50 protein-coding genes and 1 tRNA gene (2 of these 51 cut by a window edge) are annotated in these 57,671 nt (G+C 54.9%); 21 read left to right on the forward strand and 30 right to left on the reverse strand.

Going from position 1 to position 57,671, the window contains the following annotated elements:
• From QBD29_RS14715 to QBD29_RS14725, 3 genes are all read left to right on the forward strand, one after another.
• A protein-coding gene (locus QBD29_RS14715) for an oxidoreductase (protein ID WP_280098839.1) crosses the window boundary here: on the forward strand, positions 1–800 show its 3' portion. Its footprint begins 175 nt before the window's first position; the window shows 800 of its 975 coding nt (coding positions 176–975); its start codon lies off the left edge, out of view; the stop codon is at positions 798–800.
• A 310-nt stretch (positions 801–1,110) separates the two neighbouring features.
• Positions 1,111–2,508 carry a selenium-binding protein SBP56-related protein gene (locus tag QBD29_RS14720; RefSeq protein WP_280098840.1) on the forward strand — a complete coding sequence of 466 codons (1,398 nt, stop codon included), beginning with the start codon at positions 1,111–1,113 and terminating at the stop codon, positions 2,506–2,508.
• Positions 2,509–2,589: 81 nt separating this feature from the next.
• Positions 2,590–3,180, forward strand: coding sequence for a hypothetical protein (locus tag QBD29_RS14725; RefSeq protein WP_280098841.1), 591 nt, complete (start codon positions 2,590–2,592; stop codon positions 3,178–3,180).
• A 52-nt stretch (positions 3,181–3,232) separates the two neighbouring features.
• Here the strand turns inward: QBD29_RS14725 and QBD29_RS14730 are convergent, their stop codons facing one another.
• On the reverse strand, positions 3,233–5,497 hold the full coding sequence (locus QBD29_RS14730) for an adenosylcobalamin-dependent ribonucleoside-diphosphate reductase (protein WP_280098842.1): 2,265 nt from the start codon (positions 5,495–5,497) through the stop codon (positions 3,233–3,235).
• A gap of 180 nt (positions 5,498–5,677) precedes the next feature.
• On the opposite strand from QBD29_RS14730, the gene QBD29_RS14735 reads away from it, so the two are divergent.
• Positions 5,678–6,118: a DUF1489 domain-containing protein gene (locus QBD29_RS14735; RefSeq protein WP_280098843.1), complete on the forward strand. Its 441-nt coding sequence runs from the start codon at positions 5,678–5,680 to the stop codon at positions 6,116–6,118.
• Positions 6,119–6,234: 116 nt separating this feature from the next.
• Here QBD29_RS14735 and hisG read toward each other — a convergent pair whose 3' ends face one another.
• The 3 genes from hisG to hisS all read right to left on the reverse strand — a co-directional run bounded on the left by hisG (position 6,235) and on the right by hisS (position 9,711).
• Positions 6,235–6,942, reverse strand: a complete 708-nt coding sequence (gene hisG / locus QBD29_RS14740) for an ATP phosphoribosyltransferase (RefSeq protein WP_280098844.1) — start codon at positions 6,940–6,942, stop codon at positions 6,235–6,237.
• Positions 6,939–8,045, reverse strand: coding sequence for an ATP phosphoribosyltransferase regulatory subunit (locus tag QBD29_RS14745; protein ID WP_280098845.1), 1,107 nt, complete (start codon positions 8,043–8,045; stop codon positions 6,939–6,941). Before QBD29_RS14745 ends, hisG begins: the two co-directional genes overlap by 4 nt.
• A gap of 172 nt (positions 8,046–8,217) precedes the next feature.
• Positions 8,218–9,711: a histidine--tRNA ligase gene (hisS, locus tag QBD29_RS14750; RefSeq protein WP_280098846.1), complete on the reverse strand. Its 1,494-nt coding sequence runs from the start codon at positions 9,709–9,711 to the stop codon at positions 8,218–8,220.
• A 65-nt stretch (positions 9,712–9,776) separates the two neighbouring features.
• Between hisS and QBD29_RS14755 the strand changes: the two genes are divergently transcribed.
• Positions 9,777–10,061, forward strand: a complete 285-nt coding sequence (locus QBD29_RS14755) for a SlyX family protein (protein WP_280098847.1) — start codon at positions 9,777–9,779, stop codon at positions 10,059–10,061.
• Positions 10,062–10,211: 150 nt separating this feature from the next.
• Here the strand turns inward: QBD29_RS14755 and QBD29_RS14760 are convergent, their stop codons facing one another.
• Both QBD29_RS14760 and QBD29_RS14765 read right to left on the reverse strand, forming a co-directional pair.
• The gene (locus tag QBD29_RS14760) at positions 10,212–10,802 is read right to left on the reverse strand and encodes a hypothetical protein (RefSeq protein WP_280098848.1); all 591 of its coding nucleotides are present in this window, start codon (positions 10,800–10,802) and stop codon (positions 10,212–10,214) included.
• 248 nt (positions 10,803–11,050) lie between these two features.
• The gene (locus QBD29_RS14765) at positions 11,051–12,268 is read right to left on the reverse strand and encodes a bifunctional alpha/beta hydrolase/OsmC family protein (RefSeq protein WP_280098849.1); all 1,218 of its coding nucleotides are present in this window, start codon (positions 12,266–12,268) and stop codon (positions 11,051–11,053) included.
• Between the two features lie 173 nt (positions 12,269–12,441).
• Between QBD29_RS14765 and QBD29_RS14770 the strand changes: the two genes are divergently transcribed.
• Positions 12,442–12,729: a GIY-YIG nuclease family protein gene (locus QBD29_RS14770; RefSeq protein WP_280098850.1), complete on the forward strand. Its 288-nt coding sequence runs from the start codon at positions 12,442–12,444 to the stop codon at positions 12,727–12,729.
• Positions 12,730–12,909: 180 nt separating this feature from the next.
• Here the strand turns inward: QBD29_RS14770 and dnaE are convergent, their stop codons facing one another.
• Positions 12,910–16,419, reverse strand: coding sequence for a DNA polymerase III subunit alpha (gene dnaE / locus QBD29_RS14775; RefSeq protein ID WP_280098851.1), 3,510 nt, complete (start codon positions 16,417–16,419; stop codon positions 12,910–12,912).
• An 80-nt stretch (positions 16,420–16,499) separates the two neighbouring features.
• Between dnaE and QBD29_RS14780 the strand changes: the two genes are divergently transcribed.
• The 9 genes from QBD29_RS14780 (at position 16,500) to QBD29_RS14820 (ending at position 27,248) form a co-directional block, all read left to right on the forward strand.
• Positions 16,500–17,282, forward strand: coding sequence for a hypothetical protein (locus QBD29_RS14780; RefSeq protein WP_280098852.1), 783 nt, complete (start codon positions 16,500–16,502; stop codon positions 17,280–17,282).
• 10 nt (positions 17,283–17,292) lie between these two features.
• On the forward strand, positions 17,293–17,856 hold the full coding sequence (locus tag QBD29_RS14785) for a peroxidase-related enzyme (protein ID WP_280098853.1): 564 nt from the start codon (positions 17,293–17,295) through the stop codon (positions 17,854–17,856).
• 158 nt (positions 17,857–18,014) lie between these two features.
• Positions 18,015–19,388: a xanthine dehydrogenase small subunit gene (gene xdhA, locus QBD29_RS14790; protein ID WP_280098854.1), complete on the forward strand. Its 1,374-nt coding sequence runs from the start codon at positions 18,015–18,017 to the stop codon at positions 19,386–19,388.
• The gene (xdhB, locus tag QBD29_RS14795) at positions 19,385–21,685 is read left to right on the forward strand and encodes a xanthine dehydrogenase molybdopterin binding subunit (RefSeq protein ID WP_280098855.1); all 2,301 of its coding nucleotides are present in this window, start codon (positions 19,385–19,387) and stop codon (positions 21,683–21,685) included. The genes xdhA and xdhB overlap by 4 nt, the downstream gene beginning before the upstream one ends.
• Positions 21,676–22,605: a xanthine dehydrogenase accessory protein XdhC gene (gene xdhC, locus QBD29_RS14800; protein ID WP_280098856.1), complete on the forward strand. Its 930-nt coding sequence runs from the start codon at positions 21,676–21,678 to the stop codon at positions 22,603–22,605. The genes xdhB and xdhC overlap by 10 nt, the downstream gene beginning before the upstream one ends.
• Entirely contained in the window at positions 22,602–24,113 is a 1,512-nt protein-coding gene (locus QBD29_RS14805) for an ABC transporter ATP-binding protein (protein WP_280098857.1), read from the forward strand. Before xdhC ends, QBD29_RS14805 begins: the two co-directional genes overlap by 4 nt.
• Positions 24,100–25,185, forward strand: coding sequence for an ABC transporter permease (locus QBD29_RS14810; protein WP_280098858.1), 1,086 nt, complete (start codon positions 24,100–24,102; stop codon positions 25,183–25,185). Before QBD29_RS14805 ends, QBD29_RS14810 begins: the two co-directional genes overlap by 14 nt.
• Positions 25,185–26,117, forward strand: coding sequence for an ABC transporter permease (locus QBD29_RS14815; protein ID WP_280098859.1), 933 nt, complete (start codon positions 25,185–25,187; stop codon positions 26,115–26,117). Before QBD29_RS14810 ends, QBD29_RS14815 begins: the two co-directional genes overlap by 1 nt.
• Positions 26,118–26,174: 57 nt before the next feature.
• Positions 26,175–27,248, forward strand: coding sequence for a BMP family ABC transporter substrate-binding protein (locus tag QBD29_RS14820; RefSeq protein WP_280098860.1), 1,074 nt, complete (start codon positions 26,175–26,177; stop codon positions 27,246–27,248).
• Positions 27,249–27,487: 239 nt separating this feature from the next.
• Here the strand turns inward: QBD29_RS14820 and QBD29_RS14825 are convergent, their stop codons facing one another.
• Both QBD29_RS14825 and QBD29_RS14830 read right to left on the reverse strand, forming a co-directional pair.
• Positions 27,488–28,402 carry a DUF1444 family protein gene (locus QBD29_RS14825; protein WP_280098861.1) on the reverse strand — a complete coding sequence of 305 codons (915 nt, stop codon included), beginning with the start codon at positions 28,400–28,402 and terminating at the stop codon, positions 27,488–27,490.
• A gap of 7 nt (positions 28,403–28,409) precedes the next feature.
• Entirely contained in the window at positions 28,410–28,907 is a 498-nt protein-coding gene (locus QBD29_RS14830) for a hypothetical protein (RefSeq protein ID WP_280098862.1), read from the reverse strand.
• Positions 28,908–29,022: 115 nt separating this feature from the next.
• On the opposite strand from QBD29_RS14830, the gene QBD29_RS14835 reads away from it, so the two are divergent.
• Positions 29,023–29,817 carry a lytic transglycosylase domain-containing protein gene (locus QBD29_RS14835; RefSeq protein ID WP_280098863.1) on the forward strand — a complete coding sequence of 265 codons (795 nt, stop codon included), beginning with the start codon at positions 29,023–29,025 and terminating at the stop codon, positions 29,815–29,817.
• A 137-nt stretch (positions 29,818–29,954) separates the two neighbouring features.
• The gene (locus QBD29_RS14840; protein ID WP_280098864.1) at positions 29,955–31,712 is read left to right on the forward strand and encodes a calcium-binding protein; all 1,758 of its coding nucleotides are present in this window, start codon (positions 29,955–29,957) and stop codon (positions 31,710–31,712) included.
• On the opposite strand, the gene QBD29_RS14845 is transcribed toward QBD29_RS14840, so the two are convergent.
• The 4 genes from QBD29_RS14845 to QBD29_RS14855 all read right to left on the reverse strand — a co-directional run bounded on the left by QBD29_RS14845 (position 31,702) and on the right by QBD29_RS14855 (position 36,306).
• Positions 31,702–32,763: an MFS transporter gene (locus tag QBD29_RS14845; protein ID WP_347935924.1), complete on the reverse strand. Its 1,062-nt coding sequence runs from the start codon at positions 32,761–32,763 to the stop codon at positions 31,702–31,704. The two genes, QBD29_RS14840 and QBD29_RS14845, sit on opposite strands and share 11 nt — an antisense overlap.
• Positions 32,742–32,909: a hypothetical protein gene (locus tag QBD29_RS17315; RefSeq protein ID WP_347935926.1), complete on the reverse strand. Its 168-nt coding sequence runs from the start codon at positions 32,907–32,909 to the stop codon at positions 32,742–32,744. Before QBD29_RS17315 ends, QBD29_RS14845 begins: the two co-directional genes overlap by 22 nt.
• Before the next feature lie 287 nt (positions 32,910–33,196).
• Positions 33,197–34,882, reverse strand: a complete 1,686-nt coding sequence (locus QBD29_RS14850; RefSeq protein WP_280098865.1) for a hypothetical protein — start codon at positions 34,880–34,882, stop codon at positions 33,197–33,199.
• A gap of 185 nt (positions 34,883–35,067) precedes the next feature.
• On the reverse strand, positions 35,068–36,306 hold the full coding sequence (locus QBD29_RS14855) for a mandelate racemase/muconate lactonizing enzyme family protein (RefSeq protein WP_280098866.1): 1,239 nt from the start codon (positions 36,304–36,306) through the stop codon (positions 35,068–35,070).
• A gap of 272 nt (positions 36,307–36,578) precedes the next feature.
• Here QBD29_RS14855 and QBD29_RS14860 point away from each other — a divergent pair, with 272 nt between their 5' ends.
• Positions 36,579–38,153, forward strand: coding sequence for a SulP family inorganic anion transporter (locus tag QBD29_RS14860; protein ID WP_280100977.1), 1,575 nt, complete (start codon positions 36,579–36,581; stop codon positions 38,151–38,153).
• 21 nt (positions 38,154–38,174) lie between these two features.
• Here QBD29_RS14860 and QBD29_RS14865 read toward each other — a convergent pair whose 3' ends face one another.
• The 4 genes from QBD29_RS14865 to QBD29_RS14880 are packed head-to-tail and all read right to left on the reverse strand — an operon-like array spanning position 38,175 to position 42,870.
• Entirely contained in the window at positions 38,175–39,257 is a 1,083-nt protein-coding gene (locus QBD29_RS14865) for a Zn-dependent alcohol dehydrogenase (RefSeq protein WP_280098867.1), read from the reverse strand.
• Between the two features lie 35 nt (positions 39,258–39,292).
• Positions 39,293–40,237 (reverse strand): agmatinase, encoded by a 945-nt coding sequence (speB, locus tag QBD29_RS14870; protein WP_280098868.1) that lies wholly within the window; start codon positions 40,235–40,237, stop codon positions 39,293–39,295.
• A gap of 1 nt (position 40,238) precedes the next feature.
• On the reverse strand, positions 40,239–41,207 hold the full coding sequence (gene speB / locus QBD29_RS14875; RefSeq protein WP_280098869.1) for an agmatinase: 969 nt from the start codon (positions 41,205–41,207) through the stop codon (positions 40,239–40,241).
• Positions 41,208–41,265: 58 nt separating this feature from the next.
• On the reverse strand, positions 41,266–42,870 hold the full coding sequence (locus tag QBD29_RS14880) for a transcriptional regulator (protein WP_280098870.1): 1,605 nt from the start codon (positions 42,868–42,870) through the stop codon (positions 41,266–41,268).
• 177 nt (positions 42,871–43,047) lie between these two features.
• On the opposite strand from QBD29_RS14880, the gene QBD29_RS14885 reads away from it, so the two are divergent.
• On the forward strand, positions 43,048–44,211 hold the full coding sequence (locus QBD29_RS14885; protein WP_280098871.1) for a phosphatase PAP2 family protein: 1,164 nt from the start codon (positions 43,048–43,050) through the stop codon (positions 44,209–44,211).
• A gap of 62 nt (positions 44,212–44,273) precedes the next feature.
• Here QBD29_RS14885 and QBD29_RS14890 read toward each other — a convergent pair whose 3' ends face one another.
• Both QBD29_RS14890 and QBD29_RS14895 read right to left on the reverse strand, forming a co-directional pair.
• Complete coding sequence (locus tag QBD29_RS14890) at positions 44,274–46,352, reverse strand: S8 family serine peptidase (protein WP_280098872.1); 2,079 nt, start codon at positions 46,350–46,352, stop codon at positions 44,274–44,276.
• 117 nt (positions 46,353–46,469) lie between these two features.
• The gene (locus QBD29_RS14895; RefSeq protein WP_280098873.1) at positions 46,470–47,504 is read right to left on the reverse strand and encodes an ATP-binding protein; all 1,035 of its coding nucleotides are present in this window, start codon (positions 47,502–47,504) and stop codon (positions 46,470–46,472) included.
• 292 nt (positions 47,505–47,796) lie between these two features.
• Here QBD29_RS14895 and QBD29_RS14900 point away from each other — a divergent pair, with 292 nt between their 5' ends.
• Complete coding sequence (locus tag QBD29_RS14900) at positions 47,797–48,027, forward strand: hypothetical protein (RefSeq protein ID WP_280098874.1); 231 nt, start codon at positions 47,797–47,799, stop codon at positions 48,025–48,027.
• 4 nt (positions 48,028–48,031) lie between these two features.
• Here QBD29_RS14900 and QBD29_RS14905 read toward each other — a convergent pair whose 3' ends face one another.
• The 7 genes from QBD29_RS14905 to pcaD all read right to left on the reverse strand — a co-directional run bounded on the left by QBD29_RS14905 (position 48,032) and on the right by pcaD (position 53,768).
• Positions 48,032–49,420, reverse strand: coding sequence for an aspartate aminotransferase family protein (locus QBD29_RS14905; RefSeq protein WP_280098875.1), 1,389 nt, complete (start codon positions 49,418–49,420; stop codon positions 48,032–48,034).
• Between the two features lie 67 nt (positions 49,421–49,487).
• Positions 49,488–50,405 carry a DMT family transporter gene (locus QBD29_RS14910; RefSeq protein ID WP_280098876.1) on the reverse strand — a complete coding sequence of 306 codons (918 nt, stop codon included), beginning with the start codon at positions 50,403–50,405 and terminating at the stop codon, positions 49,488–49,490.
• An 89-nt stretch (positions 50,406–50,494) separates the two neighbouring features.
• Positions 50,495–51,322: a 3-keto-5-aminohexanoate cleavage protein gene (locus tag QBD29_RS14915; RefSeq protein WP_280098877.1), complete on the reverse strand. Its 828-nt coding sequence runs from the start codon at positions 51,320–51,322 to the stop codon at positions 50,495–50,497.
• Between the two features lie 9 nt (positions 51,323–51,331).
• The gene (gene pcaG / locus QBD29_RS14920; RefSeq protein ID WP_280098878.1) at positions 51,332–51,904 is read right to left on the reverse strand and encodes a protocatechuate 3,4-dioxygenase subunit alpha; all 573 of its coding nucleotides are present in this window, start codon (positions 51,902–51,904) and stop codon (positions 51,332–51,334) included.
• Positions 51,904–52,629 carry a protocatechuate 3,4-dioxygenase subunit beta gene (gene pcaH / locus QBD29_RS14925; RefSeq protein ID WP_280098879.1) on the reverse strand — a complete coding sequence of 242 codons (726 nt, stop codon included), beginning with the start codon at positions 52,627–52,629 and terminating at the stop codon, positions 51,904–51,906. The genes pcaG and pcaH overlap by 1 nt, the downstream gene beginning before the upstream one ends.
• The gene (pcaC, locus tag QBD29_RS14930) at positions 52,622–52,999 is read right to left on the reverse strand and encodes a 4-carboxymuconolactone decarboxylase (RefSeq protein ID WP_280098880.1); all 378 of its coding nucleotides are present in this window, start codon (positions 52,997–52,999) and stop codon (positions 52,622–52,624) included. The genes pcaH and pcaC overlap by 8 nt, the downstream gene beginning before the upstream one ends.
• Positions 52,992–53,768, reverse strand: coding sequence for a 3-oxoadipate enol-lactonase (gene pcaD, locus QBD29_RS14935; protein WP_280098881.1), 777 nt, complete (start codon positions 53,766–53,768; stop codon positions 52,992–52,994). The genes pcaC and pcaD overlap by 8 nt, the downstream gene beginning before the upstream one ends.
• 101 nt (positions 53,769–53,869) lie before the next feature.
• Between pcaD and QBD29_RS14940 the strand changes: the two genes are divergently transcribed.
• The gene (locus tag QBD29_RS14940; RefSeq protein WP_280098882.1) at positions 53,870–54,637 is read left to right on the forward strand and encodes an SDR family NAD(P)-dependent oxidoreductase; all 768 of its coding nucleotides are present in this window, start codon (positions 53,870–53,872) and stop codon (positions 54,635–54,637) included.
• Here the strand turns inward: QBD29_RS14940 and QBD29_RS14945 are convergent.
• The 4 genes from QBD29_RS14945 to QBD29_RS14960 form a co-directional block, all read right to left on the reverse strand.
• Positions 54,634–55,806, reverse strand: coding sequence for a cytochrome P450 (locus tag QBD29_RS14945; protein ID WP_280098883.1), 1,173 nt, complete (start codon positions 55,804–55,806; stop codon positions 54,634–54,636). The genes QBD29_RS14940 and QBD29_RS14945 overlap by 4 nt on opposite strands.
• A gap of 73 nt (positions 55,807–55,879) precedes the next feature.
• A tRNA-Arg gene (locus QBD29_RS14950) sits at positions 55,880–55,956 on the reverse strand.
• Positions 55,957–55,997: 41 nt separating this feature from the next.
• A complete protein-coding gene (locus QBD29_RS14955; protein WP_280098884.1) occupies positions 55,998–56,309 on the reverse strand; it encodes an ETC complex I subunit in 312 nt (103 codons plus the stop codon).
• A gap of 68 nt (positions 56,310–56,377) precedes the next feature.
• Positions 56,378–57,671, reverse strand: the 3' portion of a protein-coding gene (locus QBD29_RS14960; protein WP_280098885.1) for a mechanosensitive ion channel family protein. The gene runs 1,001 nt beyond the window's last position; the window shows 1,294 of its 2,295 coding nt (coding positions 1,002–2,295); the start codon falls outside the window, past its right edge — the gene reads right to left on this strand; its stop codon occupies positions 56,378–56,380.

The raw sequence follows: 57,671 nt of genomic DNA on the forward strand, positions 1-57,671 counted from the left end.
TTCCTGTTCGCAATCCCGCCAAGGCATCCGAAACGCTCGCCGATGTAACGGGCAATGTCACAACCGCCCCGCTTGATTTAGGTGATCTTGCATCCGTGCGCGCATTCGCCGACGCCATCCGCGCCGATCACACCCAGATCGACATTCTCATCAACAACGCAGGCATCATGGCCTGCCTTGAAACCCGCGTTGGCCCCAATTGGGAAAGCCAGTTTGGCGTCAACCACATGGGTCACTTTGCACTTACCACCGCGCTAATGCCTGTTTTGCAAAACACCGATGCTCGCGTGGTTGCGCTCTCGTCCACGGGTCACAAACTCAGCGACATACGTTGGGACGATATCCACTACCACAGCACCGACTACGACAAATGGCAGGCCTACGGCCAAGCCAAAACCGCCAACGCCCTGTTTGCCAACGCCCTCTCCCGCCGATTAAAACCCACAGGCGGTCACGCGTTTTCGGTCCATCCTGGCGGCATCTTTACACCCCTGCAACGCCACCTCCCCAAAGAAGAGATGATCGCCCTTGGCTGGCTCGGCGAAGACGGCGAACCCTCTGAACTTGCCAAACAGGGGTTCAAAACCCCCGAACAAGGCGCATCCACCAGCACATGGGCAGCCACCTCTGCTAAACTCAACGGCATCGCGGGCGTCTATTGCGAAGACTGCGACATCGCCGCCGTCACAGATCCCGACAGCCCCACCGCCCGTTTCATGGGCGTAAACCCACACGCCTGCGATGACGACAGCGCCGAACGGCTCTGGCAGATCAGCGAAACACTCTTGGAATCGGCCTAAATCCGAATCGTTTTCACGGTCGTCCCCGCGAAAACCGCGGTTTCGCACCGCACATCAAAATTTAATTGTCTGACATTTACGCCCATTTGTCAGACATTTAACCCCAATCAACCGACACCCTCCCGAAAAAACTTCCCAAAACGCAAACCAATCGCTTAGGCTCAACCTACGGACGCCACGTCTAGCTCATTTTTTCAGGCCTCCGACGATCCATTTGATCACACCGAACACGAAGCCCGAGCCAGCTTCACCCGATTTGCATACGGCTCATTTAATACCGCGCAAACCGCGCCTTTTCTGGGAGACTATTATGAACCTAAGACCTGATCCAACGTTCCACGCCTCGGCCAAATTGGCGATGCAAGCCCCTGTTGAAAACTACGCCTTCACCGTCATGCTCAGCCCAGATGGCAGCCAATCTGATGGCATTGCTGTGGTGGATGTGAACCCAAAATCGAAATCCTACGGTGAAATCGTCCATAAGGTCATCGTTGATTACAAAGGCGATGAATTTCACCACTTCGGCTGGAACGCCTGCTCCTCCTCGCTCTCACCGCTTACTGGCCACGCCTTCTTAGAGCGCCGCTACCTCATCGTGCCAGGCATCCGGTCTTCGCGGATTTACATCATCGACGTCAAAGACCCCCTGAAAGCCAAAGTTCACAAAGTGATCGAACCTGAAGAGGTCTTTGCCAAAACAGGATATTCCCGCCCGCACACCATCCACTGCGGTCCAGAAGGTATTTATGTCTCCACCCTTGGCGGCGGCGGCAAAGATGGCACCGATGGACCTCCGGGCATTTTCATCATGGATTGCGAAACCTTTGAAATCATCGGCCAATACGAAATGGATCGCGGCCCGCAGGACAAACACTATGATTTCTGGTGGAACCTGCCACAGGATTACATGGTCAGCAGCGAATGGGGCCTGCCGCCACAATTCGAAAACGGCGTGGTGGCCGAAGACCTCCTGTCCAACAAATACGGCCACTCGATCCACTTCTGGGACCTGCGCAAACGCAAAAACATCCAAACCATCGATCTGGGCGAGAACCACCAGATGGCACTGGAAATCCGCCCCGCCCATGACCCAACCAAATCCTACGGGTTCTGCGGTGTGGTGGTGGACACCACCAATCTGCAAGGCGCGATCTTTACATGGTGGCGCGACGATGATGGCAAATGGCAGGCCAAGAAAACCATCACCATCGACCCGCGCCCTGAAAAGCCAGAAAACCTGCCACCTCTTTTGCAAGGGTTTGAGGCCGTCCCACCACTTGTCACCGACATCGACCTCAGCCTCGATGATAAATACCTCTACGTGGCCTGCTGGGGCCTTGGCGAAATGCACCAATACGATGTGTCTGATCCCATGAACCCTGTGTTGGCAGGCAAGCTCGAAGTGGGCGGCATTGCACGGGGCACCAACCACCCCAACGGCAAACCCTTCGTCTATGGCCCGCAAATGGTCGAAGTCAGCCGCGATGGCAAACGCGTCTATTGGACAAACTCGCTCTATTCCACATGGGATGACCAGTTCTATCCAGATGACGAAGGCGGCCAAATGGTCATGGCCAACAACGACGAAAACGGCTTCCATCTGGATAAGGACTTCTACGTCGATTTCCCCAAAGGCTACCGCAGCCACCAGATCAGACTGGAAGGCGGCGACTGTTCCACAGACAGCTTCTGCTACCCGAACGTCTAAAAATTGCCTGACCTAATATCTGCGGCGGCCCTTTCGTGGGCCGTCATTTTCTCTGGCTTTTATCACGGAATCAACCCTGGCATGGGCTGGCCCCTCGCGGTCAGCGCCGCCTTGATGGAACGCAAAACCAGCGCCCTGCCCAAAGCACTTGGCATGCTCGCGCTTGGCCATTTCCTCGCCATGATCGGCATCCTTTTGCCGTTCTCTATGATGATGTTTCTGGTCCAATACGAAATCGAAATCCGCATTGGCGCTGGCATCCTCGTTATCCTGATGGGGCTCTACCTGCTGATCAACCGCCGCCACCCGAAATTCCTCGCCCGCGTTCATCCCGCACGTCTCGCACTCTGGTCGTTCTTGGCGGCTATGGCCCACGGCGCGGGCCTGATGCTCGTGCCCATTTACCTTGGCATCTGCGCCATTGCACCAGACGACACAGGCCACCGCGCCGCCGAGGCTTTGATGAACAACAATATCTCGGTCGCATTTCTGGTTGCCGCCACCCACACGCTCGCCATGACCGTTGCAGGGGGCGTCATCGCCACTATCATCTACTACTGGCTTGGCCTGAAATTCCTGTCCAAAACATGGTTCAACCTCGATATCGTCTGGGCGCTGTCCCTCGTTTTGGTTGGCGCATTTGGAATCTACACGGCCTTAAACGGGCACTGACCCGCACCTTCTTTTGGCCAAAAATATCTCGGGGTTTAAGGGGCAGCGCCCCTTAGCCACACTTCGAATGGCCACAATCCAAACAGGTCATGCAGCCCTCAACCATCTGCAACCCCATACCACCACAAGACGGACAGGATTTCCCCCGCGCCTGTGTGCCAAGATGGATCACCTCAGACGCAGGATCAGCCTTCAAATGCTGCCCCTCACCGCCAATAAAGCCAATGCGCACCATGTGTTCTTCGATCACACTACCAATGGCCGCCAACATGGACGGGATGTATTTTCCCCGCACCCATGCTCCGCCACGCGGATCAAAAACCGCCTTAAGTTCTTCCACCACAAAGGACACATCGCCCCCGCGTCGGAACACCGCTGAAATCATCCGCGTCAACGCCAGCGTCCAGGCATAATGCTCCATGTTTTTGGAATTGATAAACACCTCAAACGGGCGGCGTTGCCCATTCTGAATGATGTCGTTGATGGTGATATAAATCGCATGCTCGGATTCAGGCCACTTCATCTTATAGGTATGCCCATCCAGCGCTTCTGGCCGATCCAGCGGCTCTGCGATGTAAACCACATCCGCCCCCGTATCCACTTCTGGCGCGGTCTCAGCCGTTTCAGACACCGACAAAACCGATCCCGTCACATCGTTCGGACGATAGGTCGTACACCCCTTACACCCTTGATCCCAAGCGGCCATATAGACCTCTTTGAAATCCTCGAAAGAGATATCCTCAGGGCAATTAATCGTCTTGGAAATCGAGCTATCAATCCACTTCTGCGCCGCCGCTTGCATCCGCACATGATCAAGCGGCGCGAGCGTTTGCGCGTTCACAAAATACTCGGGCAAAGGCGCATCGCCTTTCTTTTGCCGCCACAGATCAACCGCGTAATCCACCACTTCTTCTTCAGACCGCGATCCATCGTTCTGCAACACCTTGCGCGTATAGGAATAGGCAAATACTGGCTCAATCCCACTGCTCACATTCCCAGCATAAAGCGAAATCGTTCCTGTCGGTGCAACAGACGTCAGCAAGGCATTGCGAATGCCATGTGCGGCCACCAATGCGCGGGTTTCTTCATCCATCGACGTCATACTGTCGTTGTCCAAAAACGCCTTGGCCTCGTACAAAGGAAAAGCGCCCTTCTCCTCAGCCAGCCGTGCCGATGCCCGATAGGCCGAACGGGCAATCTGCCCCATCCAACGCTCGGTGATCGCAGCCGCTTCAACGGAACCGTATCGCTCACCCACCATCAACAACGCATCGGCCAACCCTGTGACACCCAGCCCAATACGCCGCTTGGCTTTGGCCTCTGCCGCCTGTTCAGGCAGAGGAAAACGGCTCGCATCCACCACATTATCCATCATGCGCACGGCAGTCGCCACCAGCTCATCCAGTTTCGCCTCATCCAGATGCGCTCTCTGTTCAAACGCATCAGACACCAACGTGGCAAGGTTGATCGACCCCAGCAAACACGCCCCATAGGGCGGTAACGGCTGTTCCCCGCACGGGTTCGTCGCAGCAATGGTTTCGCAGTAATTCAGGTTGTTCTTCTCATTGATCCGATCAATGAAAATCACACCAGGCTCGGCAAAATCATAAGTGGACCGCATAATCTTGTTCCAAAGATCAAGCGCTTGCACGGTCTTATATACCTTGCCATCCCACTCCAAATCCCAAGACGCATCGGCCTTCACCGCATCCATAAACGGATCAGTAACCAACACAGACAAATTGAACATCCGCAACCGCGCGCTGTCTTGCTTGGCGGTGATGAAGTCCTCAATGTCAGGATGATCACAGCGCATGGTCGCCATCATGGCACCTCGCCGCGAGCCCGCAGACATGATCGTGCGGCACATGGAATCCCACACATCCATAAACGACAATGGGCCAGAGGCATCCGCCGCCACACCCTGCACAGCAGCCCCCTTGGGGCGGATGGTGGAAAAATCATACCCAATGCCACCGCCCTGCTGCATGGTCAGCGCGGCCTCTTTCAACATGTCGAAAATACCGCCCATGCTGTCTGGGATCGTGCCCATGACAAAACAGTTAAACAACGTCACCGACCGCTCTGTGCCAGCGCCCGCTAAAATCCGCCCTGCAGGCAAGAACTTAAAACCCTCCAGCGCGTCATAAAACTTTGGCTCCCACGCTTCTGGCGCCTTTTCAACAGACGCCAGCGCACGGGCCACGCGCCGCCAAGAATCCTCAACCGTTTCATCAATGGGCTGCCCTGCGGCATCCTTGAAACGATACTTCATATCCCAAATTTGCTCGGCAATAGGGGCGGAAAATGCAGACATGTGATGGCTACCTTTGGATTGAGTTTTAGCGCGGCAAGGCCGCGAAGCTAGTGCGTGATTGCGGACTCGTCAACGATTCGCGGATGGGATCACGGTTTGCCCCATGCGCGGTCTTGCGCCTTTTCTTATCAGACAGAATCGGCGTAGTATGAGATCAAACATACCACATATTGTGATCGAATGTCCAAAAGCACCTATATGAACCTCATCAAACTCTGCGTTGGCGCAGACAGCTTTGAAGATCAAGCACGCTGGATCGCCCAGCGCAAGGCCGCTGGTGGCCCCAACTATCTATCAAGCCATGTCACCCGCATGTGGCCCAAGCAAGAGGCCGAAATCCTAAAGGGGGGCTCGCTCTATTGGGTGATCAAAGGGGCAATCCAAGCCCGCCAAAAGATTGTCCGCTTGGACGAGGTCATCGGCCAAGACGGCATCCGTCGCTGCGCCATTGTCATGGAACCCGAACTGATCCGCACCAACACGGCCATCCGCCGCCCCTTCCAAGGTTGGCGTTACCTCAAACCCGAAGACGCCCCCGCCGATTTGCCAAAATCCCGCGTGAAAGACGATGCTCTGCCCAAAGACTTGGCACTGGCACTGGCGGATATTGGATTGCGATAGCCCCCCGTTTTCCAACACCAGCCCGCGCCGCACAGCCGCACTTTGGAAACTTAAAAAGCTCTAAAGGATTGGTTAACCAAACAGAGCCTTTTTCTTGGCTTAAATATCCATCCGCCTTAGCCGCGATCCCGCGACCAACCTGTTTTCGCAGCCAGTTCCGCAAAGCCAGCCTCTGCCGCCGCATCCCATTCCGCAACCTTACTTGCGTAAACCGTGGCTTCAGAACGCAGCATCAAACCATCGCTCAATATCCGCAGCCCATTGGCCCGCAGTGTATCACCCGTTGATGTGATGTCCGCAATCGCTTCGGCTGTCAGGTTCTTCACCGTGCCTTCGGTTGCCCCTTGGCTATCGACCAACTGATAATCCGCTACACCCTGCCCGCTTAAAAATTGCCGCGTCAAACCGTGATATTTCGTGGCAATACGCAATCGAAACCCGTGATCGGCGCGAAACTGTGCTGCCACCGCATCCAGATCATCCACGCTGGTCACATCAACCCAGGCATCAGGCACGGCCAGCACCAAATCCGCGCGCCCAAACCCCAGCGGCTCTACCGCGTCAACGATTGCCTCCCAGTCACCCATCTTCTCGCGCACCAAATCCGTGCCTGTGACACCCAGATGAATGCGGCCCGCGGCCAGTTCTTTGGGGATTTCTCCTGCGGACAGCAACACCAGTTCCACATCATCCATGCCCTCGACCAGCCCCGCATATTCGCGGTCCGATCCCGTGCGTTTGATGGAAATGCCTTTGTCTGCGAACCACTCAATCGTCTTGTCCTGCAAGCGGCCTTTGGATGGAATACCCAGTTTCAACATCACACGCCCCCTTCCTGCACAGACACCAAAACTTCGGGGCGGATCACGCCGCCCACTGCCGCAATGGATCGCCCTTGGCCCAGCACTTGGGTCAGCGCATCGTATCGCCCACCGCTTGCCACCACGGGCAGATCGGGGCGGTTTTCGGCGGTAAAGCCAAACACAAACCCGTCGTAATATTCCATGTTCGTGCGCCCAAAAGACACCGCAAACGGCAATTCATCCACGTTCACCCGCCGCGCCGCCAGCGCCTGCAACCGATCCTCCATCGCATCTGCAGATGCTTGCAAAGCAGGGAAAGACACCGCCATATCCCGCAACTGCGCCAGCACATCCGATGACATGCCTTTCAGCGCCAAAACAGCCTCAACCATCGCGACTTCTTCGGCAGAAATCGGGTCCGCTGCCGCGTCTTCTTGCAGTACCGCAATCCGCGCCAAAACCTCTGCCTCGGATCGCAATCCTTGCTGCGCGCTGGCCACGGCCACAACACCCTCGGCCCCAACGGCGGCCACTTCGGCCAACAACTTGGCGCGGCCTTCGGACATCTCGGTCACACCGCCATACCGTTCCAACAAGCGTACAAACCGCGTGGGCCGCCACACATGACGGCGCAGCGCCGCACGGCGCCGATCCGTGGTTTGCAACCCATCAACCGCTGCCAACAAAACGCTCATGTCCCCTGTGGACACCTTCAATCCATAAGGCGCGAGCATCCCCGCAAACAGCGAAAACACCTCTGCATCCGCTGCCGCAGGGTCCGTGCGATCAAACAGCTCGTACCCCACTTGCGTAAACTCGGTGGATCGTCCGCCCATCTGCTTGCGCCACACACTGCCGTTATAGGTATACCGCGCTGGTTCCGCTCCTTCCGCCATGTGCCGTTGCACAATCGGAACCGTGAAATCGGGCCGTAACATCTGTTCGCCCAGCATCGGATCATGGGTCACAAAGGCGCGTGCGCGAATATCCTCGCCATAGAGGTCCAACAACACATCCGCAGGCAACAGACTGTCCGTTTCCACAGGCAATGCGCCCGCCAAAACAAAGCTGTTGGCCAGCCGATCAGCCTCTTCTTTGATACGCGCACGGCGGTCGTTTTTCATCTGATCTCACCCACCACACGGCACGAATGTGCCATGCCCTCCCTCCCCCACGGGAGGGCATATTCCAACACCAACATTGAACGCCGCTGCTTCAAGTTATTCCAAACAATAGTGCCCAGACGCACCAACCTCCCGAGGTCGGGCATGTCCCATCCGCGCCTCATGACAGGTCTCATCCCTCGGCCCGCGCAATCATCGCCTTCACTTCAGCCACCAAATCCCCCCGCGCGATCTCCTTCTGCGCAGGTTGGGCCTTCCATTCCTCGGACGTTTCAATCTCGGATGCCAACCGCGCGCCCAGCGCCAGATCCTTAATCTGCACCACGCCCTTTTCTTTCTCGTCGCCGCCTTCAATCACCGCAACAGGGCTCTCGCGCTTGTCTGCATACTTCAACTGATTGCCGAAATTCTTTGGATTGCCAAGGTAGACTTCCGCACGAACCCCTGCATCCCGCAACTCAGACACCATCGCCTGATAATCGCCCATACGGTCCCGATCCATGACGGTGACAACCACCGGCCCCTTGGCCTTGGTCTCCATCCGCCCCTTCTCACGCAACGCGGCGAGCAAACGATCCACACCAATGGACACACCCGTCGCAGGCACTTCCTGCCCAGTGAACCGCTTCACCAGATCATCATAACGACCGCCGCCAGCCACAGACCCAAACTGCCGTTTGCGGCCCTTGTCGTCGAGGATTTCAAAGGTGAGTTCAGCTTCATAGACGGGGCCAGTGTAGTAGCCAAGACCACGAACAATTGAGGGGTCAATGTCGATGCGATCAGGACCATATCCTTGCGCTGACAGCAATTCGCCAATCTGCTCCAACTCGTCCACACCAGCCAAGCCAATGGCAGACTCGCCCACCAATTCACGCAACCGCGCACAGGTTTCGCCTGCCGTGTCGCGCTTGGCATCCATGAACCCCATCACAACATCCGTCGCCGCATCATCCAGCCCAGCCCCCTCAGTAAAGTCCCCGCTTGCATCCTTACGCCCAGCGCCAAGCAGCGCACGCACGCCCTCAACACCCAACCGATCCAGCTTATCAATCGCCCGCAGCACAATGCCCCGCGCGGCCTCATTTTCATCGCCAGCCAAACCAGCAACTTCCATCACCCCGTTCAAAACCTTCCGATTGTTCACCCGCACAATGTAATCCCCACGCGGAATGCCAACGGCTTCCAACGTGTCCGAAAGCATCGCACAGACCTCGGCATCCGCCGCCATGCTCGCCGTGCCTACCGTATCCGCATCACATTGATAAAACTGCCGATACCGCCCTGGCCCCGCCTTTTCATTGCGCCACACTGGCCCCATCGCATAGCGACGATAAGGCGACGGCAAATCATTGCGGTTTTGCGCATAAACCCGCGCCAAAGGCGCTGTCAGATCATAGCGCAGCGCCATCCAGGACTCATCCTCATCCTGCCACGCAAACACGCCTTCATTCGGGCGATCCACGTCTGGCAAAAACTTCCCCAGCGCCTCAACCGTTTCCACAGCGGACGATTCCAAGGGATCAAACCCATAGCGATGATAAACCTCGGAAATCTGGGCAAGCATCGCATTACGCTCATCCACTTCCGCACCGAAATAATCCCGAAACCCTTTTGGCGGCAGCGCCTTGGGTCGTTGAATTTTCTTTTTCTTATCTTTCGCCATGACGTCAGCCTTTTAACCGCAGCGCGGTGATCCTTATTGTGCTTCACCCCATACCGTGATTGGCAATGCGCGACAAGGTAACCCGCCGCGCCAAATCGAATTTCGTTGTGACATGGGGACCAAAGCGCTATCCAACGCCTATGACAGACGCAGAACACATCACCCAACTTGAAGAACGCCTCGCCCACACCACACGACAGGCCGAAGACCTATCCGAAGTGGTCGCCGATCAGGCCAAACGCATCGACATGCTGGAAAAACAGATGAAAGCGGTTCTGGAAATGGCCCGCGACACAGCGCAGGGCGAAGGGTCTGTAACGCTTGGGGATCAACCGCCGCCCCATTGGTAGGTCAGACTGGTCAGCGCCATGTCCTAACAGATGTTTAGCTCGGCTTAGCGGCAATATGCTTTACAAGGGTCAACGCCTGAATTTATAGAAGGTATTGCCTTTTTAATGCACGCAGCAACATCTGCATTGAATATTCAGAGTGCTAAGGCTTTAGAAATCCCTTAGAAGTTTGAAGAGTTCTTTCTCGTGCTCTTTCTTAATCAACCATACCCCACGAAATCGACCTTGTTTTGTAACACCGACAAGGTCACGGTCTGCCTTTCCTTTATCTACCCAAGTTTGCAGTCCAATCCTTCTGTTAGCGCGATGTAATTTCAAGGATGGGCTATAGTGTTTTTGCAAAGCTAGTTTGATTTTACGGTTTGAATTCGTCTTTTGACCATAAACGATGCCGCATCCAACAACAGTGTCTTTAATATTCAATAGTACGATCGAATTTTTTCCGTCGCGTCTCATGAGAACTTGCATCAAATTATTTTTGGAAGCTCCAACCTTCAAATATCCGCTTTTATTCAAGTATTGATTGAACGCATTGGCTTTTCTGTATCGGTTTTTACATACAGAAATTGTCGAAACCAATGCCGCACTGAAGGACGTTTGTTTCAGACTTTTAGCAGCACCAGCTCTGTCAATTTTGCTAAGGTTTTCCAAATTAGGAATAATCTTGTCGGCCGAGGCCGTGGAAAAACTAAACGAATACACAACAGCGATTAGAAGTATGTTTACGAGATAATTTCTCAAAATAAATCCCAATAATTAATGGCTAAAGTGATATGGCCATCCGCCAAGGCAAAAAAGACCGAAAGTGGACTAGTCACTTGCGAGTCTGACGTATTCAGCGCATTTGTGCAAGATCATTCCCTGTTATTCTAACAAGATCGCGTTACCTTAAACTAGGTAATATCATCAGTTGTATTCACAATTAGACACGGCAGATGGACCTGCTGGATACATGTGTTTCCATACTGCCGAGCCACTGACACACCCCCTCACCCCAATGCCGTCGTCACCTCAATCTCGCTCTCCAGCGTGCGATGCACTGGGCACTTATCCGCGATCTCCAACAACCGCGCCCGTTGGTCCTCATCTAAATCACCCTTCAACGCGATTTTCCGTTGGAATTGGTCAATTTTGCCCTCCGTTGCTTCACAATGGTCGCAGTCTTCAGCGTGAATTTTCCCGTGGATCACATCCACCGAAATATCCTCCAGCGGCCAGCCTTTGCGCCGCGCATACATCCGCACCGTCATGGACGTACAGGCCGCCAATCCAGCCGACAAAAACTGATAAGGCGTCAGGCCAAGGTTTGACCCGCCATAGGCTACAGGCTCGTCCGCCAAAACGTGATGATCCGATCCGACCGAGATATCTTGCAAAAACCCATCCGCATCCGCCTCGTCTGACCGCACCACACCATCTGGCGCGCCTTTAGCCACTTTCACCGCTGGCAGGTTCAAATACCGCCGCGCCCAGCTTGCAATCACATCGGCTGCGTATTCCGCATCCTCTGCACGGCTCAACAAATGGTCCGCGTCATCCAGCGTCACGAAACTCTTGGGATGTTTCGCCGCCCCAAAAATCTCTCCTGCGTTTTCAATCCCAACCGTCTGGTCAATCGGTGAATGCAGCACCAGCAGCGCCTTTTTCATTCCCCCAATGGCAGACCGCAGATTGTTCGCAGACACATCCTCCACAAAACTCTGCTTAATGATGAACGGTCGCCCCCCTAGGGACACTTCCGCCTCTCCTTTCTCGGCAATTTCTTCCAACGCAGAACCGAAATTATGCACCACATGCTCAGGATCAAACGGTGCGCCAATGGTGGTCACCGCTTTCACACTCTCAATGTCACCCGCCGCACGCAAAACCGCCGCACCGCCCAAAGAATGCCCAATCAACAAGGATGGCGCTTCAATTTCTGCTGCCAACGCCTCTGCTGCCAGCTTCAAATCTGCCACGTTTGACGAAAAGTTCGTATTGGCAAACTCCCCTTTGGAATGGCCAAGCCCCGTAAAATCAAACCGCAACACGGCAATCCCCATGCCTGCCAATCGCTGCGAAACCCGCCGCGCTGCAGGGATGTCCTTGGAACAGGTAAAACAATGCGCAAAAATCGCCGTCGCGTGCGGCTTGCCCGCTGGATAATCCAACCGCGCCGCCAATTCCTCGCCCGAATGCCCCGTAAAGCTCAGCTTTTCCGTTTTCATATCAAAATCTCCTTTTGCGCAAACCCAAACACCACGAAGGCAACAGTTCAAGCCCAAGGGCACAATCTCTCTCCCAAGTGACCGACCGCACATCATCCGTGATCAACTGTAACAATTGATTAACTACCCCACCTTACTGTCATCCCCCGACTTGTTCGGGGGACCCAGAAGTTATGAATTCCCACACCTACATACTCGCCAGCCGCCCTCAAGGTGCAATCTACATCGGCGTCACAAACAATCTGATCCGCCGCATTTATGAGCACAAACAGGGATTAGGGTCTGCTCACACGCTGAAATACAATATTAAAAGACTCGTTTGGTTTGAGGCATACGATGATATAACAGAAGCCATCAAACGCGAAAAGCGTCTGAAAAAATACAAACGCGAATGGAAAATCAATTTGATCGAGGCGGGCAATCCGCACTGGCAGGATTTGTGGGAAGACATCATACAATAGTTTTCGTCATCACCCGACTTGTTCGGGTGACCTCGCACCACAAGCACTAGACCCAACGGATCGAGATCACCCACATAAAGCGGGTGACGACGGTGGATTATAGCGGGTGATGCCTTTTTGTGTCATCATCACCTGACTCGTTCGGTTGACCCCGCGCCACTTGATTGTGCGCTAAGGGGATCAGAATTCCTCAACCATCTGAACACCGGGTACATGCTTCAACGCCCCTGCGATCTGCGGGTTCAGCACGTAATCCTGCTTCAGCGCGATCTCCACTTCGCCGGGCAAATCTGGGTGCATCAGAACCAAATGCACAGGGCCCCGTTGCCGCGCATTGCCCGATTTATTCGCCTCTTCCAACCGCGTGGCCACAGACCCAATCGCGTCTTCTTCGCCAATATAAACCTTTAACCCCATGGCCGCCGCATCGGCCACGGCCGCATCCACCAACTGCGCCCCGCGACACAACAACTTCAGCTGATCCGCCTCCATCGTCGCTTCAACCGTCAGCACAACATTCGTGCCCGGCACTAGAAAATCGCGAAATTTTTCGAGCGTGTCGGAAAACACCGTACATTCAAACAACCCCGTCGGGTCCGAACACTGCACAAAGGCAAATCGATTGCCCCGCGCCGATTTGCGTTCCTGCTTGGCCGAAACAGTCCCCGCCAATTTCGCCGCAAACGCACCAGAGCGCGCCTTGTTTTCCACCTCGGCCAGCGTCATCACTTTCTTACGCTTCAGCGGCCCCAAATAATCATCCAAAGGATGCCCAGACAGGTAAAACCCAATCGCCTGATGCTCCATGGCCAACCGTTCCGTGGGCAACCAATCCTCTGGCATTGGCAATCGTGGCGCAGGCAAGTCTTCCCCACTGTCGCCAAATAGCCCACCTTGGGCCGAGTTTTTCTGCTCATGGGTCGCCGCGGAATAGGCCACCAGCGCATCCACACTTTCCAAACACTTGCGTCGATTGCCATCCAGCTGATCGAACGCCCCAGATCGCGCCAGCATTTCCATTGGGCGTTTCCCGACCCGCTTCAAATCCACGCGCCGCGCCAGATCGAACAGATCGCTGAAAGTGCCACCCTCCGTACGGGCATCCACGATCAGCTTCATCGCTTCGCCGCCCACGTTTTTCAACGCGCCCAGCGCATAGTGAATCTTGTCACCCGCCACCGAAAACGTTGCCAGCGATTGGTTCACGCAGGGCGGCACGACCTCGATCTCCAACTTGCGTTTGGTCTCTTCGATAAACACGCCCAGCTTGTCAGTCAGATGAATATCACAGTTCATCACCGCGGCCATAAACTCTACAGGATGGTTCGCTTTCAACCACCCCGTTTGGTAGGACACCACCGCATAGGCCGCCGCGTGGGATTTGTTGAACCCATAGTTGGCGAATTTGTCCAACAGGTTCCAAACCTCCATCGCCTTTTTCTGATCCACACCATTTTTGCCAGCGCCTTCCAAAAACTTCGGCCGCTCCGCATCCATCGCCTCTTGGATCTTTTTACCCATCGCACGACGCAACAGGTCAGCCCCACCAAGGCTATATCCCGCCATTTCCTGCGCGATCTGCATAACCTGTTCTTGGTAAACAATAATACCCTGTGTTTCATCCAGAATATGATCAATCGTCGGGTGCAATTTATCCCGTTCCGACTGTCCGTTCTTCACCTCACAGAACTTTGGAATATTCTCCATCGGGCCCGGGCGATACAACGCTACCAGCGCGATGATATCCTCGATACAGTCGGGCTTCATCCGCCGCAGCGCATCCATCATGCCGCTCGATTCCACCTGAAACACCGCCACCGTCTTGGCGTCTGCGTACAACTTATACGTTGCCGCATCATCCAGCGGAATGGCGTTGATCTCGTTCACCGCACCCTCTGGCGGATCATACAATTGCGTCCCATCAGGCGCGATATGCAAATCCCGCCCAGCGCCGTTAATCAAATCGAGCGCGTTCTGAATAACTGTCAGCGTTTTCAGGCCGAGGAAGTCGAACTTCACCAAACCCGCCTGTTCCACCCATTTCATATTGAACTGGGTCGCTGGCATATCCGAACGCGGGTCTTGGTACAGGGGAACCAATTCATCCAGCGGTCGATCCCCAATCACAACCCCCGCCGCGTGGGTGGATGCGTTGCGCAACAATCCCTCCACCTGCTGCGCATAGGTCAGCATCCGATCCACAACTTCTTCGGACTTCGCCTCTTCGCGCAAACGCGGCTCATCCGCCAACGCTTTTTCGATGGACACAGGCTTCACACCCTCTACTGGGATCAGCTTAGACAGCCGATCCACCTGCCCATACGGCATCTGCAAAACCCGCCCGATATCGCGCACGGCGGCCTTAGACAAAAGCGCACCAAAGGTAATGATCTGCCCCACCTTATCGCGGCCATATTTCTCCTGCACATATCGGATCACTTCTTCACGGCGGTCCATGCAAAAGTCGATATCGAAGTCGGGCATGGACACCCGTTCAGGGTTCAAGAACCGCTCAAACAGCAAGGAATACCGCAAAGGATCAAGGTCAGTGATAGTTAGCGCATAGGCCACAAGACTACCCGCACCAGACCCCCGCCCGGGCCCCACAGGAATACCCTGATCCTTGCCCCACTGAATGAAATCCGCAACGATCAGAAAATACCCAGGGAATCCCATCCCCTCGATAATCCCCAGCTCGAAATCCAATCGCTCCTGATATTCTTCCACACTCACCGCATGGGGAATAACCGCCAACCGCTGCTGCAAACCCTCGTTGGCAATGCGGCGCAGTTCAGCCACCTCGTCATCCGCAAACTTTGGCAGGATTGGATCGCGCGTAGTGGCTCGAAACCCGCACCGCTGCGCAATCTCAATCGTGTTTTCCACCGCCTCGGGCAAATCGGCAAACAACTCGATCATCTGCTTTGGTGTTTTGAAATAATGCTCTGGCGTCAAACGGCGGCGCGGCTCTTGCTGATCCACATAGGCCCCGTCCGCAATACAAATCAGCGCATCATGGGCCTCGAACATTTCGGTCTTAGGGAAAAACACATCGTTGGTTGCCACCAGTGGCAAATCCATCGCATAGGCCGTTTCCACGAAAAACTGTTCTGTCGCAATCTCGGCGGGTGTCCCGCGCGTGCCTTCACTCGGATGACGCTGCAATTCCACATACAGCCGATCCGCAAACATATCCGCCATACGCATCAACAGCGCCTTTGCGGCTTCGTGCTGGCCATCCTGCACCAACTGCCCAATCGGCCCGAGCGCGCCGCCTGTCAAACAGATCAGCCCCTCCGAGTGTTTGCCCAATTCCTCCAACGTGATGTGGGGCAACTGATCGCCGCTGTCCAAAAACGCACAGGAATTCAGCTTCATCAGGTTCAGATACCCCGCTTCGTTCTGCGCCAGCAAAACAATCGCACGCGGCGCGGGCACTTTGCCCCCCACCTGCGCGGCACTGGCATAGGCCAAATCCATCTGACAGCCCACAATCGGCTGCACCCCAGCCTTGGCGGCTGTTTCCGAAAACTCTAGCGCCGAAAACAGGTTACCACTGTCCGTCACAGCCACCGCAGGCATGCCCATTTGGGCGCACATATCTGGCAATTTCTTCACCTGAATGGCCCCCTCCAATAAGGAATAGGCAGTGTGAAGGCGAAGGTGGATGAATCTGTCTTGCGTGCTCATGCGCCAACCCTATCGCAGCTTGCAATGGGGCGAAACCCGTTGCACACTGCGGCAAGCAAAAAACAAAAAAGAGCAGCAGGATGACGTGTCTTTTTACCAAGATTTATGGGGAGCGGAACACGGGCGCCATCTATCTTGAAAAGCTGGTGAATAAGAACTTCGCCACCGACATTCTGCGCGGTGATTTTGGCGTGGATAAACGTGTTTTGCGCCTTGTGCTACAACAGCACAAACCGAAACTGCGGCCCGCTGAAAACAACCGCCTACAAGACAAATACCACGAACGCATCCTCTATTCCGATTTCGGCCTCAAACACGCGGCTCCGCCCGTTGATGTAATCCGCGCCGCGCCCCATTCGGAAAACACGCTGTTCCTGCTGATCACCAAACATCCTGTGTTTTTTCTGTCATCTCTGCACAACCGCCCAGAAAACCCGCTGTGGGATCACGATGAAATGGGCTTTGACCAATTCCTCGAAACCCCGTGGCCCGTATCCGAACGCGACAATGTGGGTGACAAAACCCTCGACAGCCCGATTCACCTGTGGAACGAAAAAATGCGCGCTTATGTGACCCTGATGGGCGCCGCTGACAACGTAATTCACATCCGCTACGAAGATTTGCTCTCAGACTTTGACGATCAATTGACCCGCATCGCGGAGTATATCCCATCTATCAACAATGGCTTTGGCAACGTGCGCCGCTCAATCAAGGCCAGCGATAATATGCGCTTCGAAGATTACCAGCGCCGTTATAAATATCACAAAATCAAAGCCGACTACAAAAAACGAGACCTCGAATACATCTATCGCAAAGTGGACGACGACGTGATGGACGCACTCGGCTATCGAAAGGTGATTTAGAAAAAGCATCATGAAAAACTTGTTCCCCAGCTTGCCCGACACTCCAAATTTTAGCGACGCCTTGAAAGCGTTTCCTCGGGCCGCTGGAACAATCATGGGTTTGATCGACGAAATCATGTTGCGCGACAGCGATCTTTCCGTCGCAGAACGTGAACTTATCGCCGCTTATGTGTCGAGTTTGAATGCCTGCACCTTTTGCTACGGCTCACATAAAATCGCGGCCGAGGCCTTCGGAATCGACGATACTTTGATCGAAGCGATGGTCAGTGATCCCAAAACGGCGCCAATTCCCGCAAAGCTGAAACCGATTGTGGCTTACGTAACATGCCTCACCCAATCCCCATCAAAACTCACGGAAACCCATGCCAATGACGTCTATTCACAAGGCTGGTCTGAACAGGCGCTTTATGATGCGGTACAGGTCTGTGCGCTGTTCAACTTTATGAACCGCCTTGTTGATGGAACGGGCGTCACGTTCGATCCAACATCTCTGCCTGCCATGACAGAGTCAGAAAAAGCGGATCGCCGCAAACGCACATACTCCGACTTCGCCAAATCAATCGGCATCACGTAAGAACGCTAAAACACTCGGAAAAACCCACTTCATAAGAATTTGGTTGCCATCTCTGATTAAAATTGCTTTCCTAGACGCAGCGGCCGCCACCATGTTCTACGCCACATCGAACGTGCGGGCATAAGGCCTCGTGCAAAGTACCGTGGCGGGTTGTTCCTATGAAAATCGAGTTTCTTCTAAACGGAGAGACCGTTTGCGTGGAAGGCGACACCCCCACGCGCACGCTTTTAGAGTATTTACGCGAAACACGGGGCCTAACGGGAACCAAAGAAGGCTGTAACGAGGGCGATTGCGGCGCCTGTTCTGTCATGGTCACAGATGGCGATGGGGCCAAGGCACTTAACGCCTGCATCCTGTTTCTTCCCCAACTTCACGGCAAATCCATCCGCACCGTCGAAGGGCTCGCCGCCCCCGATGGCACGCTGCACCCCGTGCAATCCGAAATGATCGACCACCACGGCTCGCAATGCGGGTTCTGCACCCCTGGCTTCATCATGTCTATGGCCGCCGCCCACCAAAACGGCGACACGAACCACGATGACACTTTGGCCGGAAACCTCTGCCGCTGCACGGGCTACGCCCCGATCATTCGCGCCGCAGAGGCCGCAGAAAAACAGGCCAAACCAAAGCACCTCAAGGCCGACAAACCAACCAAAACCCAAACGCTGCAATCGCAAAATGCCTTCGTCCCGAAATCCTCTGACGAGCTTGCCGATTGGTACGTTGAAAACCCCACCGCCACCCTGATCGGCGGGGCAACGGATGTGGGCCTCTGGGTCAACAAAGACTTGGCGGAACTCTCCCCCGTTGCCTTTGTCGGCCAAATCGAAGACCTGCGCGGCATCGAAGTTTCAGATGGCCGCATGGCCATCGGCGCATCGGTCACGCTGTCCCAACTCCACACCGCTGTGGCCAAGAAATACCCCAGCCTTGCAGAACTCATCCGCCGTTACGGCTCTACCCAAGTGCGCAACGCGGCCACCATCGGGGGCAACATCGCCAACGGCTCCCCCATCGGGGACAGCCCACCCGCGCTCATCGCCCTTGGCGCACAACTCTACCTGCGCCGCGGCGATGATTTTCGCAACATGGCGCTTGAGGATTTCTTCATCGCCTATGGCGAACAAGACCGCCGCGACGGCGAATTCGTCATCGGCATCGCCATTCCCGACCAGCCCGACAACCTGCGTTGTTACAAAATAAGCAAACGCTTTGACCAAGATATTTCGGCGCTTTGCGGCTGCTTCAACATCACACGCACGGGCGAAAAAATCACAGACGCTCGCATCGCATTCGGCGGCATGGCCGCCACCCCCAAACGCGCCACCGCCGTGGAAACCGCGCTTATCGGCCAACCGTGGACCCAAGACACGATCACCACCGCCATGGCAAAATTCGCGCAAGATTATCAACCCATCAGCGATGCGCGCGCCTCGGCCACCTATCGTGCTCAAACCGCGCAAAACCTGCTGCAACGGTATTTCGATGAAACCCAAGGACACGCCACCAACGTGCTAGAGGTGGCGCCATGACCGTCCACAAACCCACCCCGCATGATGCTGCAAAACTGCACGTCACAGGGGCCGCCCGCTACACCGACGACATTCCAACACCTGCCAACTGCCTGCACCTCGCATTTGGCTTGTCAGACGTGGCTCACGGAAACATCACGTCTGTAAACCTCAAAGACGTCCGCGCATCCGAAGGCGTCATCGACGTCCTCACCGCCGATGACCTACCCGCCGCCAACGATGTCTCCCCGTCCAACCACGACGAACCCCTGCTGGCAGATGGCTCCGTCCACTTCGTCGGCCAACCGATCTTCCTCGTTGTCGCCACCTCCCACCTGCTGGCGCGAAAAGCGGCGGCAAAGGGTAAGGTAAAGATCAAAGCGCTGCCCGCCGTCCTCTCCATCGACGATGCAATTGCCGCAGACACAAAATTCGAAGACCCGATTATCTTCGCCAAAGGCGACGCCGCAGACGCTATCAAAAACGCCGAACACACCCTTTCAGGATCATTCGAAATCGGTGGCCAAGAACATTTCTACCTCGAAGGCCAAGCCGCCCTCTCTGTCCCGAACGAAGGCGACATCACGGTCCATGCCTCCACCCAGCACCCAACCGAAATCCAGCACAAAGTGGCAGAAGCGCTTGGCGTGCCCTTCCACAACATTCGCGTCGAAACACGCCGCATGGGTGGCGGGTTCGGCGGCAAAGAAAGCCAAGGCAATAGTCTTGCGTGCGCCACAGCCATTGTCGCAGCCAAACACGGGCGTCCCGCTAAAATGCGCTATGACCGCGATGACGATATGGTCATCACCGGAAAACGCCACGATTTCCGAATTGATTACACTGTCGGTTTTAACGGCGCTGGCTTTATCGAAGGCATAGAATTTACCCAATATTGCCGCTGCGGCTGGGCCCAAGACCTCTCGCTCCCCGTGGCAGACCGGGCAATGCTGCACGCCGACAACGCCTACCACCTGCCAAACGCGAAAATCACCTCGCACCGCCTCAAAACCAACACCGTGTCCGCCACTGCCTTTCGCGGCTTTGGTGGCCCACAAGGTGTCATCGGCATTGAACGGGTCATCGACCACATCGCCCACACGCTCGATGTGGACGCCAGCTACATTCGCACCGCCAACGCCTATGCGAATAAATCGCGCAATGCAGGCCAGATCACACCCTACCACATGGAGGTCACAGACTCCGTCACCGATCAAATCATGATCGAGCTGTTGGAAAAATCCGAATACTCCAAACGGCGCGAACAGGTGAAATGGTTCAACCACGAAAACCCGCGCCTCAAACGCGGCCTCGCCATTTCGCCTGTGAAATTCGGTATTTCTTTCACCCTCACGCACCTGAACCAAGCAGGCGCGTTGGTGCATGTGTATTCCGACGGGTCCATCCACCTAAACCACGGTGGTACGGAAATGGGCCAGGGCCTGTTCACCAAAGTCGCACAAGTGGCCGCCACTGTTCTCGGAACGCCGCTCGACGCGGTGAAAATCACCGCAACCGACACGGCCAAGGTTCCAAACACCTCCGCCACCGCCGCCTCTTCTGGCTCTGATCTGAATGGTATGGCGGTGAAAGCAGCTTGTGAAACCATCAAAGGGCGGCTGACCGATTTCGCCGCCGAACACTTTAACACACCCGCCGATCAAATCGAATTCGGCAAGGGTATGGTCCAAATCGGCAAACAGGAAATCTCTTTCTCTGACCTCACCGCCCTCGCCTATCAAAACCGCATTTCCCTATCCTCCACTGGCTTCTACGCCACGCCTAAAATCCAGTGGGACCGCAAGGCTGGCAAAGGTCGCCCCTTCTTCTACTTTGCCTATGGCGCAGCCGTGACCGAAGTGGTCATCGACACCTTAACGGGCGAAAACCGCATCCTGCGCACAGACATCATCCATGACGTGGGCAAGTCCCTGAACCCCGCCATCGACATCGGCCAAGTCGAAGGCGCATACGTCCAAGGTGCGGGCTGGCTCACCACCGAAGAGCTGGTTTGGGACGACAAAGGCGTGTTGAAAACCCACGCCCCCAGCACCTATAAAATCCCCGCCTGTTCGGATCGCCCCGATGTGTTCAACGTTTCCCTCTGGGACAAAGGCGAAAACGTTGAGGACACGATCTACAAATCCAAAGCCGTGGGCGAACCCCCCTTCATGCTCGGCATTTCCGCCTTCCTCGCTTTGTCCGATGCGGTGGCTGCCACAGGTGACGGTTCGATTTACCCAGACCTCCAAGCCCCCGCCACCGCCGAGGAAATATTAAAGGCCGTTGCACGCCAAAAAGGTCAGACATGGGGCTAAATCTGTCAGACCTTCGCGATGCAATCGCCCAACACGGCCCGCTCACCCGCGTGCTGATCGCTGATCATCAGGGTTCCACCCCACGCGAAGCTGGTACATCCATGCTGGTCTGGGCAGATGGCCAATCAGGAACCATTGGTGGCGGCGCATTGGAACAACAAGTCACCGATTTCGCCCGCACGATCAGCAAACCCACCGCGCTCAACATCCCACTTGGCCCCGCCCTTGGCCAATGCTGCGGCGGCAATGTCGCGGTGGTCTTTGAACCTTTTACGCTCGACACACTCCCCCCCGACACGGGGCCCTACATTCGCAAAATCAGCGGATCATCCGAACAACCTCTCGCGTTCAAACGCCTACTAAAATCCCTGCGCAATTCAGGCCAAGCCCCGAGCCTCATCTGGCTTGGCGGTTGGCTCCTTGAACCCCTCACCGAGCCCAAAACGCCGCTCTGGCTTTACGGCGCAGGTCACGTGGGCCGCGCCATTGTCGATACACTCGCCGACATGCCGTTTGAAGTGACATGGATCGACACCAGCGCGGATCGGTTCCCCAGCTACATCCCGCCCCATGCCAACTATTTGATCGCACAAAACCCGACGGATGCCGTGAAACACGCCCCCGCCAATGCGCATCATCTGGTGCTAACATACTCTCACGCGCTTGATCTGGACCTGTGCCATGCGATTCTCTCGCGCGATCACGCCAGCCTCGGTTTGATCGGCTCCAAAACCAAACGCGCCCGATTCAGCAGCAAATTATCCGACCTCGGCCATTCATCTGCACAAATTGCCAGCATGATTTGCCCAATTGGCCAACGCGACCTCGGGAAAACACCCAAAGCCATTGCCATTGGTGTTGCCGCCGAATTACTAAAAGCAAGCGCCACGCAGTCTGCCAACCAAAGGGCCACAGCATGACCCCACTTTTGCATCTTTCAGGCCTGACCAAAGCCTATCCTGGCGTCATCGCCAACGACGATGTCGGTTTTGAAATCCAACCGGGCGAGGTTCACGCGCTCCTAGGGGAAAACGGCGCAGGCAAATCCACGTTGGTGAAAATGATCTACGGCCTCGTGCGCCCAGACAGCGGCGAAATGCGCCTGCATGATCAACCCTTCACCCCATCCGAACCCCGCGAAGCCCGCGCCTCTGGCGTTGCAATGGTGTTCCAGCACTTTTCTCTGTTCGAGGCCCTCACCGTGGCCGAAAACATATCCCTTGGTATGGAAAACCCACCCGAAAACGCGGCACTTTCCGCACAAATCACCGAAGTTTCGGCAAACTATGGCCTGACGCTCGACCCAAACCGCCGTGTCGGCGATCTCTCTGCAGGGGAGCGTCAGCGCGTCGAAATTGTGCGCTGCCTTTTGCAAAACCCAAAACTCCTGATCATGGACGAACCCACATCCGTTCTCACGCCACAAGAGGTGGACATCCTGTTCCAAACCTTGCGCAAACTGCGCGATGAAGGAACGTCGATCCTCTACATTTCCCATAAACTCGAAGAAATCCGCACCATCTGCGACAACGCCACAATCCTGCGCTTGGGCAAAGTGGTCGGCACCTGCGTTCCATCAGAAGAAACACCAAAAACCATGGCCGAAATGATGGTCGGGACCGAACTGAAAACCCCGTCAAAACGTCCCTACACCCCTGGCCCGAGCCTTCTCGATGTCAACGACATGTGGCTGCAAAGCGCCGATCCTTTCGGCACGTCCCTGCGCGACATCACCTTTTCTTTGCACGCAGGCGAAGTCCTCGGCGTTGCAGGGGTGGCAGGCAACGGCCAAGATGAACTGTTGCTTGCGCTATCAGGCGAAGAACGCGTCAGCCCTGACGCGATCAAACTCAAGGGCGAAAACATCGGCAACATCGGCCCAAACCAACGCCGCCAACTCGGCCTGTTGGCCGCACCCGAAGAACGGCTCGGCCATGCCGCCGCCCCTGATATGTCACTCACCGAAAACGCATTGTTAACAGGCCACACGCGCCAGCGCCTCACGAACAAAGGCTTCGTCAAATGGCAGGCCACCCGCAATTTCGCCCGCGCCATCATCGAAAAATTCGATGTGCGCACACCAGGCACAGAAAATGCGGCGAAATCCCTGTCAGGCGGCAATCTGCAGAAATTCGTCATCGGGCGTGAAATCATGCAACGCCCTGATGTGCTCGTGGTGAACCAACCCACTTGGGGCGTCGATGCCTCTGCCGCCGCCTTCATCCGCGAGGCCATCCTCGAGCTGGCCGAACAAGGCGCGGGTGTTTTGGTCATCAGCCAAGACCTAGACGAGTTGATGGAAATATCAGACACATTCGCCGTGCTGTCAGAGGGCCGCCTCTCGCGCGTCCGCTCAGCAGCTGGTGTCACAATCGAAGAAATCGGCCTGTTGATGGGCGGAACGGAGGTCGATCATGCTGCGGCTTGAACAACGCCCTGAACCATCCCGCGCGATGGTCATTGCCACGCCAATCATTGCAGTAATCGCCACAATGATCGCGGGCGGCATTATGTTTGGCATCCTTGGGACCAACCCATTCACCGCCATTCGCATCATCTTTTGGGACCCCATCTTTAACGATGTGGTCGCCAGCTACACGCGTCCGCAGCTGCTGGTCAAAGCGGCCCCACTGATCCTGATGGCCATCGGCCTGTCCTTTGGTTTCCGCGCCAATGTGTGGAACATCGGGGCCGAAGGCCAGTTCATCATGGGGGCCATCGTGGGCGGAGGAACTGCCCTCGCCCTATATCCATATGAAAGTTTTATCATCTTCCCGCTGATTATTCTCATGGGCGCAGTCGGTGGGTTTCTCTGGGCCATGATCCCCGCCCTGTTGAAAATCAAATTCAACGCCAACGAAATCCTCGTGTCTTTGATGCTGGTCTATGTGGCGGTGAATTTCCTCTCGGCTATGGTCACAGGCCCAATGAAATCCCCTGTCGGCATGGGCTTCCCAGAGTCGCGCAATTTCAATGAATACGGCTCTGCATTTAACGCAGAGCTGATCTCAAACACGGGTCTACATTTTGGTGTCATCGCCATGATGGCCGCCGTGATTGTCGGCTACATCGCGCTCACCCGTCACTTGTTCGGCTTTCAAATCCGTGTCTCAGGCCAATCCGCCCGCGCCTCGAAATTCGCAGGGGTCAACCCCAACGTCACCATCGCGCTCTGCCTTGGTATCTCGGGCGCACTTGCAGGGATGGCGGGCCTGTTCGAAGTCACGGGCCCCGCAGGCAAACTCTCCACCAACTTCCCGCTCGGCTATGGCTTCACCGCCATCATTGTGGCGTTCCTTGGTCGCCTCAACCCCATCGGCATCCTACTCGCGGGCCTCTTGATGTCCCTGACCTACATCGGGGGTGAGCTGGCACAGTTCCAGTTGCAAATCCCCGCCGCCGCGATCCAAGCGTTCCAAGGTATGCTCCTCTTCTTCCTGCTTGGCGTCGATATCCTCATCAACTTCCGCGTTCGGCTAAAAAGTAAGGGAGTCGCATAATGGACCTCTCCGCAATCTCCCCCATAACCCTGATCGTGTCGCTCATGGCGGCCTCCACCCCGATCCTGCTCGCCGCGCTCGGCGAACTCGTTGTGGAAAAATCAGGCGTCCTCAACCTCGGCGTTGAAGGCATGATGATCATCGGCGCGGTCTGCGGATTTATCGCAGCCGTCACAACAGGCTCCCCATGGCTCGGCTTCATCTTTGGCGCGCTCTGCGGCGCGGCGCTGTCGATGATCTTCGCGATCCTCACCCAATACCTGATGGCAAACCAAGTGGCTTCTGGCCTCGGCCTCACCATGTTCGGCCTCGGCTTTGCAGCACTGCTCGGTCACAAATACTCAGGCATCAAGCCACCCAAATTCGAAAGCCTCGACCTTCCCGTTCTCACCGACCTGCCCGTTATCGGCCCACTTTTGTTCAGCCATGACCCAATGGTCTATATCTCTGTGGCGATGGTCTTTGCTGTTTGGTATTTCCTCAACCGCACCCGCGCAGGGCTCGTTTTACGCGCTGTGGGGGAAAACCACGATGCCGCGCACGCGCTGGGATACAAAGTCATCCGCATCCGCCTTGCCGCCATCGCCTTTGGCGGCGCAATGGCGGGCATGGGCGGCGCATACCTCTCGCTGGTCCGCGTCCCGCAATGGACCGAAGGAATGACAGCAGGCGCAGGCTGGATCGCACTCGCCCTTGTGGTCTTCGCCAGCTGGAAACCTGGCCGCGCATTGATCGGCGCATATCTCTTTGGGGGCGTCACTGTCCTACAACTCAACTTGCAGGCGGCAGGTTTGTCGATCTCCCCTGCATATTTGTCGATGACTCCCTACCTCGTTACCATTATTGTCCTCGTCGTAATGTCAGCGGACAAAGCACGCGCCAGCCTGAATGCACCTGCATCACTGGGTAAGCTGTTTCACGCAACGACATAACCGTTATAACAAGAACCATCGCCGCTCGCGCGATACAACACCAACTAGGAGACCCCTATGAACCTCATCAAAACACTGCTTGCTGGCGCTGCCCTTGCCACAGGCTTGGCGGGCGCTGCCCACGCCGAAGACCCGCTCAAAGTCGGCTTTATCTATGTTGGCCCAACAGGCGATTTCGGCTGGTCCTATGAACACGACCAAGGCCGCAAAGCCGTAGAAGAAGCGCTTGGCGACAAAGTTGAAACATCTTTCGTTGAATCCGTGCCAGAAGGCGCAGACGCAGAACGCGTGATGACACAAATGGCGCTGTCAGGTCACAAACTGATCTTCACAACGTCCTTCGGCTACATGGACCCAACCATCAACGTTGCGAAAAAATTCCCAGACGTGAAATTCGAACACGCCACTGGCTTTAAACGCGCCGACAACGTGTCCACATACTCCGCTCGTTTCTATGAAGGCCGCACAGTCATCGGTCACATCGCGGGGCACATGACCGAAACAAACACAATCGGCTACATCGCGTCCTTCCCAATTCCAGAAGTGATCCGTGGCATCAACGCGTCCTACCTTGCCGCGAAAAAAGTGAACCCAGACGTGAAGATGAAAATCGTTTGGGTCTACACTTGGTTTGATCCAGGCAAAGAAGCAGACGCGGCAAACGCCCTGATCGAACAAGGCGCCGACATCATCATGCAGCACACGGATTCCCCTGCTGCTATGACCATCGCCGAAGAAAAAGGCATTTATGCCTTTGGCCAAGCGTCTGACATGAAACAGTTCGGTCCAAACGCACGCCTGTCTTCCATCATTGATGACTGGGCTCCTTACTACATCGCCCGCACCAAAGCGGTTCTCGATGGCACATGGGAAAGCACAGACACATGGGACGGCATCGCACCTGGCATGGTTGCCATCGGTGAGTTTTCCGACAAAGTTCCTGCTGACGTTCAGGCCTCCGCCAACGCGATCATCGAAAAGCTGAAGTCAGGCGAAATGCACTCCTTCACTGGCCCAATCAACAAACAAGACGGTTCTGCATGGTTGGCCGAAGGCGAACGCGCTGACGACGGCACATTGGCCACAATGAACTTCTACGTTGAAGGCATTGAAGGCGACGTTCCGAACTAAGGAATATGCTCAAGAAAATAGAAAGCCCCGCACGGTGCAAACCGCGCGGGGCTTTTTTGTAAAACGCTCGGAATCAAGGAAAGCCCGCCGAGCATCACTCACCCGCCCCTTGGGCGGGTGATTTCGCAACGCAGTTGTACCAAAGGAACATAGAAGACGTGCGCACCAAAAAAGGGTTCCAAAGCCAATCGCTTCCCCATCCGCGGTCAGCTGCTGCTCGACTGTACAACAACAGTCACCTAACGCGAAACCTTCCACCCATCGGCATGGCGAACATACAATTTATCCGACAGCGGATAAGATCCATCTTCGAGAATTTTTCCGTGTATATCCAAAATCGCCTGCCTGCTCTTAAGACTGACATCTAGCGAATAAACAACAACGTCACGCGTTGGCACTATCATATAAAACGCACCTGTTCGCTCAAAAAGTCGGTCCCAAAACTTGGTGTCCAGCAGGAAACTTGCCTCGTAAGTTCCATCATAGAACAACGCCTTTAATCCACGTCCCAAGTCTTCAATCTGAGGTTTCTCTTTTAGGTTACGCAAACCTCGATCAATCAGATTGTCCCGTGTAAACCCACTGCCCGCTAACTGACTTTCCACAAGATACTCGATAGTGGTGGGCGTATCTAAGGCAACAAAGATGTGTAAATCTCCCACAAATGGTTTGCTAACAACTGAATTGCTAAGATCATTTGCTTGGGTCTTCAAACTTTCGTGTCTCACAAGCGTCCTAATTGAACTCAGATCTCTTGCGCTAAGTTGGGCGGCAATGTCTGCACCCCCTGTAAATGACGTGTTCAACGTTTGCATGTGAAAGGTGAATTCTTCAAAGCGCTCCAGCTCGCTCTCAGCTCCTCGAAGCTTCTGAAACAAATTGTCAGGAAAAACTGTGATCTCACTTCCTGACTTTGTAAACACTGACAAACTATTGTCTGCTTTGTTCAGGGTGACAGACTTCACGTCTTCACGTCCCTCCAAATTCGATTTCATCAAGTTAAGCGTTTCCAAATAACTTTGCACATTCAGCGTGTCTGCCTGTGCAGCGCCCACCACCGTAAGGAGCAGACAAATCACCAAAAACCTTTTCAAACCTAACCTCATATACAACAAGATAATTTGTCCACCAGATCTATTCAATAAGACGAGCATTCACCCCTCACCGCCCCAAAACCATCGCCACCTTTGCCCCAATCAACCGCCCAAACAGCGCCATCGGAAACCGCTGATACCGAGGCGCGTCATCCTCAAACGGCAGATCACTGTCGCGCCATTTCAAATTTGTGCGCATTTCCACAGGTGGTGTTTCCCCGCCAAACGCATTTCGAAACGTCGAAACCCAATGTCCGCGTTTGTACTTCAAATACATCGCCGTGTTACAGCACCCCGCCACATATCGTTTCGTCGGCGACTTAGCTTTCAACGCATGGCCTACCAGCAATTCTGCCCCCTTCACACACCGATACCGATCATCGCGATAGGTCAGGTAATCCCCGCCTCCGTCCGCGCTTAACGCAGGTTTGGCATCTGGCAGCGCCTCGATTATGCGGCCGCCTGCCTGACAATCATCACAGTAACAAACACCCGCCACAATCGGCGCGCCAGTGGCTTCAAACTGAACTTGCCCGCAGGCACAGGTTTGCGTTCTGACATTCATCGTATGCTCCTTTTTCCCAAAGCAAACACAGCGTACCTTTCAACACAAGCGATCTCGCCACTTTCCCTTTCGCAAATTCACGATATGATCTCCCCAGATACTTTAGGGGACCATCATGTTACTACGCAGCATCATTTTCAGCACAGCCATCCTTGCCACCGCACCCGCCTTCGCCGCCACCTGCGGCAACACCAGTGCTGGGTTTAGCACGTGGAAAAAAGAATTCGCAGCCGAAGCCAAAAAGGCAGGGGTGAAAAAACGCGGGCTGAATGCGCTCGCCAACGCGCAATACGCGACAGGCACGATTAAGGCCGACCGCAACCAAAAGTCGTTTAAATTCACACTCGAAAAATTCATGAAAGTGCGCGGCGCAAATGCCATCGTTTCCAAAGGCAAAAGTCGCAAAGCCAAAAGCGCCAGTTTCTTCAACTCCCTCGAAAAGAAATACGGTGTACCAGCGGGCGTCATCCTTGCCATTCACGGCATGGAAACAGGCTTTGGCGGGTTCATGGGCAACTCCCAAGTGGTCTCTGCCATCACCACGCTCACCTATGATTGCCGTCGCTCTGATTTCTTTAAACCCCACGCCATTGGCGCGTTGAAACTGGTGGATCAAGGCTCCATCACAGGGGCCACCAAGGGCGCGAAACACGGCGAATTGGGGCACACACAATTCTTGCCAGGCAACGCCCTAAAATACGGAGTAGACGCCAGTGGCGATGGCCGTGTGGACCTTTACAACCAAGCAGACGCGCTGGCCTCTACCGCCAACTTCCTGCGCCAAAAGGGTTGGAAACCGGGTAAGGGTTATCAACAAGGCGAACCGAATTTCAAAGTGATCAAGCAATGGAATGCCGCAGGTGTGTACCAAAAAGCCATCGCCATCATAGCAAAACGCATTGATGGATAAAAAACAGCGGCGTTCCACAACCTGAAATAGAATCCAAGCTAAATCCTTAACACACTGTTAACGCTCTAAACTTAAAAAACGGTTAAATGTTCGTGCCTGCTTCTGTTTTTGCCGCAGGCTCAAAAGGTGTGGAGCATATGTCGACGACCGTTTGGCAAGGGGATTTGACAACAACGCAGACTGTTGCGTCACAGTCGAGCTATATCCTCGCCTCTGACAGCTCGATCACCAGCGCCCCTGCCATTTCGGGCGATGCCTCTGTCACCGATGTCGACATCGAAATCCTCGGCGTGATCAATGCCACCGCCACCGCCATTGATCTGCAAGGAAACGCGGCCAACCAATCTGCCCACCACATCACCATTGGCTCCAACGGCAACATCGCGTCCAACACGGGCCACGCCATCTGCACATTCGGCTGGGGGAACCTCATTACCAACAACGGATCGCTCACCTCGGCGCAACAAACAGCTGTTATCTTTCACGCCTCTGCCGCGCAGCAAACCAACACGTTGCACAACACCAATGTCATCCACTCCACATCGGGCATGGGAGTCGTATTTAACGGCACGGCCATCGCCACGGATTACGCTGTCCTGACCAACAGCGGCACTATCACCGCCGATCTGCATGCCGTACGCAACAATTACACCCGCCTCACGCTCGATAATTCTGGCACAATCTCATCCACCACAGGCGCTGGCATCTACGCACTCAACGGCGCAGAGGCCGCACAGATTATCAACACAGGGTCACTATCGGGCACAACAGCCATCATCATGATCGGCAACGGCGCCCTATCGGTAAACAACACCGGCACACTCACCGCCACCGCAGGCATCGCCATTCAAAAACAACAAGGCAGCGGAACCGTCATCAACGGCGGCACAATCACGGGCGATGTGCTGTTTGGCGCAGGGTTTGATCGCGTTGACAACACAGGGCTGATCGACGGGGATATCACGCTCAGCTTTGGCAACGATGTCTACACCTCTACCCCAACAGGCAGCGTATCTGGCACCATCTATGGCGGTGGCGGGCAGGATAAACTGACCACTCACACAGATGACGTGTTGTTCGGTGGCCAAGGCGACGACAGCTTTTTCATCCACCACAACGCCGCCCAAACCAACGGCGGTGATGGCATCGACACGATCACAACATCCGTCGATTTTACCCTTGATGCCTCCAGCGAAAATCTTGTCATCGCAAACGAAACGGGCCAACGTGGCGAAGGCAACGCCTTGGACAACACACTCACAGGGGACACGGGCGCGGATGTTTTGCTCGGCCACGCTGGCGCAGATATCATCTATGGCCATAACGGCCACGACACCCTTTTTGGCAACGATGGCAAAGACCGCCTGTTTGGCGGCAATGGCAACGATTACCTCAAAGGCCACGCCGGAAACGATTCCCTTACAGGGGCCAAAGGCAACGACACACTGCTCGGCAATGACGGCAAAGATCGACTCTACGGCGGCAACGACGACGATGTTCTAAAGGGCGGCAACGGCAAAGATCGCCTTTATGGCAGTTCGGGCGATGACACGCTCACAGGCGGGTCTGGCCGCGACAAACTCAGTGGGGGCAGCGGTGCGGATACTTTCATCTTTAACACTCTTGCCGACAGCGGCGACCTTCGCGCCACCGCAGACCGCATCACCGATTTTGAAAGCGGGATCGACACGATTGACCTCTCAAACCTGTCCAACAGCACCTTCACACTGAACACCACAGGCCCGCTATCAGGCTCAGGTTCAGCGGAAATCGCACTCGATATCACCACCCTGCACACCTATTTGTCCATCGACATAGACGGGGACGGCAGCAAAGACATGGTGATCCGCCTCAGCCACTTTCACGGCATCTCGGAAACAGATTTTATCCTGTGATCCGCTTGCCATAGCCCCACATGATGCGAATAGCGATTAGCATCAACAGCGCCGACAAAACAAACGGCGCCCCTGGGAATGTGAACATCCAGCCTTCATCACTGAACACCCAGAACAGACCAACCATCACCGACGGCGCCAGAATGGACGCAATCGCACGCACCGAACTGACCACGCCCTGCAATTCCCCTTGCGCATTGTCAGGCACCGCACGGCTCATGATCCCTTGCATCGCGGGCCCAGCCAACATGCCAAGCGCGCTCAGCGGCAGCAGTGCAAAAATCACCCAAGTGGCAGGGGCAAAGGCGATGCCCACAAACGACAGAAACTCCATCGACAGGCCCAAAACGGCGGTGCGTTGTTCCCCCAATCGCGGGATCACCACGCGGATTAGCACCCCTTGCGACAGCGCCATCATCGCCCCAAACGCGCCGAGCGATAGGCCAACAACCCAATTTTCCCAACCGAACATCGCAAACGTAAAAAACGCCCAAGTAGAGGGGTATACAATAAACGCGAACTCTTGAAAAAAGAGAACTACTAACAAACGCGTTTGCCCGGCAAACTGGCTCACCTGCGCGATAGCCCCCCACGGCAATGCACGATGCCATTCAAAAGTGCGGCGGTTCTTCTCGTTCAAAGTCTCTTCAAATGCCAAGGCGCCATAAAGCGCAATGGCTCCCGCCAAAACAGCCGCTACAAAGAACGGCGCACGCGGTCCCCATTCAGCGGCAAACCCACCGATGACAGGCCCCAGAATAAACCCAATGCCAAAGGCCGCGCCCAGCAATCCGAAATTCGCGCCCCGCTCTTCGGGCTTTGACACATCCGCAATCACTGCGCTGGCCGTGGAATGGTTCGCCGCCGTGATTCCGCCCAAAACACGCGCCGCCAGCAACAGCCAAATCGACCACGCAATCCCCATCAACACATAATCCACTGCCATTACAGACAGGGACACCAAAAGCACTTTACGTCGCCCAAATCGGTCCGACAGATTTCCGATCAGCGGCCCAAACAAAAACTGCATCAGCGCGAAAACGGTGGACATAATCCCCCCCAAATCGCCGCATTCGCCAAAGTGGACCCGCCCAGATCTAGCATTAGATCATCCATCACAGGCATAATCAGACCAATGCCAATCGCATCAATCATCACCGTCAACAGGATGAAATAAACCGCACGTGTGTTGGACATGGAAATAATAACCTTAAACTCAGTAGGGGGAAACTAGACCCAGAGAGCACTGCTTACAAGAGGGATATTTTTTAGGCGAGAACAGCTAAAAAATACCCCAAAGCGCGCCAGCGCCATGCCCGACCTCCCCCACGGGAGGGCATTCCGCCAAAATGACAGCGAAAGGCGAAATGTAAGGAGTACAGCAACCTTGCAACGAGCCGCAGCATCTCCCGAGGTCGGGCATGACGTTGTCACACCCGCCCCCCAAATATCCCGTAGGGCGGGCTTAAGCCCGCCAAAGCCCATCAAATCGGCCAAGGAATGTTTTTAAAGATCGCCAACAACTGCTCGAAAGCCACGCGCGTTTGCACGGGCAGGAACACGTAACTCACACCTGCCACCCCTGCCGTTTTTGCAGTTATGTCCAGAGCTTTATCGCCGACCTGTCCCGCCACCTGCAAAGATCGCAGTGACAATCGCACCAAAGTAACCGCAAGCGCCTTCGCTTTTTTGTTAAACTTGGCCAACTTCGCTGGATCAACGTCGCTGTCAGCTGCATCCAACTTCGTCGCCTCCAGTGTGATTTCATCCAATCGGCTTTTTAAGACAGCAGCATCATTTTCATCCAACTTAGGAATATTGTCTGTCTCGCTTTCCAGCACACCTGAAAATGCTGACTTCAATGCTTCTGATATCGATGATGGGGTTGCATCCGCATCAATCTCAACTTTGTCCAAATGACCAGTTCGTGCCAAGGCGGCTGCAAAGTAGTGCCGCATCAATTCAAAATGCTGCTCAACCAACCGCTCCAACTGAGATTGCAATCGGTCGCCGATCACATCCGCGATCCAGCTGTCCAAACTCGCCTCATGCAAATCCGTTCCAGAGAACATCAGCAATCGCGGGCGCAGATCGCGCAAAGGGCGTTTAACTTCACCTGCATAGTCCTGCAACTCACGTCGAAACCCCTCGTCGATTTGCTTGGTTTCCAGCGACGCCAACAATCTCTCTGACTTACTGCGGAGCAGTTCAAGAAGTTCAGAAATGTCTTTTTGAAGCCGTTCATCCTCTAGGTCAGAAAGGTCACTTGGAAAAGGAACCATCCGCATAAGGTTTTTTAAATCGTCATAGCTAAAGTCCGCCAATGCCGAACGCAGGATGGATGTGTCCAAAATTGTTTCGACATTCCCTTCGCTCTTTGCTGGTTTTGGATTGCCATCAGCCTCCGCAAAAATCCCAGCAATCACCCCATTGGTGTAGGCGACATCATTTTCGCGCCAATCCTCATCAGGGATAAGCGCTACCTTTTCTAACACTTTACGCGACAACAATTTGCCGTCGCGAAAACCTTCATAAATTGGATACCAAACCTCCCAATGCTCTCCTCGCGCTGTCAGTTTTGTTTTCACCTCGGCCCATTGTTTCGACACCTGATCAGGCACGCCGTCAACCCATAGCGATGTTCCCATCAACCCAACAGGTGACAGACCTTGGGATAATGCCTTTAAATCGGATCGAATAACTGACCAGTAAACAGCGGAATTTGCTGCGACAATGGCTGCGGCATCAGAAGCATCAGAAGCAGCTATGGCGGCCTGGGTGGCTGCGACGATGGCCGCATCGGCGCTGACCGCATCAGTGGCCTTGGCGGCAGCGTGGGCGGCAGCGGCGGCTGGGGAAACATCGGCGTCATTGGTAACAGCCGCACCGATGGCCGCATCGACGGCTGCATCGACAGCGGCGTAGGCACCATCGACGACAATCTTGATTTCAGGGGTTGGCCATGTGCTAGCAACTGCGGCAATTAAGTTTGCACGTTGCCCAGTAAGAATCAAACGTGTCCAGTTGTCTTCCCAAACGCTATTAATAACCAACATTGGCCACATGCGCAGAGCGACACGCGCAGCGATCACCTGCGCCACCTCTTCGGGCTGCTCCAGTAAATACGTCTCTAGCGTCGCCCGATCCACAACCTCCGAAATCTCAACCAAACCGCCACTCCTTCCACCCTCAATTTGGCCACTCCCTGTGCCCATATCAACCAAACCCGTTGCGCAAATCGTTAACGCGTCATTCCACCAAACTTGCTGGCGTAAAGCTGGCTGGTTTGCGGGGTGGTTTGCATCCTCTTAACAAAGTCCTACCCCAGCGTGTCTTAACGCACCGTGCGCCCGCTTCAGTCCTCGACGGGCGGGGCCCCGCCAGCAAAGGCATTGGCTTGATCATATCGCGGAGCCGCTTCCTGCATTTCCAGATGCAATCCCTCCCCCGTCCAAGGGTTCGCACGGGCCAAATCTTCGTCAAACTCAATGCCCAGTCCTGGGGCGGTTGGGGCCACGATATACCCGTTATCCCATTGAATTGTATGCTTAATCAGGTCGAGATGAAACGCCCCACCGGTCTGAATGGTCTCCGCCATCAGCAGGTTTGGAATGTTCGCCGCCAGTTGAATATTCGCCGCCCATTCCACGGGTCCCGCATACAAATGCGGTGCCATTTGGGCGTTATACACTTCGGCAATGGCGGCGATCTTTTTGGTCTCTAAAATCCCACCAGACCGCCCCAACGCGGGTTGCAAAATAGTTGCCGCACCCGACCGCAAGACAGGCGCAAATTCTGCTTTGGAAACAAGGCGTTCACCCGTTGCCACAGGGATGCGAACCGCGCGCGCCACCTTGGCCATTTCCTCGATATTGTCAGGCGGGATCGGCTCTTCAAACCACAAGGGGGAATAGGGTTCCAGCGCCTGCCCCAAACGGATCGCCCCCGCCGTTGAAAACTGCCCATGCGTTCCAAACAGCAGGTCCGCCTTATCGCCAACCGCCTCGCGGATCGCCTTACAAAACGCCACCGATTGCGCGATATCGCCCATCGCAGGCATATGCCCCCCCCGCATCGTATAGGGTCCTGCGGGATCAAATTTCACTGCCGTAAACCCTTGATCCACAGCGGCTTTTGCACTTTCAGCCGCCATCTCGGGAGACGACCAAAACGCCGTAATTTCATGATGCTCCATCGGATAGAGATAAGTATAAGACCGTATCCGCTCGTTCATCAGCCCGCCCATCAGCGCGTAAACGGGCCGATCATGGGCCTTGCCCAAAATATCCCAACAGGCAATTTCCATCCCCGAAAACGCGCCAATGGTCGTCGGATCAGGTCGCTGGGTAAAGCCAGACGAATACGCACGGCGGAACATAAGCTCAATGTTTTCAACATTCTCCCCCATCATATGACGTTCAAACACATCTTTTATCACCGCACACATCGCCTCGGGTCCCACCGCTGCGGCATAGACCTCGCCGTAGCCGACAATGCCATTATCCGTGGTGAGTTTGACGAAAATGAAATACCGCCCGCCCCAACCGGGTGGACGGTTTCCAACCACAAAAATCTCAAGATCGGTCAGCTTCATGAAACGGCTCCTTTTTTTCATCACCCTGACGGGGGTCCGCAGATTTTTCCAGCCCGTTTACGAACTCTTAGTCGTTTTCTGCTAACTCTTTCGTATCGTCGACTGTCTCGGCGCGTTCGACCAATTTTTCACCACTCAATCCACAGGCGTCGCCACGGCAAACCCCGAAACAGACTAGACCTTTGCCTGCGAACGGCCTATTGCACGGCCAAACTCATGCAGGATGACGCTTCGTGACCAAACGCACACCCATTTCCGATTTCGCCGCTAATTTGCGTAACAATTCGTATTTCTCGCACCCGCGGGAACTGAACTTGCCGCAAACCCGCACCGATATCCTGTCGGGCCTAACCGTTGCATTGGCGTTGGTTCCCGAAGCTGTCGCTTTTGCTTTTGTTGCTGGTGTTGATCCGCTGGTCGGCCTGTACGCCGCATTCATCGTTGGCTTGATCACTGCCGCGTTTGGCGGGCGTCCTGGCATGATTTCTGGGGCAACGGGTGCGCTGGCGGTTGTTATGGTCTCGCTCGTGGCAGATCACGGCGTGCAGTATCTGTTCGCCACGGTCGTCCTGATGGGGATTTTACAAATTGCTGCGGGTATTTTCCGCCTTGGTAAATTCATCCGCATGGTGCCACACCCTGTGATGCTTGGCTTTGTAAACGGCCTCGCCATCGTTATTTTCTTGGCGCAAATGGAACAGTTCAAGGTGCCAGATGGCGAAGGGCATCATGAATGGATGTCGGGCAGCACGCTTTGGATCACGCTTGCGCTGGTTGCGGCCACGATGGCCATTATCTGGGTCACGCCGCGCCTGACCAAGGCATTTCCCGCACCGCTTGCCGCCATTGGTATCATCGCTGCGGCGGTTATTCTGTTCGATGTTCCCGTCCCACGCGTTGGCGACTTGGCTTCTGTTGAAGGCGGCTTGCCAGCTTTCGCAATTCCATCCGTTCCGCTCACGCTCGAAACACTGTGGATCATCCTGCCTTACGCAGTGATCCTCGCGGCCATTGGCCTGATCGAAAGCCTGCTTACCCTCAACCTTGTGGGTGAAATCACCAACCAGCGGGGCGGCGCATCAAAAGAATGCCTCGCGCAAGGGGCCGCAAATACGGTCACAGGTTTCTTTGGCGGCATGGGCGGCTGTGCCATGATCGGCCAGTCCATGATCAACGTAAACTCTGGCGGTCGCGGGCGTCTGTCTGGCATTTCCGCGGCGCTGTTCCTGCTTGCCTTTATCCTGGTGGGCAGCAGCATTATCGAACTGATCCCACTGGCCGCATTGGTGGGCGTGATGTTCATGGTCGTCATTGGCACCTTCGCATGGCAATCCCTTAAAATCCTTGCCCGCGTACCCCGCGCCGATGCCTTCGTGATTATTCTCGTCACCGCGGTAACCGTTGCAGAAGACCTCGCCATTGCGGTTGTGGTTGGCGTCATCGTGTCCGCACTGGTTTACGCATGGAACGCCGCCTCACGCATTTCCGCAACCGCGCATCCATCCAAATCTGAACCGGGCGCACGGGTTTACGATATCGAAGGCCCCCTGTTCTTTGGCTCTGCCACGCGGTTCCAAGAATTGTTCAAACCTGCAGATGATCCAGACACAGTCATTCTCGATTTCGCGGGGTCACGGGTTGTGGACCAATCCGCTTTGCAAGCGATTGAAGCGGTGGCAGAAAAATACGACGCGGCAGGCAAACGCCTGATGCTGCGCCACCTGAGCCAAGACTGCCACCAACTGTTGAACAAAGCAGGGCAATTGATGGTCGATACAGACGATGATCCAGATTACCGCTTGTCAGTGGATTACGATGTACAATTGGGCCGCATCGGGAGCCACTAACCCCGACGCAACCCAACTGTATTAATCAAAGACGATCACGTTGCGGCGGGATTTACCTGCCTTAGTGTCTTCAATTGCTTCGTTGATTTGATCGAGCGAGTAGCGGTTCGAAATCAGCTCATCAAGCTTCAGTCGGCCCTGTTTGTACTGTTCGATCAGCCACGGAATATCCCGTTTCAAAACGGTTTCGCCCATCAAAGATCCTTTGATCGTTTGGCTCAGGGCCGTAATCATCACGGGTTCATAACTGGCGAATTGCCCTGATGGGGGCATCCCCACCATGATCACTTCGCCGCGCGGGGCAAGGTAATCGGTGGCGGTTTCAAACGCTTTGATCGCCCCAACGGTCACAAACACATAATCCACACCGCGCCCACCAGTGGCCGCCTTTACCTTGTCTACTACATCCGCGTCCGTTGCCTTGATCGCGTGGGTTGCGCCAAATTCCAGCGCGCCATCGAGTTTGTCGTCTTCCAAATCCAGCGCAACGATGGTGACACATCCGCTCAGTACGGCCCCTTGGATTGCGTTCAAACCGACGCCCCCAGCACCGATCACCGCAACCGTGCTGCCAGGCCGTGCCCCCGCTGTATTAGTGACCGCCCCAAGCCCTGTGATCACACCACAAGACAGCAAGCTCGCCACATCCATGGATAGATCTTCTGGGATCGAAACAATCTGACTTTGATCCACCACAACGCTTTCGGCAAACGCACCCGTGCTGATGCCGTGTTGGGCCACCTCACCATCTTTTAATCGAATGGGGGATTCTTCCACGCGGTCATAGGGCTCTTCGCAGTTCACCAAATGCCCCGATCCACAGGATGGACACGCCCCGCAGGAGCGCAACAATGTAACCAGAACAGGATCGCCAACCGCATATCCTTTGACTCCATCGCCCACTTCGGTGATGCGCCCCGCAGCTTCGTGCCCGAACACCGCGGGCAGATGCCCACCCCACGCGCCGTCTTGGGCGAAAATGTCCGAATGACAAATGGCGCAGGCTTCCAGCTTTACCTGCACTTGGCCCCGTTTCGGGGCCTCAAGCGTGATCTCTTCAATGCTCAGATCAGCGCCAAATTCACGGCAAACCGCTGCTTTCATGATGTTTTTCCCATTGTTCTTTGATGTGAGGATATTCAGCCGCCGGTTTTGACACCCGGCAAAATGCACAGCATTTCGTATAAGATATTGGCGCCAACCAGCGCGGTGTTCCCTGATGGATCATAAGGGGGCGACACTTCTACCAGATCCACACCAACGATGTTCAGCCCAGCCAAACCACGGATCAATTCCACCGCTTGGGGCGGGGTCAGGCCACAAATTTCAGGCGTCCCCGTTCCGGGCGCATAGGCAGGATCAAGGCTGTCGATATCATAGGTAATGTAACATGGCGTATCGCCGATATGTTCTTTGATCCGTGCGGCCAGCGGTGTCAGCGATTGATGCCACAGCTCCTCGGCTTGGATCACCGTAAACCCCCAACGGCGTGCCTCATCAAAATCATCTGCCGCATAACCAGTGCCACGCAACCCGATCTGAAACACTTTATTGTCCTGCAACAGACCTTCTTCATGGGCGCGACGAAACGGCGTGCCGTGCGCGATTTCTTCGCCAAACATATGTTCATTGATGTCCGCATGGGCATCCACATGAACCAGCGCCACGGGGCCGTGTTTTTTGGCAATGGACCGCAATACAGGCAGTGTCAGCGTGTGATCTCCGCCGAGCGTCATCGGGGTTACATCGTGTTTTAAAACTTCGTCATAATACTCCGTGATCCGCCGAACTGAGTCCTTCAGATCAAAGGTATTGATCGGCACATCGCCCAGATCGGCGCATTGCAAACTGTCAAACGGGGCCGCGCGGGTCCACATATTGTAGGGGCGCAGCATATTGCTTTCGGCGCGGATTTGTTTGGGACCAAACCGCGTTCCAGACCGCCAACTTGTGCCAATGTCCATCGGAATGCCGATAAAGCCAACATCCAAACCTTGTGCCGTATCCGCCGCCGGCAGGCGCATAAACGTGCCTGGCCCTGCAAAACGGGGCATCTCATTTCCACCTAACGGTTGGTTTGGCATATCAGGCTCCGAACTTTTGGCGATGCGCCCACAGGCACATCAATTCAACAGCTACATGCGCACCTGCAATCGCCGTTGCTCCGCTTACGTCATATTGTGGTGAAACCTCGACAACATCCATGCCCACCACGTTGATCCCCGCCAACCCGCGCAGAATCGCAGCGGCCTGACCACTGGACAAACCACCCCAAACGGGCGTGCCCGTGCCAGGTGCAAACGCTGGATCAAGGCAATCAATATCAAACGTCAGATAGGTCTGATGATCGCCAAGGATCGCTTTGATCTTCTCAACCACCGCCTCTGGTCCAATGCGATGCACCTCTGGCGCGTCGATGGTTGGCACGCCGAGGTTATCTGGATTTGAGGTACGAATGCCCACTTGAACAGATCGCTCAACGTCGATCAAACCTTCCTTAACGGCCTTGTAAAACATGGTTCCATGATCAATCCGATCAGGATCATCATCGACCCAAGTGTCTGAATGCGCATCAAAATGCAAAAGCGATAGGGGGCCATATTTCTCTGCGTGCGCCTTAAGAATGGGATAGCTGACATAATGATCCCCCCCGATCGACAAACACGCCGTGTTCGTGGCCAGAATACCGGCAATGTGGTTTTGCAGTGCTTTGGGAAACTCCCAAATTTTCGCATGATCGAATGCCACATCGCCGTAGTCCACAACGTTGAACTCGACCATCGGGTCCACATCCCACCCATAGGGCGCATCAGGGGATTGCAATGCGCTCGCTTCACGTACCGCGCGAGGACCGAGCCGCGTACCAGGGCGGTTTGTAACCGCACAATCAAACGGAATGCCTGTTACTGCCAGATCCGCATCCGATAAATCCTTGGTATAAGTGCGCCGCAGGAACGATGTGGCCCCCGCATAGGTTGCTTCAAACGAATTGCCTTTGTGACCTTCTCGCGTGAACGCCTCGTCAATGACCTTAGCTGCATCTTCCAGTGCCATATGCTGTCTCCCTTGTTCGAAAACAGCATTTGCACAACGAATGCAAAACGCAAGCGGCCTAAGGCTCTTCTACAGGAAAATTCAACAAATTCGCGCGGCGCAACGTGCGCACGGGATAGGTTTCATCAAACTTGAACCGTTCGAGCGAAAAATCAGGTTCCAACCGTTTCAGCGCGGCCACCATTTTCCACATGTTTTCGCGATCCCCCATGTGCGCATAAAGCGCCAAAAGGTGCCGCAAAGGGGGGCGGAAATTTGGGGTCACTCGGGCCGCGGATTCCCCGAACTGAATGGCCTCTTCGTATCGACCAGACGCAATACAACTGATGCAATGAAACGTATCCCACCAATGATGAAAGCTTGACCGTCCCGCAAGATCGGTCGCTTTTTTCGTCAATTGATAGGCTGTTTCAGCATCTCCTTCCCACATGTTTGCGCTGGCCAGGGACGATAGGGAAAACGCACCCGAAAGGTTTGGATCAAGCTGCTGACTGGCCACAGCATTGGCGGCGCCTAAATCGGTAAACATCAACACTTGCACCTGATTGACCAACGCTTGCACCAATGGGTTGTCCCCATCCATTTCCAACGCTTTTCGGTTCAACCCTTCGATCATTTCCAAATCGGATGACCTGTTCGTGCTGAGCAGTTCAGTCAGTTGAATGGTTTTCAAAAGACTTTGCCACGCCAAGAAAAGGCCGTTTTGATCAATGTCATACGCGCTGCGCAACAAACGATCAGCCACATCCAATCGGCTGGCTTCAAAGGTTTCCATTTCGCGCACAGCCCGACGCGCCATCGCGGCAGAGGCCAGCTCGGGCCGTTCTGACGGGAAAGTATTGGCCATTGCATCCAGCGTTTTTTCCGCTGCTTCAACCGTGATGTCTGCCAGCAAATCTTCGGTGGCGGCGCGCATCGAACTGGCATCGACCTGCGCTTTTTGGGTGTGTAAAACGCGGCCCGTTTGCGCATGGGTTAGACGGATGAACGCCAGACTTTGCCCACCTTCTTCGGCCACTTGCGCATCAATTTCAATTTCCGCCGCATCCTGATCGGTTTCGGCCATGCGCACATTTACGTGCCGCCATGCTCGAACCTGTTCGGCAATATTTTGGCCGATCTGGTTGGCCAAAACATCGCCCAAAATACCAGACGCCCCAGTGTTTGGATCGCTCGTGCGTGTGCGCAAAACCAATCCTTTGTTGCGGGCAACCAATGCTGATTTACGTCGGTCAAATGCGCCGCGCACTTCTTGCAACCACCCTTCAAATGCGGTGTCGCGCACCAACAATCCTTCGAGCAACTCACGCCCTTTATGGGTCGTGCCATCAAAGTCGTCGTAATCTACTGAGACCAACTCTGGGTCGAGCCGCACCGTTGATCGATCGACAATGAAACAATCCGTATGGTCGCCCAACGCGCGACGAATTTGGGTCAGTTCTTGGCGCAGGCTTTGCCCCGCTTGCTCGGGCGCACGGCCACTCCACAACTTCTCTTCCAAAAACCTTCGGGGTCTGGATTTGCCATCTGTCAGCGCAAGAATCGCCAACAACGCGCAAGCTTTTGAACCCTTTGGCGTCAGCGGTGTTGCGTCTGGCCCCAACACTTGAAATGGACCAATCGCCTGAATTTTGATCAACTTTGAAACCTTCCCCTCACTCACCTTATGGTTTTCCTAGGACCCCCAAATGGCGAATATGCTCATCCCTTAGTAGCAAACTAGCAGGTCTTTTTTGTAATTTGTGAAAAAATCGTCAAATTTGTTGTCTTAGATGCTGAAAAATTGACAAGCGCATCGGATGCTCTTTCAATCAAATTATAGATAAAAGGAGTTTCTCACATGGCTGTTTTCACCCCACAAGGACCCCAAGGTCCTCAGGGCCCGCAAGGGCCACAAGGTCCGCAAGGCCCACAAGGACCGCAGGGCCCACAAACCCCGCAAGGACCCCAAGGTCCACAAGGCCCACAGGGGCCCCAAGGATATGCTGGAAATCCCTATGCAGGCACGGCGCTGACTACCACCCGTGATGGAACGCAACGTTTTTGGGATGGTACGCCAACACGGCCCGTGTCCTATCAATCGGGCAATGGCAGCAGCGCAGAACGGCAATGGAAAACCTTCAAAAAAATGGGCGCTTATCCCCGTTCTGCTGCCATTCTGGCAGAGATCATGGGGCTCATCCGCGTCGATGATACGGTGGAACACAACACCGCCGGAATCAGTTTTGTGGGCGCTGGCATGAATGAACCCATTGTGAATCTGTCCCGCCCAAGCCTGAGCGATTTTGAAACACAGCTGCATTACCTGCGCGCGGCGGCAGACCTGCGGTTTGATCGTCAGGCGGAAATTGAAACCCAAATCGGCGATTTGACCCCATTCTTTGGCGCGCTCAGCTATCTGTCGAGCAGCAGCAACAAATGGACGCTCGAAGTTTACGCGTTGATCCAACGCACCTGCCAAGTGTGCGAGATGCGTTTGAAACAGCTCTTTGATTGTCCCCGCCCCATCGCGTTTGCGCAAGAGGTGCAGCCAATGATCCAGACCCCAGGGCATGGCACTTGGCCAAGCGGACACGCGACCGAAGCCTTTGCTGCAGCCACATTGATGGCTTATCTGACGGATCCGAATTACAAAAACCCCGTCAAAGGTGTGCGCGATCAGTTGCCAGCCTATCGTTTGGCGGCCCGCATCGCGTTGAACCGCACAGTGGCAGGGGTGCATTTCCCCACAGACAGCGTGGCAGGTGCGGCCCTTGGGATCGGCATCGCCGAATTCATCATCAACTATTCTCGCGGCGCGAAAAAGACGTCGAGCTATGCTTTTAACGGCGGCGCATTTAAAGGCGACTTTAACCTGACCTTGCTTGGGGAAACGATGCCCCCTGACGGGTCTGGTAGCAGCAATCCAACGATCACCCGCACAGATTTTGCACTGCCGACCAAAGGTCGCACAAATCTGTTGTCAAAACTGTGGGACGCCGCCGCAGAAGAGTGGGAAGCCTAAACCGAAATGGCTGCGGGTCGTATGATCCGCAGCCATTCCTTTAAAGCTTTTCACGAAACGCTTTAATACGCTTGATCCATACGAGATCGCAAACCAGCCTCATCTGAAACCGTTAACGCACCAAGCTGATCAATCTGATATTTCGGCTGGAACGACCATTGCAATGCTGCAAGCGCATCCAGTTCCGCTTGCGCATTTTGCGCTGCGGTGTGCCACGGGCCGATATCTGGATTGTTGGCAAACAGCTGCGCCAAGGATCGCGTGATTTGGGGGGCGGCCACAGATGTGCCTGACAAAACGGTTGTTGTGCCGCTTAACGTGCCACTGGCCATGACACCGCGCAACGTCCAACTGCTGTCGCCAATGGCAGACAGGCTCGGTTCTTTGCGCACATCAGGCGCCCCAGTTGCGGTATAAGGGGCTGCAAACCCCGTGTCCCCCAGCGCCGCACCAACGCAATAGATTTGCGCAGGCATTTCGGGAGACACCCAAGCAGAATGGGTTCCCCGCGTGGTGACAGGACCATTTGCAGGTGGGGTATAGGGGGTTTTCTTGGGCGGCGTCCAATCCCACAATTTGTGATCATCCAAATAGGATTGTCGTGCCAAGGCCTGAAACCCAAGCGGGCGATCGTCGCGTTGCACTTCGATGCGGACCGATTGTTTGGCGTTTTGCGTGCCAAGTGTGATGGTCCATGGCCCCGATGGCGCAAGGACTTTACTGGACGTAAACGCCGCCGTTGGTGCAATCGCCAACAGGTAATAGGGCGCAGTTTGCCTACCTCCATCCAAGGGCTGTGCCGCAATGGAATACACCCGCGCCACCGCGCGACCATCCCCTGCTGCCAAAGATACAGATTTCCCTGCGGGAATGGACCCAAGCGCCAAAGGCGAGGCCTGCAAACAATCCAGCTGCAACAGCATGTCTTCGGGGCGATCTGGCCGCAACTCCACAAAACTTGGCGTATAATCCTCTGATTGCACACGCAGGGTCACGGGTTTTGGTTTGTTCGGCTTTACGGTCATATGCCCAATCTGGCGGGTCAAATTGTCATTCCCAAAGGCAAAGACCACCCGCATCGGCACACCTGTGCGCTGCTCTCGGCGCAGGATTTCCGCTGCAATTTGGCGATCAATCAGGCTTGTTCCATCCTTGGCCCCAGCCAGCACTCCAATCGACAGATTGACCACCAAAGGGCGATGCTGTCCCTTCACCGCCAACGCGTCTGCCTGTTCTATGATCCAGCGCAAGGCCCGCACCACATAAGGCTGCAATGTGGCTCCTGAAGTGTCTTCGACCGCTTGGGGGGGCAATTGCACCGCCAACATGGGGCAGTCGCGCAGGGCGTCATCTTCATCGGTTGGCTCTGCTCCTCCTGCGATATCGCACACGGTTGTTCCGTGTGTGCTGGCCAATTCTGAACCTGCACCCGCGGTAACTCCGTTCCAAATCGGGCTGATTTCGTGACCAAATAGCCGATCATTCACCGCTGCATATTCTGCGGCTTCATCCAGTTGCGGTCCTTTGGCCAATAGCGCGTCAATACTGGCTGCATCCACTTGCAATCCGTTCTGCATCGACACATGCGATCCGTTTTTCACCAACTGATCCTGCGTTTGCAGCCACACGCCATGCAGCCGCGTTTTTCGCGTGCCTGACGCATCGGATGTAAACCGCGCGTTCAAATACCCAATAGCATCATCAATGACCGCCACAATTGGCGCCAACATCGGTTTCGTCGGCTTGGCCGTTTGCACCGATTTCGGTCGCGCAGCCCCATTGGGGATCAGAACAAATTCCGCTTTGTAGGTTTTTGCAAAATTCTCCACGCTGCGTTTTTGGTGCAAAAACACATCCACCTGCACGTCCGCGCGAGGTGGATCTTGGATCAGGGCGGCGATACGTACCCGTTCTACGTCATCAAGGATGAAATCCGATGCTGCCGTTGCCTGATCTGCTTGCGCGGCCAACCACGTTAACGTTGTTTTGATAGATGCGGGGCTGCCTGTTGGCTTTAGTCGTACCAGCGTAATGTCGTATCCAAACGCACCGTCACGCCCTGGCTGGTACACATGATCAAACCAATCAAGATAGGCATTATCTGTTTTTGAACGCTTGGCGCCACCCCATGAAAAATTCATATCGCTCCCTTTCAAAATAACCGTAAAAATAAGTTACCTTATCAGACGGCACAAAGGCGGCACCTGTCAAACACTACCGTTCGTTGAGTCGGGAAATTACGAGGTTTTCACGCTGGCTCAGCGAGCGCAGGGCAAAACAACTGAAAAGGTGCTGCCTGTGCCTTGCTCGCTATCAATCTGTAAACGGCCCCGATGGCGCATCAAAATGTGCTTCACAATCGCAAGGCCCAGTCCTGTTCCGCCCTTATCCCGTGATCGGCCCTTATCAATGCGATAAAATCGTTCCGTCAGCCGCGCGATATGTTTGGGCGCAATGCCGTCCCCCTGATCCGTCACCGTGATGCGCACCATTTCAGGTTCTTTATCGTCAATACGCGAGGCCACCCTGATCACTGCATCAGGACGAGAATATTTGGCGGCGTTTTCGATCAAATTTGCAAAGACTTGGGTCAATTCATCCACATTGCCAAACACATCGGGCAAATCTGCACCAAAATCTGTTGCCACTGTTGCCTGCTCTTTCATCAAAATCGGCTCCAGCGATGCCACAATCCGTTCCAAAATAGGGTTGATCGTCACCTTTTCTGTAGGCGCATAACGTTCTTCGGATTGCAGTTTTGACAGAGACAGCAAATCATCGATCAGCCGCGCCATACGGGCGGCTTCTCTTTCCATCAGTTGTAAAAACCGATCCGAGGCCTGCTGGTCCGACCGCGCGGGCCCTTGCAGGGTTTCAATAAACCCATAAAGCGCCGTCAGCGGGGATCGCAACTCATGGCTCACATTGGCCACAAAATCCGTTCGCATCTGCTCGGCTTCCAAAATGTGGCTCACATCCTCAAAGCTCACAACGGCAGATGCTCCATCCCGCGTAGCGTTTTTTTGCAAGGACACCGCTGTCATGCGAAAGGATGTTGGAACGACCAATTGCAACCGCACATCCACGCTTTGGCGATCTGCTCCGTCCAGAACATCGTCAACGGCCCGAATGCAGCGTTTGTTCGGCACAAAGTGAGACAGTTTTTTGTTACGCAACCCCGTCCCAAACAGGCTAACGGAGGCGGAATTGCGATAGGTTATGGTTTGATCTGCGTCGACGATAAACACGGCAACGCTCAGCGCATCCAAAATGCTCTCGATCTCGCTGTCCATTACCAGTTCCTTTCAATCTCACTCTCTTCATTGTCGCATTCCGTGGCTTGGCTCAACCCCGAAGCGGCAATGATCAATCGCCGCCCAAAATAATTTGCGCCAAACAGATCAGGCTTCGCCGCAGGACGCCATATTTTTACGCCTTATAATCAGAGTCTTACGGCGAGCCTTGCGCTCAGCGCATAGCGGCATTCCCCAATTGTCAGTTGTCTTAACGCGCCCGTAAACCCATTTAAGCGTCAATTCAAAGAGCAGGCGCTCTGAAACGCATCAAAGACGAAAGGGTTAATAAATGGCCTATATCTCAGACACGACAAACACCTTTGGCTCAACCATTGCAGACGCATGGACAGCTGTAACATCCGCCATCGGCACCTTTTTTGCCGACATCCACAATGCAGGCGCACGCTCCGAAGCGATCAAAGAACTGCAAGCGATGGATGACGCCACATTGCAAGCAAAGCACGGCATCACACGCAGCCAAATCATCGGCTACGTGTTCCGCGACAAACTGCTGCCGTAACCCGTTACTGCATCAAACCATCGGATTTGAGACCCGCAAGGGTCTCATCCAGCGCCTGAACCGCGCGGGCGCACAGCAGATCAATTTCATCCTTCGAAATGATCAGCGGCGGTGAGATAATCATCGTATCGCCCACGTGGCGCATCACCAAACCATTGGCAAAACACCGTTCGCGGCACCGCAGACCAACCGTGCCAGCATCCACTTTGAACGGCGCGCGGTTTGCTTTGTCTGGGGACATTTCCAACGCCCCCATCAGACCAATGGATCGGGCTTCGGCCACCAACGGGTGATCCTCCAACTCTTTCCATTTCTTCGCCAAATACGGCGCTGCCTCTGATTTCACGCGGTCAACAATGCCTTCTTCTTCCAATAGGCGCAGATTTTCGAGCGCAACGGCACAGGCCACAGGATGCCCTGAATAGGTGTAGCCATGGGCAAATTCTTCCGAATTGATCACATCCGCGACCGCATCCGAAATGATCGACCCACCGATAGGCTGATACCCAGATGATAGCCCCTTCGCGATGGTCATCACATCCGGGCGAATGTTCAGGGTTTGTGACCCAAACCATTCCCCTGTGCGCCCAAAGCCGCAAATCACCTCGTCCGCGATCAACAGGATTTCCCGTTCGGCGCAGATGCGCTGAATTTCAGGCCAATATGTTTCTGGCGGGATGATCACTGCCCCCGCCCCTTGGATCGGTTCCGCGATAAAGGCAGCCACGTTGCCTTCGCCCAAACGGTCGATTTCTTGTTCCAACAACCGCGCCCGTTGCAGGCCAAATTCGGCGGGGTCCATATCGCCACCCTCAGCGTACCAATAGGGTTGATCGATGTGGGTGATATCAGGGATCGGCATCCCCCCCTGTGCGTGCATAAACGCCATCCCACCAAGGCTGGCAGACCCCATCGACGACCCGTGATAGCCATTCTTGCGGCTGATAATCACCTTTTTGTCTGGCTTGCCCATCAATGCCCAATACTGGCGCACAAGACGGATGTTCGTGTCGTTTGCTTCGGACCCAGAGGATGCGAAAAACGTGTGATTCATCCCCTCAGGCGTCAGCTCCGCAATGCGCGATGCCAAAGCCACCACAGGCGGGTGCGTGGTTTGGAAAAACGTGTTGTAATAGGGCAGTTGGTCCATTTGCGCCGCGGCAGCCTGCGCCAATTCAGATCGGCCATAGCCAAGGTTCACGCACCACAGCCCTGCCATTCCATCCAGAATTTCAACCCCTTCGCTATCTGTCAGCATAACGCCTTGCGCTTTGGTGATTACACGTGCGCCTTTGGCGTTCAGCTCGTCCCCTTTGGTAAACGGGTGCATGTGATGCGCTGCGTCAAGACGTTGCAAATCCACGGTAGGCAAATGATTGTCGATGCGTTTCATGAGGCGGGCTCCCTTAACTGTTCTCCCGATCTAACGCTGGGGCATCAGGGGCGTCAAACGGAATCGCCTAATTTTTGACCGCAACGGCAGGTGGCGTGTTTGCGCGGCGCGACAACACCCATTCGCGGTAGGAGATAAAACTGACCGCTGCGATGATAATGCCACCCCCTGTCAGCACATAGACATCCACGTCTTCGGCAAACAGGAAATACCCCAGCATCGTCGCCCAAACCAATTGCAAAAACGTAACAGGTTGCGTCACCGCAAGGGGCGCGGCGCTCAACGCTTTGGTCATGGTGAAATGGCCAATGGTCGCAAACACCGCAACCAGCCCCAACCACATCACATCCGTTAACGATGGCGGACTCCAAACAGCATAAGCAAAAGGCGCAAGCCCAATGGTCACAAACACCGACAACATACCCACAACAACCGCGGGATTGGCCTGCATGCTCAGTCGTTTGGCCAACAGATAGGACACGGCAAATAGGGGCGCAGTGAACAGCATAGCCGTTTGACCTTCGTTGATGGTTTGAAACCCGGGTCGCAGGATCACCATCGCGCCGACAAAGGCGGCGACAATCGCCAAAATCCGCCGCGCCGCCAGTTTTTCCCCCAAAAAGATCGCCGCGCCAATGGCGATGTAAATCGGGGATAGATACCCAATGGCCGTGACTTCCGCGATGGGAATGCGGGCCATGGCAAAGAACCACAGGATCACACCCAGCGCATGGCAAAACCCACGCACGGAATAGAAGGCCAAATCACCGCCGCTGAACCGCCCTTTAAAGATTTCGCCCATGAACGGCAGCATAATCACCAGCCCAATCACATAACGGATAAACGCCGCTTGGGCTGCGGGTACGTCTGATCCGATGTAGCGCACAATGCCTGTCACACAGACAAACATCAGGCCTGTGACCATCATCCAACCAATGCCAACCCAAGGGCGGCCAATGTCTGATGGGGGTGTGGAATTGCTCATGATCTGTCCAAAACGTAATGCCCCCACCCAATCGAAGATTGCACACAGGCGCAAGCAGTGTTCGCCAAAACGTCACGTATCACGGGGCGTTAGACGGCGCGCAACCCCAGCATCTCGCGGGCTTGTTGCCATGTGGCGACGGGGCGTTCGTATGTTTCACACAGATCAACACACCGCTGCACCAACGCAGCATTTGAGGGGGCCAATGTTGTGCGATCCATGCGAATGTTGTCTTCCAATCCAGTGCGCGCATGCCCACCTTCGGCGATCACCCATTCGTTCAACACGATTTGGTTTTGCGCAATTCCCGCAGCACACCATGTAACCTGTGGCATCAATCGCTTGGTGGTTTTGACGTAAAAATCAAACACCTCACGGTCCACAGGCATGGCATTTTTCACGCCCATGACAAATTGCACATGCAGTTTTTCAGGCAAACGTCCGTCTTCAATCATCTTAGCACATTGGAACAAGTGGCTCAGATCAAACGCTTCGATTTCTGGAGTTACATCATGGGCTTTCATCTCTGACGCCAGCCAATCCACCAAATCGGGGCTGTTTTCATAAACCCGCGTAGGAAAGTTATTCGACCCGACAGTCAAGCTCGCCATATCGGGACGCAAAGACAGCATCCCCCCCCGTTCACGCCCATTGCCAGACCGCCCGCCCGTGGAAAACTGAACAATCATGCCAGGGCAATGCTTTTCCAATCCTTCTTTCAGGGCCGCAAATTTATCAGGGTCCGAAGACGGGGTTTGATCCGCATTGCGCACATGTGCATGGCAAATGCTTGCCCCTGCTTCAAAGGCTTCCTGCGTGCTTTCAACCTGCTCTGATATGGAAATCGGCACGGCTGGGTTGTCCGCTTGGGTCGGAACAGATCCCGTGATCGCAACGCAAATAATACAAGGGTCCATGGTCAATCCTTACATGTCCAAAAATACAGTTTCAGCGGGGCCTTGAAGGTGAATATCAAAGACAAAATCACCGCCATCATCAGGGTGTGCGATCAGGGTGTTGGCCCGATCCCCTGCCGCCAACAAAACAGGATCAACCGCATTCAGTGGGTCCCCTGCAAAATACATCCGCGTGTGCAGCCCCGTGTTTATCCCACGTGCCACAATCCAAAGACTTAGATGCGGCGCGTGCTCATCCCCAATAGACCCTGGTTTGATCGTGGTGATTTCAAAAACACCCGTGTCCTGATCCCCTGCCACACGGCCAAACCCTGCAACATGCGGGTCTGCACCCTCTTGGCTGGCATAAACCCCGTTTGCATCGGCGTGCCACACCTCGATCATCGCATCGAGTAAGGGCGCACCTGCCCCATCAATCACGCGTCCTTTTATGGTAATGCGCTGCCCTGCGGCTTCGTCCCTTGCAATGACCTGTCCTAAATCTGCGGGATACACCCCTGTTACCTCGGCAAAATTCGGCACACAGCCAATATGCACATAAGGGCCAGCGGTTTGGCTTGGGCTTTCTTTCAACTGCCCCATCACATGCCCTCCTGCTCATGTTCGAACAGTGCCGCATCCCGGCCCCGCAGAACGATATCGAACCGATAGGCCCGCGCATCCATAGGAACAGTTGCCTCCATATCCAAAGGCGCGATCAACCTGTCTACAGCTTCGCGTGATGGAATTGATCCCACGATAGGGCACAGATCAATCAACGGATCCCCTTCGAAATACATCTGCGTGATCAGGCGTTGCGCAAAGGCATGGCCAAACAGGCTGAAATGGATATGCGCAGGCCGCCAATCATTTGGGCCATTGGGCCAAGGGTAAGCTCCAGGTTTCACCGTGCGGAAGGAATAAGAGCCGTCCTCTTTGGTGATAAACCGCCCACAGCCGCCGAAATTCGGGTCGAGTGCTGCGATGTATCCTTCTTTTTTGTGGCGGTATCGCCCGCCCGCATTGGCCTGCCAAACTTCGACAAGGCAATTTGGAACACCGCGCCCATTTTCATCCAAAACACGCCCATGCACGATGGTGCGTTGGCCAATGGCGGCTTCGCCGCTTGCCGCAAAGTTATGGATCAAATCCGCGTCCAATTCACCGATCAGATCATGCCCAAACACGGGGCCGCTCAGCTCTGACGCGGATTGGGGCATTTTCAGCAACTTTTGCTGAGGCGCGCGCAAATGCGTGGAACGATAGGGTTCGTGAAACGCTGGCGGATGCCAACCGCGATCCCGTGGAGCAAATGGCGTGTTACTCATTTTCCATCTCGGCCAGCGTTTGTTTCATGATCTTCAATGCCTGATTGGCCTTTGGCACCCCTGCATAAACCGCCACATGCATCATCGTTTCGATCATGTCTTCTGTGCTGGCCCCCGTGTTCGCCGTGGCCCGCACGTGCATGGCCACTTCTTCGAAATTCCCCTGCGCGGCCAACAGGGCAAGGGTCACAATAGACCGTTCCCGTTTGGTGAAATGTGGGCGCGACCAAACGCTGCCCCATGCGCCTTCGGTGATGAAGGTTTGGAAGGGTTCATCAAACGCGGTCTTTGCGGCCTCTGCCTTATCCACATGCGCATCCCCAAGAACCGCACGACGGGTTGCCATGCCCGTGTCATACCGATCAGACATGCCCGTTTTCCCCAAAAAAGCCGCGCAGCAATTGGGTAAAGACTTGCGGTTTTTCCACACAAGGCAAATGCCCCGCACCGCGAATAATCGAAAACCGCGATCCAGAAATCAGCTCTGCGGTTTCGCGCACCAAATCGGGCGGCGTGGCCCCATCGCGATCCCCGACCACGGCCAATGTTGGCTGGGTCAGGCGTGACGTGCTTTCCATCACATCCGTGTCGCGAATGGCAGCGGACACGCGCGCATAGCCCTGATCTGTTGTGCGCACCAACATGTTGCGCCACATGGCAAAGTTGCCGTCATGGTGAAACTCTGGCGCAAACCAACGTTCCAAAATGGCATCTGCCATGGAGCCGAGTCCATCGGCTTTCACCTGTGCGATACGATCATTCCACAAATCATCATTGCCAATGCGTGCGGCCGTATCTGCCAGCACCAGCAGCCTGACCAGATCGGGACGCTCTGCCGCCAACCCTTGCGCGATCAACCCACCAACTGACAGACCCACAAAGGCGGCGTTGGACAGGCCAAAGTGATCCATCAAAGTGGCCGCATCGGTGACCAACTCGTGCATGGCCCAGCCTGTATCGGGATCGTCAGATAACCCATGTCCCCGCTTATCATATCGCAGCACGCGGTAATTCTGCGCCAGCTCTGCCACAACCGCATCCCAGATACGAAAATCAGTTCCGAGCGAGTTGGAAAACACCACCGCAGGCGCATCTGCTGGTCCTTCGATTTGGCAATGTAACGCTGCGCCATGTGTCATGACAATTCTCGAAACCATACGAACCAGCCTTTTCAGTCAGTGCAATAATTCTGTAACATCTCTCATAAAGAACGCGTCGAAACAATATTAAGGAACGCTGCATGTCTGATTTAACCAATACATCTGCCATCGTTACAGGGGGCGCATCGGGGCTTGGGGCGGCGGTTGCAGCCCATTTGGCAGGACGCGGCGCCAAAGTTTGCCTGTTTGACATGAACGCAGACGCAGCCACGCAAACCGCTGCAAAACTCGGTGCAACTTGGCAGGAAGTGGATGTTTCAAACCCTGACAGCGTGAAAGACGGCTTTGAACAGGCCCGCGCCAAACAGGGCCAAGAACGCATTTTGGTGAACTGTGCGGGCATCGGCCCTGCGTCCAAAACCGTGTCACGTGGCGAACCCCATGATCCTGCCCTCTTTGCCAAAGTTATCGGCGTGAACCTGCTTGGCTCGTTCTATTGCGCCTCCACTGCAGCGGCGGGCATGGTCGCGGGTGATCCAACGGCGCCAGACGGGGAACGGGGCGTGATTGTGAACACCGCTTCGGTTGCGGCCTATGAAGGGCAAGTGGGCCAAGTGGCCTATGCCGCATCCAAAGGCGGCATCGTCGGCATGACCCTGCCCATGGCGCGCGACTTGGCCGACAAAGGGGTGCGCATTGCCACCATCGCCCCGGGCCTGTTCAAAACACCCCTTCTCGAAGGATTGCCACAAGAGGTTCAAGACAGTCTGGGCGCGCAAGTTCCCTTTCCGTCGCGCCTTGGCAATCCAGAAGAGTTCGGCAAACTGGTGGGCCACATCATCGACAACCCGATGATCAACGGCGAAGTGATCCGCCTTGACGGCGCGATCCGCATGGCCCCACGCTAAACGAGTTTGACAGGAACAGCCGCTGGCCCGCGAAACCCAAATCCGGTGAAATTCACTGGGCCAGCCAGTTCCATATTCGGGAACCGTTCAAACAGCATCGGCAACATCAACTGCGCCAACATCCGTTTGGCGATGTGCATGCCTTGGCAAAAATGCGGCCCATTTCCGAACGCCTGATGGGGTTGTTTGGCGCGGAAAATATCAAATGTTTCGGGCACATCATATAGGTCTTCGTCGTGACAAGCCGAAGCCTGAATGGTCATCACAGTATCCCCTTTGGGGATCAAACAGCCGCGCAGTTCAACGTCTTCTTTCACCAAACGGCTGCTCACCTGAATGGGCGCACACCAGCGAATGCCTTCATCAAAGGCCGCACCCCACAAAGCATCTGCCTTACAGGCCGCAAACTGATCTGGATTGCTCAACAGCCCATACACAATCGTCAACAGCGCATCGCGCGGCTCGTTAATTCCGCCCCCAATGGCAATTTTGATATTGCTGCGGATTTGGCTCATGTCTATCGGATCGTCGGCGTTCACCATAACCGATAATGCGCTTGGCCCTTGCTCCACTTTGTGGTGATCAATCATCGCATCAAAGCAGGCATTCATTTCCGTATTCGCCGCGTCACTGGCCACAAACGGCGCATCAGCCCAGCCGAAATTCCCAGCCCCATCAATCAACACCTGCGACCAACGTTGCATATCATCCACACTGGCGTTTGGTATGCCCAGCAAATGGGTTAAACACTCTGCCGCAAAGGGGCCAGCAAGGGCGGTAAACAAATCAACCGTTTCCCCACGCGGCAATTCCGCCACATGGCGTTCGGCAATATCGCGATAGATCGGCTCCCAACTGCCTTTGATGTTTTTGGCAGAATAACTGGGGGCCATGGCGCCCCGTTCGCGGGCATGATCTTCGGCATCTTTACGCATCAAAGTATGCGCCTGAAACGCCCGCTCCATCGGCGTGTTTGGGTCGTTCGAGCTGAACACCGCGGGGGTGTCTTTGACCATCCGTGTATCCGCTGCCTTGGTGAGCATGGTGCGGCCAACAGACGTAACCCGCAACACAGGCGCTTCGGCCCGCAACCGTTTGTAAATCGGGTACGGATCGCGCACCAAATCAGCAATCGTGATTGTGTCGTCAATTGGGGCCAGTTGATCCATATCGTCCTCATGTCTTTTGCACACCCATGGTGGCGCGGGCGGATGACCAAGGCAATGGTTCAAAAGACAGAAATGGCGATCCCGGGAGGACTCGAACCCCCAACCCTCTGCTTAGAAGGCAGATGCTCTATCCAGTTGAGCTACGGGACCGCTGAGTGCGTGATGCGCCAAAACGGCGGCGCGATCAAGGCTTAGTGTGTCCAAACTGTGCGGCGATTGGTGGCGAAATTATCGCCATAGCCGCCCGCGCGCACGTTCTGTTTGCGCTTTTGCGGTTCAAACACCGTGTAAGGAATGCCTTCGTTGGTGGCATAATCAACTGCGGCGTCTTTGCTTTCGAACATCAGACGCACTTGGCTGTTCATATCACTGGAACTGGTCCACCCCATCAACGGATCAATCTGGCGCGCCTCTTCAGGAGTGAATTCCAAAACCCAAGTTTTGGTTTTCGCCTGACCTGATGTCATGGCGTTGCGCGCTGGCTGATAAATCTTGGCAAGCATGGTTGTCCTCAGTTGTTCCCTGTCTGGGCTGATACCCGATTATTGAGACCATAAAAAGACCGAAAAGTCTATTTTTTCTGTCCGTCCTTTGCGGCTTGGTCAAGTTTCTCCTGCTCTTGTGCCGCAACTTCGGTCGCAGCGGCCTCAATCGCGGTTTTCTGTTCAGCACTTAACGCATCCGCAGAATCGAGCCCAGGTATCGCCACGCGCACTTCGCGACGGGCAAAATCAATGCCGGCGGCATCAAATTCGGCCTTCACACGGTTATAGATTTCTTTACGCGCCATAAACTGTCGGCCTGGTTTGGCCATGAACTTACCGCGCATCACCATGCCAACATCATCGAATCCAAACACCCCTTGGGATTTGAATGGCTGCAGGAAATCATCCTTCCATGCGTCTTCGGCCATCATTTCATTGCCGATCTTTTTAAAGATCTTTTTCACCTTATTGGGGTCCGTATCGAACGGTACAGTGAACATCAGCTTCATGATCACCCAATCACGGCTGAAATTCGTGAGCTTTGGAATTTCCCCATAAGGAATGGTGTGAACCAACCCACGGTGATGGCGCAACTGCATGGAACGGATAGAGATTTTCTCAACCGTTCCCATGGTGCCTTCAACTTCGACATATTCGCCTGTGCGAAAGGCATCGTCGATCAGGAAGAACATGCCAGACACGATATCTGCCACCAGCTTTTGCGCACCGAAACCAACGGCCAAACCGATGATACCAGCACCCGCCAACAACGGCGTGATATCAATACCGATGTTGCCCAGCGCAATTAGGCCAAAAATCGCGGCAATGGCAAATTTCGCAATGCCAAGGACCAACGGCAAAACAGTGGACAGGCGTGATCCCCCTGCCCCGCCGCCTTCTCCACCGCCCGGTTCTTCGTCGTTCAAATCAATGCCCAACGCCGTTTGCTCCGCGGCCAATTTGCGGTTGATCCACAGCGACACCAATTCCCAAACCAGATAGCCAACAGCAATCACCATCAGGATTTCGATCATGCGGCCCGCCACCTGAACTCCGACACCAGCGGCTGCAAGATTGCTCAAATCAATGCCCCACACCTCTGCGATGATGACAATGATAATGGCAAAAACCACAACGCGCCCAATGCGGATATAGCTGCGTTTCGTTGAAACATAGGCCCGTTCCGCCACAAAGCCTTCGCCTTGCATTGGTGGCACCAGATGACGGACCAAGGCTCGAACGGCGGTGTCAAAAGTCGGGCCAAACGCCAGCAGAAACATCATTTTGTAATGCGGCGCAGTGGCCAGCACTTCAAACATCCCAAAGCTGACAATCACGTTAATCAGCAACCATGTAAACACGGACAGACCGATCAGATAA

It is taken from the genome of Amylibacter sp. IMCC11727, from assembly GCF_029854195.1.
Lineage (GTDB): Bacteria > Pseudomonadota > Alphaproteobacteria > Rhodobacterales > Rhodobacteraceae > Amylibacter.

Coding starts and splice junctions, on each gene's coding strand:
- QBD29_RS14825 (WP_280098861.1), bottom strand. CDS start 28,402: ATGCTCGTCTTATTGAATAGATCTGGTGGACAAATTATCTTGTTGTAT.
- QBD29_RS14945 (WP_280098883.1), bottom strand. CDS start 55,806: ATGGATCAACTGGCCCCAATTGACGACACAATCACGATTGCTGATTTG.
- xdhB (WP_280098855.1), top strand. CDS start 19,385: ATGACCGTCCACAAACCCACCCCGCATGATGCTGCAAAACTGCACGTC.
- QBD29_RS14910 (WP_280098876.1), bottom strand. CDS start 50,405: ATGAGCAATTCCACACCCCCATCAGACATTGGCCGCCCTTGGGTTGGC.
- QBD29_RS14940 (WP_280098882.1), top strand. CDS start 53,870: ATGTCTGATTTAACCAATACATCTGCCATCGTTACAGGGGGCGCATCG.
- QBD29_RS14780 (WP_280098852.1), top strand. CDS start 16,500: ATGACGTGTCTTTTTACCAAGATTTATGGGGAGCGGAACACGGGCGCC.
- QBD29_RS14890 (WP_280098872.1), bottom strand. CDS start 46,352: ATGAATTTTTCATGGGGTGGCGCCAAGCGTTCAAAAACAGATAATGCC.
- speB (WP_280098868.1), bottom strand. CDS start 40,237: ATGCCAAACCAACCGTTAGGTGGAAATGAGATGCCCCGTTTTGCAGGG.
- dnaE (WP_280098851.1), bottom strand. CDS start 16,419: ATGAGCACGCAAGACAGATTCATCCACCTTCGCCTTCACACTGCCTAT.
- QBD29_RS14785 (WP_280098853.1), top strand. CDS start 17,293: ATGAAAAACTTGTTCCCCAGCTTGCCCGACACTCCAAATTTTAGCGAC.
- QBD29_RS14885 (WP_280098871.1), top strand. CDS start 43,048: ATGGCTGTTTTCACCCCACAAGGACCCCAAGGTCCTCAGGGCCCGCAA.
- QBD29_RS14845 (WP_347935924.1), bottom strand. CDS start 32,763: ATGTCCACCGTTTTCGCGCTGATGCAGTTTTTGTTTGGGCCGCTGATC.
- QBD29_RS14905 (WP_280098875.1), bottom strand. CDS start 49,420: ATGAAACGCATCGACAATCATTTGCCTACCGTGGATTTGCAACGTCTT.
- pcaD (WP_280098881.1), bottom strand. CDS start 53,768: ATGACACATGGCGCAGCGTTACATTGCCAAATCGAAGGACCAGCAGAT.
- QBD29_RS14835 (WP_280098863.1), top strand. CDS start 29,023: ATGTTACTACGCAGCATCATTTTCAGCACAGCCATCCTTGCCACCGCA.
- QBD29_RS14810 (WP_280098858.1), top strand. CDS start 24,100: ATGCTGCGGCTTGAACAACGCCCTGAACCATCCCGCGCGATGGTCATT.
- QBD29_RS14915 (WP_280098877.1), bottom strand. CDS start 51,322: ATGGACCCTTGTATTATTTGCGTTGCGATCACGGGATCTGTTCCGACC.
- QBD29_RS14895 (WP_280098873.1), bottom strand. CDS start 47,504: ATGGACAGCGAGATCGAGAGCATTTTGGATGCGCTGAGCGTTGCCGTG.
- QBD29_RS14735 (WP_280098843.1), top strand. CDS start 5,678: ATGTCCAAAAGCACCTATATGAACCTCATCAAACTCTGCGTTGGCGCA.
- QBD29_RS14955 (WP_280098884.1), bottom strand. CDS start 56,309: ATGCTTGCCAAGATTTATCAGCCAGCGCGCAACGCCATGACATCAGGT.
- xdhA (WP_280098854.1), top strand. CDS start 18,015: ATGAAAATCGAGTTTCTTCTAAACGGAGAGACCGTTTGCGTGGAAGGC.
- hisS (WP_280098846.1), bottom strand. CDS start 9,711: ATGGCGAAAGATAAGAAAAAGAAAATTCAACGACCCAAGGCGCTGCCG.
- QBD29_RS14900 (WP_280098874.1), top strand. CDS start 47,797: ATGGCCTATATCTCAGACACGACAAACACCTTTGGCTCAACCATTGCA.
- QBD29_RS14720 (WP_280098840.1), top strand. CDS start 1,111: ATGAACCTAAGACCTGATCCAACGTTCCACGCCTCGGCCAAATTGGCG.
- xdhC (WP_280098856.1), top strand. CDS start 21,676: ATGGGGCTAAATCTGTCAGACCTTCGCGATGCAATCGCCCAACACGGC.
- QBD29_RS14840 (WP_280098864.1), top strand. CDS start 29,955: ATGTCGACGACCGTTTGGCAAGGGGATTTGACAACAACGCAGACTGTT.
- QBD29_RS14730 (WP_280098842.1), bottom strand. CDS start 5,497: ATGTCTGCATTTTCCGCCCCTATTGCCGAGCAAATTTGGGATATGAAG.
- QBD29_RS14805 (WP_280098857.1), top strand. CDS start 22,602: ATGACCCCACTTTTGCATCTTTCAGGCCTGACCAAAGCCTATCCTGGC.
- QBD29_RS14755 (WP_280098847.1), top strand. CDS start 9,777: ATGCGCGACAAGGTAACCCGCCGCGCCAAATCGAATTTCGTTGTGACA.
- QBD29_RS17315 (WP_347935926.1), bottom strand. CDS start 32,909: ATGTCCAACACACGTGCGGTTTATTTCATCCTGTTGACGGTGATGATT.
- QBD29_RS14725 (WP_280098841.1), top strand. CDS start 2,590: ATGGGCTGGCCCCTCGCGGTCAGCGCCGCCTTGATGGAACGCAAAACC.
- QBD29_RS14765 (WP_280098849.1), bottom strand. CDS start 12,268: ATGAAAACGGAAAAGCTGAGCTTTACGGGGCATTCGGGCGAGGAATTG.
- QBD29_RS14815 (WP_280098859.1), top strand. CDS start 25,185: ATGGACCTCTCCGCAATCTCCCCCATAACCCTGATCGTGTCGCTCATG.
- QBD29_RS14830 (WP_280098862.1), bottom strand. CDS start 28,907: ATGAATGTCAGAACGCAAACCTGTGCCTGCGGGCAAGTTCAGTTTGAA.
- pcaC (WP_280098880.1), bottom strand. CDS start 52,999: ATGTCTGATCGGTATGACACGGGCATGGCAACCCGTCGTGCGGTTCTT.
- QBD29_RS14745 (WP_280098845.1), bottom strand. CDS start 8,045: ATGAAAAACGACCGCCGTGCGCGTATCAAAGAAGAGGCTGATCGGCTG.
- speB (WP_280098869.1), bottom strand. CDS start 41,207: ATGGCACTGGAAGATGCAGCTAAGGTCATTGACGAGGCGTTCACGCGA.
- pcaG (WP_280098878.1), bottom strand. CDS start 51,904: ATGGGGCAGTTGAAAGAAAGCCCAAGCCAAACCGCTGGCCCTTATGTG.
- pcaH (WP_280098879.1), bottom strand. CDS start 52,629: ATGAGTAACACGCCATTTGCTCCACGGGATCGCGGTTGGCATCCGCCA.
- QBD29_RS14770 (WP_280098850.1), top strand. CDS start 12,442: ATGAATTCCCACACCTACATACTCGCCAGCCGCCCTCAAGGTGCAATC.
- QBD29_RS14865 (WP_280098867.1), bottom strand. CDS start 39,257: ATGAAAGCAGCGGTTTGCCGTGAATTTGGCGCTGATCTGAGCATTGAA.
- QBD29_RS14820 (WP_280098860.1), top strand. CDS start 26,175: ATGAACCTCATCAAAACACTGCTTGCTGGCGCTGCCCTTGCCACAGGC.
- QBD29_RS14855 (WP_280098866.1), bottom strand. CDS start 36,306: ATGAAGCTGACCGATCTTGAGATTTTTGTGGTTGGAAACCGTCCACCC.